The sequence below is a fragment of the Lactimicrobium massiliense genome (genome assembly GCF_900343155.1).
GTDB lineage: Bacteria > Bacillota_I > Bacilli_A > Erysipelotrichales > Erysipelotrichaceae > Bulleidia > Bulleidia massiliensis.
This window is the reverse complement of sequence record NZ_OUNG01000004.1, coordinates 229,651-287,321: the sequence shown is the minus strand read 5'-3', so window position 1 is coordinate 287,321 and position 57,671 is coordinate 229,651. Positions and strand designations below refer to the sequence as shown.

Below are 57,671 nucleotides of genomic sequence, written 5' to 3'. Positions count from 1 at the left end.
CTCAGTCCGATACTTAGCCTTATTTATCTCGATAAATTTGACAAAGAACTGGAGAGCAGAGGACTGCATTTTGTGCGGTACGCAGATGACTGCGACATCTTCGTGAAGAGCGAAATGGCGGCAGACAGAGTGATGAAGTCGGTAGCCTCATGGCTGGAACGAAAGCTGTTTCTGAAGGTCAGTCCAACCAAGACAAAGGTGGTCAGGCCAACACACAGCGAGTTCCTAGGCTTTACGTACTGGAAGGCAAAAGACGGATGGCACTGCAAACCGAGTGATGACAGAAAGAAACGGCTGATGGCGAAAACCAAGGCTGTCCTGCAACGCAAGGAAGCAGTATCCAGACCTCTGGCCGTCACATTCACAAAACTGAATCAGATCGTCAGAGGATGGATCAATTATTTCATCATCGGAGATATGAAGGCTTTCCTCGATGAATATGGACAGTGGATGCGGCACAAAGTCAGAGTCATCATCATCAAGCAATGGAAGAAACCGAAGCGTATAGACACAAATCTCCAAAGGCTTAACGCTATGTTCCCTTGTAATTTCACCGATGAAGATACATACAAGGTAGCCAACTCACGCCTAGGATGGTATCGGAGGAGTGGAATGGATGTGGTAAATTACGCTCTCAGCCCGAAAGTACTGGCCCTGCCAAGTAGGAAAACAGGTCGACCAGGACTGGTCAACCCGTTGGAATACCACCTCAATAATCGTAAGTAAATACAAACGTAGCGCCGTATACGGAAAACCGTACGTACGGTGCAACGGGAGGGTCGAGCCGCTAACGCGGCTCACTCTACCCTATTTTCCTTATTTCAGATCCTCACCGTTGCTGGCAATGACCTTCTTATACCAAAAGAAGGAATCTTTTCTGCTTCTGGAGAAATCACCAGTACCGTCATCATTGCGGTTAACATAGATGAAGCCATAGCGCTTGTACATCTCACCTGTACCAGCGGAGACAAGATCAATCGGGCCCCAAGTTGTATAACCGATCAGATTGACGCCGTCTTCTTCCACAGCCTTCTTCATTTCGGCAATATGATCACGCAGATAGTTGATGCGGTAATCATCATGGATACTGCCATCAGCTTCAACCTTATCAATCATACCAAGGCCATTTTCCACAACCATCAATGGTGTATGCGGATATCTGCCAGCCAGATCATCGAGGGTATAGCGCAGACCTTCCGGATCAATCTGCCAGCCCCAGGGCGAAGCCTTCAGGTACGGATTCTTCACGCCGCCCATCAGGTTGCCATCGGTTCCCTGCTTGTCCTTTTCAGCTGTCACACAGTTGGTCGCGTAATATGAGAATGTATACATATCAACCGTGCCTTCCTTCAGGATCTTCTTGTCTTCCTCATTGTCCATGAAGGATGTATCAATGCCCTTGGACTTTAAGAACGGCCTGGCAAAGCAAGGATATTCACCTCTGACCTGAACATCACCGCACATGTTGTTAAGGAGATCCGAAGCCTGCTTTGTCTTGAGAACATCATCCGGATGCGGACGCAGCGGATACAGTGTCATGTGGGCAATCATGTTGCCGATCATGAAGTCCGGATTGATCTTGTGGCCTTCCATAACAACCTTTGCACTTGCGACAAACTCATTGTGCAAAGCTTCCATGCGCATCTGCAGATTGTCATGCAGAGCATCGACAGGACGCTGGCTTTCATCCTTGAGATCTTCATCCAGCACCAGACCAAGGCCGTTATAAGAACCACCGCCCGGCATCAGGGCACAGTTGATCTCATTGAAGGTCAGCCAGTACTTCACCTTGTCCTTGTATCTTCTGAAACAGGTAGTGGCATACTTCACAAACAGATCAATGGTACGCCTGTCATAGAAGCCATGGTATTTGGTTGTGATCGCCCATGGAATCTCATAATGGCACAATGTGACAAGCGGCTCGATGTTGTGCTTGCGGCATTCATCAAACACATCATCATAGAACTGCAGGCCCTTTTCATTTGGTTCTGCATCATCGCCATTTGGATAGATCCGGCTCCAGTTGATGGACAGACGGAAACACTTGAACCCCATCTCACCAAACAGAGCAATATCCTCTTTATAATGATGATAGAAATCAATGGCTTCATGAGACGGATAGTAAGCACCCTTTTCAATCACCGGTGAAAACTTGCGGGGTGTGGAAACATTGCCGCCTTTGAGCATATCGGCATCACTGAGACCTTTGCCATCTGTCAGATAGGCACCTTCGAGCTGGTTGGCCGCAACAGCACCGCCCCAGAGAAAATTCTTTGGAAAAGACATCTGTTCTAAACCTCTCTTTCTGTTTCTATTATAATCGCTTACATAGCATCAGAAAGTGCATCTTATGCAGGCAAACAGGGCTGGCAGACAGGGACAGATGTGCTTCTTGTAGTACAATATGACTTGTGAAAAGATCAGAACGGCACTTTTATGCAAAACTGTATACTGTTATTGTGCTGTGCGGCCTGATTGTGGCCGGACTGCTTGTTTTAACGCTGTCCGGCGGTGCCCAGCGCATCCGCAGCGCAGCTGAGAAAAAGGGGACTGCTGCCACTGCCTCGCTTTCTTCACCAGAGGCCTCTGCTTCTGCTGTATCCACAGCGGTGCCTGCCGTTGTTCCAACATCAACCCCGACACCAACGCCAGTTCCAACAGCCGCCCCGGACACCACTTCCAATGATTCCCTGTTAAAGATTGTCAACCGCACATCCCGTCTGGATCAAAGCTATGTGCCGGATGACCTGGTACAGGTGGATGTGGCAAGTTCACGCACGATCTATCTGCGTCATGAAGCAGCCCAGGCACTGGAAGCGATGTTTGCTGCAGCCAGACAGGACGGCGTCAATCTGGTGCTGATCTCAGGCTATCGCAGCTATGAAGATGAAACAGAACTATACAACTACTATGTCGGTCTGTATGGCAAAGACCACGCGGACATTATTGATGATATGCCCGGGGCCAGTGAACACCAGCTTGGCCTTGCCGTGGACCTTGGCACAAGTGATGGCACGTGCCGTCTGGATGAATGTTTTGATACAACCGGTGAAAGTGCCTGGCTTGCGGCAAATGCGGCCAGGTATGGCTGGATCCTGCGCTATCCGCAGAACAAGCAGGATGTGACCGGGGTCATCTATTCCCCGTGGAATTATCGGTATGTTGGCAAAGACGAGGCAGAGAAGATTACTGCTTCGGGATTAACGATGGAAGAGTATTTTGGAGAGTGAATCATGAGTGAGAAAACACAGATTATGGATGAAGTGACGATGCGGCGTTCTCTGGCCCGCATGACGCATGAGATCATTGAGCGCAATGAGGGCGTACAGGATGTTGTATTAATGGGCGTTGTGACAAGAGGCGTCTGCCTGGCAACGATCCTGCAGGAAAATATTCAGAAGTTTGAAGGCGTAACAGTCCCTGTGGGCCATCTGGACATTACCCTGCACCGTGACGATCTGAGCAATGAAGAGAAACTAAAGCGCAGCCAGGAATCTGTATTCCCATGTGACATCACTGGCAAAACTGTCATCATCGTGGATGATGTGCTCTATACTGGCCGCACAGCCAGAGCGGCCATGGAAGCTGTCATCACAAAGGGACGTCCAAAGTACATCCAGCTTGCTGTGCTGGTGGACAGAGGCCACCGTGAACTGCCGATCCGGGCGGACTTTGTCGGCAAGAATGTACCAACGGCAAAGAGTGAAAACGTACAGGTCAGATTGATGGACAATGATGGTGAAAATGCCGTCTACATTGAAAGATGACACCGGACTTCCATATCACGCAGAAGATCTCAGCTTCTGATTACCGCCGCTATTGCAATGTATGCGGCATCGGCGCAAAGAAACGCCAGCAGAAACAGGAAGCCATCATGCTTGCGATCGGCCTTGTCATTGCCGCTGCCGGATACTTCCTGCACATCATCTACATTCTGATCGCAGGCCTGTGCTTTTCCTTTCTTTCTGCTTTCATGCTTGGCTTCATGTGGCCGATTACCTGCCGCAATCACTACCTGGAAAACCCGATGATCTCCAGGGACGAGCAGTCGTTATCCTTTGACCGCAAGGGCTTTATCGTGAAATGGCACAGCAATAAAGGCAGGCTGCTGTACAGTGACCTGCAGGAAATCCTGGAGGATGGAAATGCCTTCTATCTGATGGCAAAGCCGGGCAGCGGGCAGATTGTGATCAAGAAATACTGCAGTGCAGAGCTCATTGCCTTCCTGCATGCCAAAGCAAAGAGCGTTGACAAAGTGCCTACGACATGATAAAAAAGTTACGCAGTCTTTAATCTGATACAGAGAGATCAGGAAGACAGAACATACTTTTCAAGTAAGATGAGAAATGTACGGTCTTCCTGCGGGAAGACTTTTTTTGTGGCAGGAGGAAAAGATGGAAGAAAAAAACGGTGTCATCCTCAATAACCATGCCATCACCGAAGAAATCTGGCAGATGCAGATACAGGTGCAGATGGATCTGGTTCCGGGGCAGTTTGTGGATGCAGAGATTCCGGGTCTGTTTCTGCGGAGGCCATTCAGTGTTTCCAATGTGCAGGCCAATGTCATCACGCTCATCTACCGTGTCGTTGGCAAAGGCACCAGAGCGATGACGCAGCTGCCATCCTATGCAGACATCAACCTGCTGGGACCATGCGGCAACGGCTTTGATCTGACCATTGCAGGAGATCATCCCATGTTAATCGGCGGCGGTCTTGGCATGGTCCCAATGCCGTATCTTGCCAGGCAGCTGCTTTGTCAGAAAAAGCAGGTTACCGTACTGGCCGGCTTTCAGAGTAAAAAGGATGCGATCCTGTTGGACGAAATGCAGAAGATGGGCTGTGATGTCAGCGTCTATACACAGGATGGCAGCCTTGGACACAGGGGGCTTGTCACAGACGGCATGAAGGCAAATGCGACGTGTATCTATACCTGTGGACCGATGGGAATGTTGCAGGGGGTGGCAGAAAAAGCAGAGGTTCCTGTGCAGGTATCACTGGAAGCCCGCATGGGATGCGGCTTTGGAGCCTGCATGGGCTGTGCCATCATGACAAAAAATGGACCAAGGCGCATCTGCCATGACGGACCGGTATTCAATAAAGAGGAATTGTTATGGCAGGCATGAAGACATCTCTCTGTGGAATTCCATTAGACAATCCCATCATCCCTGCCTCCGGCACGTTTGGCTATGGATGGGAATATGCCCGCTTCTATGACATCAATCAGCTTGGTACCTTTTCCTGCAAGGGAATCACACGGGAGCCCAGATATGGCAATCCGCTGCCGAGAATTGCGGAAGGCAATGAAGGCATGTTAAACAGTGTCGGCCTGCACAATCCAGGCGTGGATGCCGTGATCCAGGAAGAGATCCCAAAGTTGAAAGAGGTATATCACAAGAAATTCATGGCCAACATTGCCGGGTTCTCCATTGATGAATACAAAGAAGTGGCAGAGAAGCTGAATGGCATTAGGGAGATCGGCTGGCTGGAAGTAAATATCTCCTGTCCCAATGTGCATGGCGGCGGGATGGCCTTTGGCACGGATCCGGATGCGGCCTATGCTGTTACAAAAGCGATCAAGGCTGTCAGTGATAAGCCGGTCATCGTCAAGCTGTCACCGAATGTGACCGATATCACACTGATTGCAAAGGCATGTGAATCTGCTGGTGCCGATGGACTTGCCCTGATCAATACCCTGATGGCGATGCGCATTGATTTACGAACAAGAAAACCAGTGCTTGCCAATGTTGCAGGAGGGCTGTCAGGACCAGCCGTCTTCCCGATTGCATTGCGCATGGTCTATCAGGTGTATGAGGCAGTGCGCATTCCGATCATTGGGATCGGCGGTGTCTCCACGCCGGAAGACGTCATTGAAATGATGCTTGCCGGCGCCTGTGCCACAGAAGTCGGCAGTGCCAGTCTGAAAGATCCCATGGCCTGCGCAAAGATCATCCATGATCTGCCTGCAGCCATGAAACGATACAACATTGAAAATCTCGATGCGATCATAGGAGGAGGACATATATGTCAAAAGATGTAATCATTGCCTGCGATTTTGCTTCAAAGAAAGATACCCTGACCTTTCTTGACCGCTTTGGTGAGGTGCGGCCGTTTGTCAAAATCGGCATGGAGCTGTTTTACAGTGAAGGACCGGATATTGTCAGAGAACTGAAACAGAGGGGACATCAGATTTTTCTTGATCTCAAGCTGCATGACATTCCTAACACGGTAGAGAAGACATGCCGCGTATTGGCAAATCTGGATGTGGACATGGTCAATGTCCATGCGGCAGGCACCATTGCCATGATGCAGGCTGCCAGACGGGGACTGTCCATCAAACAGGGAAAGCAGCCGTTGCTGATCGCGGTCACGCAGCTGACCAGCACGGATCAGACAGCTTTGGAGAATGAACTGGATATCCACCGGGATATGCAGGATGTCGTCATGCACTATGCACAGAATGCAAAGGCAGCAGGGCTTGATGGAGTGGTGTGCTCGCCATGGGAAGCGGATCAGGTACACCAGGCATGCGGTGCTGACTTTGTGACGGTGACACCTGGCATTCGTTTTGCCAGCAGCCAGAAGGATGACCAGAAGCGCATCATGACACCGGTCCAGGCAGCCAGAGTGGGCTGTGACTACATCGTGGTCGGCAGACCGATCACCCAGGCACAGGATCCAGTGGCAGCCTACCAGGAATGTGTCAGAGAATTTACAAAGGAGACAAGATGAGAAGCGAAATCATTGCAAAGGACTTGCTGAAGATCAAAGCGGTCTTCTTTCAGCCGGATGATCCCTTTACCTGGGCCAGCGGCATGAAATCACCTGTTTACTGTGATAATCGTCTGACACTGTCCGATGTACAGGTCAGAAATGATGTGGAAAACGGTCTTGCCGAAATGATCAAAGAGAAATATCCCGATGCAGAGATTCTGATGGGTACCTCGACAGCGGGCATTGCCCATGCGGCCATTACTGCCCAGATCCTCAATCTGCCCATGGGCTATGTCCGCACGGGCTCCAAGGACCATGGCCGTAAGAACCAGATCGAAGGGAAGATTCTGCCTGGACAGAAGGCCGTGGTCATCGAAGATCTGATCTCTACAGCAGGCAGCTGCGTGGATGTGGTCAATGTTCTGCGGGATGCCGGGGCAGAAGTACTTGGCATTGCGTCCATTGTGACCTATGGCATGGCCAAAGCCGCAAAGAGACTGGCAGACAACGATGTTGCAAATATATCACTGACCGACTTTGATACGATTGCGGCCTGTGCAGCAGAGGAAGGCTATATCAAAGAACGTGATATCAAGAGACTGCTGGCATTCCGCGATCATCCTGAGGATGAAAGCTGGATCAATCAGTAATACATATTCTCATAAGCAAAAGCTATAACTGAGCATTGATTTCTTGAAATTGCTTTCTGAAACATTCCTTGTAAAATGATTGGCATAGAAAGGGAGATGCAGAATATGAACACAGCTAAGACAACGATGATGATGTGCATGTGCAGATGGTTAACGGGTGATCACAGCTGTGTTGACAGGGGATCATAGGTTTTTATGTGACCCAATCTGCATTTGCAAGGCACCCGTGAGGTATTCGCGGGTGCCTTTTTATGAGGGTAAGAAGATGAGTGAAAGAAAAGAAAGAATCAATGCATTTGTACAGGCACAGCTGCCTGTGTATCAGAAGATTTCGCTTGCGATTCATGACAAGCCGGAGGTATCCAATTATGAATTCTTTGCCAGTCAGACATTATCAGAGCAGTTATCCAAAGAAGGGTTTGACATCGAGCTGCCCGCAGCCGGGCACCGCACAGGCTTTGCGGCAAGGTACAAATCGTCCAGGCCAGGCCCGGTGGCGGTCTTCCTGGCAGAATATGACGCTCTTGCAGGTCTTGGCCACGGCTGCGGACACAATCTGTTCGGCGCCACCTCGTCTCTGGCCGCTGCAGCTTTAAAGCAGGTCATTGATGAAACCGGCGGTGAGGTCAGAGTCTATGGCACCCCTGGTGAAGAGGGCGGTGAGAATGGCAGTGCCAAGGGTTCCTTTGTCAGAGAAGGCTATTTCAAAGATGTGGACTTTGCCCTGTGCGTGCATCCCGGCGGCGATGACAAGCACTATCTGTCATCCCGGAATTATGCCTGTGCACCGGTGGATATCACCTTTGATGGCAGAGCTGCCCATGCGGCTGGTGATCCCCAGGATGGCATCAATGCCCTGGATGCGCAGATTCTTGTCTATAACGGTATCTCCGTCCTCCGTCAGCAATTGACAAACCGCATCCGGATCCACGGCATCATCACCGAGGGCGGCACGGCGCCCAATGTCATTCCGGAGCATACCAATTCCAAGTGGTATATCCGGGCAGCAGATATTGATACGCTGCATGAGCTGTATGCCAAGGTGGAAAACATTGTCAAGGGCGCAGCTCTGGCAACGGGATGCACCGGCAGAATCAAGCTGTATCAGAACCTGGTGGAAAACATGGTCGTCACACCATCCCTGGATGCCATCTATGAAAAGAATCTGAACCTGTTCGGACAGCAGATCACACACAAGCCAGACACGGTGCAGCCGGGCAGCTCGGATGTGGGCAATGTATCTCAGGTTGTCCCTGCGATTCAGCCGCATATTGGCATTTCCAGCACAAAGATTGCCGGCCATTCACCCGACTTTGTCAGGGCTGCCTGCAGTCAGAAGGGACTGGATGCCATCGGCCTGGGTGCAGCGGTGCTGGCAGATACAGCACTTGATCTGCTGGAGGATGAAGCCCTGCTGCAGAAGGTGAAGGAAGACCATGCATGGCATGTTGCACATCAGAAGGAACTGCCGCTGTAAGAAGGGAGAAAGAATGATTGAAATATCGCATTTAAATAAAACCTATGACCTGAACAGCAGTCAGGTTCATGCCGTCAATGATGTCTCTTTCAGCATTGGCAAAGGAGAAGTCTTTGGGGTGATCGGCTATTCCGGCGCTGGCAAAAGTACGCTGGTGCGCTGCATCAACTTTCTGGAAAAGCCGCAGTCAGGCACGATTTCCATCGATGGCTTCGGTACGGTGCATGCCGACAAGGAAGGACTTCTGCTGGAAAAAGACGGCCGGCAGACACAGCTCAGAGAAAAGGATCTGCGTCATCTGCGCCATTCCATTGGCATGATCTTCCAGCACTTCAATCTGCTGGACCGCAGCACAGTATTTGACAATGTGGCTTATTCACTGCGCTACCGCCATCTGTCAGGAAAACAGATAGCAGACAGAGTGGATCACCTGCTTGCCCTTGTCAATCTTTCAGACAAGCGTGATGCCTATCCCTCTCAGCTGTCTGGCGGTCAGAAACAGCGGGTTGCCATTGCCAGAGCCCTTGCGGCAGAGCCTCAGATACTCCTGTGCGATGAAGCAACCAGTGCTCTGGACCCTGATGCGACGGAATCCATCCTTGCCCTGCTGAAGAAGCTGAACAAAGAGCTTGGCCTCACCCTGGTCGTCATTACCCATGAAATGGCAGTGATCAAGGAGATTGCGGACAAAGTTGCCGTCATGGAAAACGGAAAGATCGTTGAAGAAGGTGCAGTCTATGACATCTTTGCCTCGCCGAAGCAGCCGATCACAAAGAAGTTTGTGGAAAGCTCGAGCGGTCTGAACAAAATCTCAGAGCTGTTAAAGCATCAGGCAGGCATGGCACTTTCATCCTCTGACAGCCGTCTGGTTAAACTTGTCTTCACCAGAGAATCTGTAGGAGATGCCCTGATTTCCATTGTCTCACGTGAGTTCGATGTCAATGTCTCCATTGTCCTGGCCAATGTCGATCTGGTGGAAGACAGTGCTCTGGGTGCCATCATTGCCAGTGTCAGAGGCACCAGAGAAAATATCGAAAAAGCCCTTGCCTATCTTGAAAACAGGGGTGTCAGAGTGGAAGGAGTGAAAGCATGAGTCTGTTTCAAAGCCTGTTTCCAAATGTCGTCAAATACTGGAACATGTTCCTGGAAAGCCTGCAGGCAACCTTTCAGATGTTCTTCATTGCCGGCATCTGGATTCTGGTCATCGGCGGTGCTCTTGGCATCCTGCTGGTCGTCACAAGATCCGACGGCATCCGCCCCAATAAAGGCATTCATGTCATTCTGGAGATTGTTACCAACATCTTCCGGTCCATTCCCTTCATTATCCTGCTGATCTTCCTGATCCCGCTGACAAGATTCATTACCGGTACTTCCATTGGCGTAACCGGTGCCATTGTCCCACTGGTCTTCGGTGCCGTTCCCTTCTTTGCCAGACAGGTAGAAAGTGCATTGAGCGACGTGGATCCCGGTAAGATCGAAGCAGCCCGTGCCATGGGCAGCGGCGCCATTGGCATCATCTACCGCGTCTATCTTCATGAAGCCTTGCCTGATCTGTTCCGCGCCGTCACAATCACATCCATCTCCCTGGTTGGCCTGACCACCTCAGCTGGTGCTGTCGGCGCCGGAGGCATCGGCAGCTTTGCCATCAATCAGGGACAGAACATGTACTATCAGGATGTTGTCAATCTCTGCGTATTATTTCTGCTCGTCTTTGTATCACTGCTGCAGCTGGTGGGAAATTCACTGGCACATGCGTCTGTAAATAAAAAACTTTTTAAATAAGGAGATAGAAAAATGAATAACACAGCTAAGAAGATTCTCGTATCCGTTCTCACCGCCGGCACTCTGGTTACAACAGGCTGCGGCGCCAAATCATCCACAGCCGAAGCCATCAAGATCGGTGTGCCAAGCGATGCCACCAACCAGGCAAGAGCCATCAACCTGCTGGCCTCAGCAGGCCTGATTGAAGTGGATCCCAATGCTGGCTATACACCGGAACTGGCTGACATTACAAAGTATATCTATAACATTGAAATCGTCCCGGCAGCAGCCAATACCCTGGTATCCACACTGGATGACTATGCGGCTGCGACGATCAACGGTACCTATGCCGTTCCGGCAGGACTGTCTCCTGAGAAGGATGGTCTGATTACGGAGGTACAGGAAAAGGGATCTGACAATCCGTTCATCAATGTCATTGTGGCCAGAACGGCTGACAAGGACAATCCGGACTACCAGACCATTGTCAAAGCCTATCAATCTCAGCTCGTTGCAGAATACATCCTTGAAAAGAACAAAGGTTCTTCCGTTCCGGCATTTGACTATGATGAAAACTATACAGTTGATGCGGACTTTGTGGACAGCATCGAAGGATACAACTCAGACTCCACAGGCAAGAAAGTCATCAAAGTCGGCATCTGCGGAACCGGAGATGTATGGAAAGCCGTCCAGAAAGTACTCGATGATGAAGATGCAGGCATCTACATTGAAGTTGTGACATTCGATGCCTACAACCTCCCCAATGAAGCACTCAACTCCGGTGAAATTGACCTCAATGCCTTCCAGCACAAAGCATACCTCCAGTCTGAAATTGACTCCCAGGGCTATGATCTGACTGCCATCGGCGATACATCCTCCGCACCACTGACCCTTTACTCCAAAAAAGTCAGCAGCCTGGATGAACTCAAGGAACTGGCAGGAAAGAAAGAATAAAACAGTTTTTGAAAAATGTGCGGCAGATTGTCTGGTGAACATGCATGACAATCTGTCTTTTTTTATCAGCAGGACAGAAAAAGCCCGGCATGACTGTCAGCAGACAGACAAATGCCGGGCTTAATTGCCCTGTTTTACAGCAGATGAATATTGTGCTCCTGGCACTGGCTGACCATCTGATCCGGCCATATGGAAGCCTGAACTTCACCGATGTGTGCTTTGTTCAGCAATAACATGCACAGTCTGGACTGGCCGATGCCGCCGCCGATGGTGTAGGGAACTGCATGGTGGAGGATGGCCTGATGGTATGGCAGCTGCAGCCTGCCTTCACAATGGGCAGCTTTGCACTGTTTCACAAGAGATTCTTCATCTACGCGGATGCCCATGGATGATATCTCCAGGGCCTGATCAAGAGAAGGCAGATAGAACAGCAGATCGCCATTGAGGCTCCAGTCATCATAGTCTGGTGCTCTGCCATCATGTGGCTTGCCGGATCTCTTCAATGGTGATCCAATGCCAATGATGAAGACACACTTTTTGTCTTTGACAATCCTGTTTTCTCTTTCTTTCGGGGAAAGCTCCGGATAGAGATCTTCCAGTTCCTGAGCTGTAATGAAGGATACATCGTCTGCCAGATGGCAGACTGCCTCCGGATATTTGTACCAGACTTCATGTTCCATATGCTTAATGACTTTGAAGATGGTACGGACAGTGCTTTCCAGCATTGGAATATTTCTGTCTTCTTTATTGATTACTTTCTCCCAGTCCCACTGGTCTACATACATGGAATGCAGGTTATCGAGCAGTTCATCCCGGCGGATGGCATTCATGTTGGTATACAGGCCTTCACCTGGTTCAAAATGATATTTCTGCAGAGCCCAGCGCTTCCATTTGGCAAGCGACTGGACTACTTCCAGCTTTTCGCCGGGCAGATCCTGGGCATCAAAGGAAACTGGACGCTCAATGCCATTGAGATTGTCATTGAGACCGCTCGCCTTTGTCACAAACAGCGGGGCACTGACCCGGGACAAATTCATTTCTTTTCCGAATTCCCGCTGGAATGTATCACGGATATACTTGATTGCTTCCTGCGTATGACGCACATCCAGCGTCGGCTGATAATTTTCTGGTATCGTAACTTTCATGATCTGATCTCCTGTGCATGATTGTATCCCGAAAGAAAGGCACAGAAAAGAACAATCTATTCTTAAGAAAAGATTAAGATTCATATTTTGGTGTGCTGTCCGTAATAAAACATGCTAGATTGATAAGTATGAAGCACAGGAGGAAGAGAAAACTGCGTCGCTGGGCAGCGGTGTCCATTGCCATTGCGGCTGCTGTCATCATTGCATTATGCATCATCACTCATTTTACATTGCGTCTGACATTGCGTGGTGATCCGCATGTCTTTCAGCAGGTAAATGAAACATATATTGATCCGGGGGCGGATGCTGTTTTGACCAACCGCATCCTGCCATTTCTGCATCAAAAAGCAGAAGTGAAGACTTCCGGTACGGTAAATGTGGATGAAAAGGGACTGTATACCATTCAGTATGAAGCTGGCAAAGGAAGATATCATAAGCGTGCTGAAAGGATTGTTGAGGTAAGAGATTACCACACACCAGAGATTACATTAACAAGCAATCCGGATGCTTATACGCCATACAATCATGCCTATCAGGAAGAAGGCTATTCGGCCAGTGATGCAGTGGATGGAGATCTGACCGGATCTGTTTCTGTGACCACTGACGGCCAGTACATGAAGTATACTGTCAGAAACAGTGCAGGGAATTATGCATCGGCAGTGCGCAGGATCGTCTATGATGACCGTCAGGCACCGGTATTGTCATTTGGGGATGGCGGTGATGACAGTGATGTGACAGTGTTTGCTGGATCCACGTATGATCCTGGTGTTACTGCCTTGGATGACAGTGAGGATGATGTTACAAATAAGATCGAAACGGATGGCAGTGTGGATACCAGTACACCGGGTGATTATACGGTGACATATACGGTATCTGACAGCTATGGCCACAGTACAGCCATAACAAGAACGGTGCATGTCATTCCGGTGCCTCAGAACCATTCTGGCAGGGAAGATGCAAAAACGATCTATCTGACCTTTGATGATGGACCCTCTGACAATACAAGAAGACTGCTGGATATTCTGGATCAGTACAATGTCAAGGCAACATTCTTTACAACCGGACGTGGGGATGATTCTCTGATCGGAGAGGAATACCGCCGCGGCCATGCAGTGGCAGTGCATACAGAGACGCATAATTACAGTCAGATTTATGCCAGTACGGATGCCTACTGGGCAGATTTCAACAGACAGAATGCCCGTGTATTTCAGCAGACGGGCAGCTATGCATCCCTGATGCGCTTTCCGGGCGGCTCTTCCAATACCGTTTCTGCAAACTACTGTTCCGGCATTATGAGTACGCTGACCCAGCAGGCATCTGCCAAGGGACTGCATTACTTTGACTGGAATGTGTCCAGTGGGGATGCCGGCAATATTGACAGTTCTGATCAGGTGTTTGATAACATTACAAATGGCATTTCTTCTGTCAGTGCCAGGGGCTATCCTGCTGTCGTTCTCCAGCATGATACCAAGTCATTCTCCGTGGATGCTGTATCACGGGTCATTGAATGGGGACTGGCGAATGGCTATCATTTTGAGAAACTTGGCAGCAACAGTTTCACTGCCCATCACCATATCAATAACTGATGTTGAAGAAACAGCACAGCAGTGATATATATGGGGCATGGAACGTACAAACTCATCTCTGCATTTAATGACCGAAGGTGATCTTCGCAAAGAGATCATCTTTTTTGCGATCCCTTTGTTTGTCGGCAATCTGTTTCAGCAGATGTACAACACCGCAGATTCCCTGATTGTCGGCAACTTCCTTGGCGCAAAGGCACTGGCAGCCGTATCCGGTGTCAGTTCGCTTGTCTTCCTGTTCACCGGCTTTTTCATGGGCTTTTCCACCGGCGCCGGTGTCATTATCTCTCGCAGCATTGGGGCTGGAGATAGCCGGAAGACAAAGCTTGCCATTCACACAACAGTTGCTCTTGGCCTGGTTCTGAGCGTTGCCATGACCATCATTGGCGTCATGATGACACCTGTCATCCTGCACTGGATGAAGACACCAGCAGATGTTTTCCCATTATCCAGTCTTTATCTGCGCATCTACTTTGCCGGCTTTGGCGGTCTGATCATGTACAACACCATGACCGGCATCCTGCAGGCGGCCGGTGATTCCAAGCATCCGTTATATTATCTGATCTGTTCTTCCATGATCAATGTAGTGCTGGATATCGTATTTATCGCGGTATTCCACATGGGTGTGGATGGGGCGGCCATCGCTACCGTGATGTCAGAAGTACTGACTGCGATCCTGGTTTTCATCAGGCTGTTAAAAGCACCGGAGCCTGTCTGCCTGCATATCACGCATATTGCTTTTGATAAGGAAAGTTTGAAGCAGATTACAGATTACGGCCTGCCTACAGCTCTGCAGGGATCGGTCATTGATATTTCCAACATCCTGATTCAGTCCTATATCAACAGTTTCGGTGCCATGGCCATTGCCGGCATCGGTGCCAGCACCAAGGCGGAGGGTTTCATCTTCCTGCCGGTTACCGCCTTTTCCATGGCGATGACAACCTATATCTCCCAGAATATGGGCGCGCAGAAATATGAGAGAGTCAGAAAGGGCATGCACTTTGGCTTTGCTGTATCACTGACCATGATTGAGATCATGGGCGTCCTGTTCTTCCTCTTTGCCCCGCAGATTGTTGGCTTATTCAACCGTGATCCCGATGTCATTGTGTATGGGGCAGGCAGAGCCAGAGTCACCGGTTTCTTCTACTTTCTGGTTGGCTATTCTCATATTGCCTCAGCTGTATTAAGAGGACTGGGCAAGCCAATGGTACCGATGGCTGTCATGCTGTTCTGCTGGTGTGCAGTCCGTGTCACCATCCTGTTTACCATCGGCCTGGTGTGGCACAATATCCTGCTTGCCTACTGGGTATATCCTCTGACCTGGACACTGAGTTCCATTGCCTTCTTCTTCTACCTGCGCCATCAGGAAAAGATTGCCCTATCATAAAGAAAACGTCCATCGGACGTTTTTTCAATCGTTGTCTTCTTTTTTTACCATGATCAGCGCAATCAGTCCGATGCCGGCCAGCACTCCCGGCAGCATGCCCTGTACAAAGGAAGAAAGATTGCCGCCGGCAAGAAGACCTGCCAGACTGAGCGCAGCCAGCACAAAGTCAGTACAGATGAGAATATACAGCAGATTCTTCATGCGGTTTTTCCGCTTTTTTCTGCCAGGATAATGCCTTTGCCAGAGTTGGTGACAGTAAAGGAAAGAACTTTGTATCCTTTGGCATCCAGTTCATTTGCCTTTTCTGTTGCGGCAGCAGCCATGGCAGCGGTATGGGGATGATAGTCTACACAGAATGTTTCGTATTTCATACATGCCTCGTGAGAAAAGGATAGCAGCTATTGCGTATGTTCTTCTATCCATGCAAGATGATACAGACGTTAAATTCTGGTAAATCTGCGTTGTCTGCTGAATGTATATATCTTGCAATTCCTGATACAGTATCTATAATGGCTGACAACTCTGAAGGAGGAGATTGGGTATGGCTTATTATACAAGTAATGCTGAGCATCCGATTGAGATTGTAAATATTGCCGGTCTTGAAGAGCGTGTGAAGGCACGCATGGACCGTGGGGCTTTTGGATATATCCGGGAGGGTGCTGAAGATGAATGGACACTGCGTGAGAATACGCGTGCATTCAATGATATCAGGATCGTGCCGCGTGTCCTGCAGGGAATTGACCATGCGGATCTGTCAACTTCCATTTTTGGAATTCAGCTGAAAACACCGATTATTGAGGCACCTTCTGCAGCACATGGCCTGGCACATGTCAAAGGTGAAGTGGATACGGCAATTGGTGCAGCCAAAGCAGGTACTCTGTTTTCGATGAGTACATATGGCAGTACTTCTGTGGAAGAGGCGGCAGCTGCCGCTCCGGGAGCACCACAGTTTTTCCAGCTCTATATGAGCAAAGATGATCAGTTCAATGAATTCCTGATCAGAAAAGCAGTGAAGGCTGGCGTAAAGGCGATCATCATGACGGTTGACTCTACACTGGGAGGATACCGGGAGGAAGATGTTGTTTCCCACTTTCAGTTTCCGCTGCCAATGCCTAACCTTGCCGCCTACAGTTCCAGTGATGGCGTTGGCAAGGGCATCTCTGAGATTTACGCTGCCGCCAAACAGGACTTTGTTCCAGAAGATGTAGCAAAGGTAAAAGAAATGTCGGGACTGCCTGTGCTGGTAAAGGGCATCCAGTCTCCCCAGGATGCTTTGACGGCGATACAGGCAGGTGCAGATGGCATCTGGGTATCGAATCATGGCGGACGTCAGCTCGATGGCGGTCCGGCTTCCATTGCGGTACTGCCTTCGATTGCAGAAGCTGTCAGCCACCGTGTTCCGATCATCTTTGACAGCGGTGTCCGCCGCGGTCAGCATGTTTTCAAAGCTCTGGCAAGCGGTGCTGATCTGGTGGCAGTTGGACGCCCGGTAATCTACGGCCTGAATCTTGGCGGTGCCGAGGGAGTGAAATCAGTCTTTGACCATCTCAACATGGAACTGTCCATCACCATGCAGCTGGCAGGCACAAAGACCATCGAAGATGTGAAAAAGGCAAAACTGCTGCGATAAAGAAAAGAACGAAGAATATATCCTGAAGAGATCTTTGCAGATGGTACAGAACGCAGACGGTTCTGAAACCTTCTGCAAAGATCTTTTTCTGCCTGAAAGCAAAGATACAGGTACAGATCGGTAATGCCGCAAAGGAACATATTGGAGATTCTGCCATTTGCATCACACCAGATGCAGACGGCTTGTTTCTATCCCCTTACGGTGAAATGATAATCCAACGTGCCGCGAAAAGTGCGGTACAGAAAGGGTAGTTTGAATGTGACGTCGAAATGACGCTTTCAAGCGGCAGCGTCACAGAAAGGAACCTATGCCAGTCAGAACACATTTACAGGAGGCCCGCAAGGCAAGGGGCCTCACCCAGCGGGAGGCCGCGGGTGCTCTTTTCATCAGCAAGGACTCCCTCTCCCGCTATGAACGGGGCGAGCAGGAACCTGGACTGGAGGGTGCCATGCGACTCAGCAGGTACCATGAAGTGGCGATTGACAAGCTGTTTGAGATCGATGACAAACATAATGCTTGACCGGTTTCCTGCCAGAAACTTTTGATCTGCGCTGTCTATCCGCATTTACTGCCCGGCAGGCAGGTTGACTTTTTATCTTCTTAGACTCCCTAATCTCAACCAATCAGTCGTTCTGCCGCGAAGACAGCCAAGACTCCGCAGACAAGACTCAGAATGACATACAGCATGGCGATCCCGGTGCTCCCCTTCTCCAGAAGCCCTTCCGTCTCCAGGGCAAAGGAAGAAAATGTGGTAAAGCCTCCGCAGATGCCGACCTTTAAGAACAGCACTGCCTTGGGACTCATTGCATTCCTTGCAGCAAGAGCGGCCACCAGGCCAATGATAAAAGAACCGATGACATTGATCATGAATGTCTTTATCGGAAATCCATTTTCCGGATGAACGGGCAGCAAGGTGATCAGATACCTGCAGATTGCCCCGACTGCTCCGCCAAACCCAACAATAATAATGTTCATATTCGTCCGTTTCCTATTCGCACAACCGTCAGGCATAAAACATATCCATTACTCCGAGATCCGATAATGGGCGACCAGATCATCTCGTTTCTCCAGTATGTCCTCTTCATAGGATGCCTGATGCGGAGAATTATGATGAATCACATAAGGGACCCCATCCTTATTTCTTCGACCTGAAACAACTCCTATGTGATTTTTAAAAATAACGATGTCACCACCCTGCCACTCTTCGATGTCAGAGAGATCGGTGGTCAGACTGACCGCATTGTTCTTAAACCAAACCTTCAGGTTCTGCACCCTTCGGAAATCAATATTCTTATCGGGAGTCTCTACATTGTAATCTCCCGGATGTGCTTTGATATCCTCATCCACCAGTTCCATGAGATCATATCCGGCGCCTCTCATCGAAAATGCCACTACATCTGTACAGACTCCATAACCGTCATCGGGATAGCCGGTGCTGTAATATTTGCTCTTGTACTGTGGCTGCGTGCTGACATACGCCAATGCTCCCTGCAGAATGTCCGTCTGGTCATCAATTCCGTCTCTGTCTTTATCCACTGAACTATGAAACTGCGGGATCTGCGTTTGGTACAGATCAGGCAGTCTCTTTGCAGATGTCCGCTGATGATGCGGCAGGAAGAACACGCTTATCAAGAGAAGAGCGGCCAATAGCGCGATGAGGCAAATTGTTCTTTTTCTGTTGATCTTCTTCATAAATACTGATTGTCAGCTACGCCCGGCTTTCTTTCCGGGAATTCCCGTGCGGATGAAAACAAATTCCATATCGGACGAGCGATCGGCATCAAAATGATAGCCGCTACAGTTGAACGCTTTGATCTGCTCCGGCTCACCGAAAATGCAGGTGATGAAGCGATCGTCCGGCTGCAGATATTTTTCCAAACATCTGGAATACTCTTTCGATGCCAGATTGATGATGGTTTCTATCCCCTTATGGGAAAATGATAATCCAACCCCATGCCTCTGAAATGGCTTGAATACTTGCTTTTTTGATGGGTTTGCGGGGCAAAAGTGAAAATCTGGCTTTTTTGGAGTGTCGTATTTCCAGAATTGCTGAAAACCTCAGTGTTTATGCCGTGCGGAGGAAAACTGTCTGGCATAGTGTCAAAAAATACAAGTCTTGGGCTCCTTTCGTTGGACAAAGGTATTATATCAGAAATGAATTGTTGCAGAGATGAAATGGTGTTTGCAAATGAAGGGTGACTGGTGTTTTGGCTTGCTGTATTCTGCATTGGATTCTTTCTCTTTCTGAACGCGGCAATTGGTCAGTGTATGTGTGGATCCTGCATGAAAAAAGGAATCCCATTTTTAGGATTCCTGTTAGTTCAGCTGATATCCTGGAACTGTGAGTTGTAGAGCTTGGCATAGAAGCCGTTTTTAGCTAACAGTTCTTCATGGGTGCCTGTTTCGACGATGTCGCCATGGTCCATGCAAAGGATCATGTCGGCATTCCGGATGGTGGAAAGACGGTGGGCTATCACAAAGGATGTTCTGCCTTTCATGAGGTTTTCCATGCCTTTCTGGATCAGAATTTCGGTTCTTGTATCTACCGATGAGGTTGCTTCATCCAGAATGAGGATGCGGGGATTGCTGAGGAAGGCTCTTGCTATTGTCAGCAATTGTTTCTGTCCCTGGGAGATGTTGGTGCTGGATTCATCGATGACGGTCTGATAGCCGTCTTCCAGTGTGCGTATGAAGTGATCCACGTAGGCTTCATCGGCTGCCTTGATGACTTCGTCATCACTGGCATCCATTTTGCCATAGCGGATGTTTTCCATGATGGTACCGGAATGCAGCCAGGCATCCTGGAGAACCATGCCGAAGCAGGAACGCAGATCCTGTCTTGTCATTCTTGTTGTATCGATGCCGTCGATCCTGATATCACCGCTGTTGAGGTCATAGAAGCGCATCAGCAGTTTGACAATGGTTGTCTTGCCGGCACCGGTTGGACCAACAATCGCGATCTGACTGCCTGCTTTGATGTGCGCATTGAAGTCATGGATGATGATCTTGTCCGGATCATAGCCAAAGCTTACATGGTCAAAGTCCACATCACCACGGATCTGCAGGCTGCCCTGATCATCACGGATGGAAACAGGATTTGCCGTATCCGGTTCTTCTTCCTTTTCATCCAGGAATTCAAATACACGCTCAGCCGCTGCTGCGGTGGACTGCAGAATATTCATCATCTGGGCAGTCTGGGTGATCGGCTGGTTGAAGCTGCGCACATACTGGATGAATGCCTGGATATCACCAATTGCCATGCCGTTGTGAATCGCCAGCCAGCCGCCCAGTACGCAGACGCCGACATAGCCCAGGTTGCCAATGAACGATGTGACTGGCTGCAGAATGCCTGAAACAAACTGTGCTTTCCAGGAACTCTGGTACAGACCTGTATTCAGCCTGTCAAATTTTTCAATCGATTCTTCTTCGCCATTGAAGGCCTTCATCACCAGATGGCCGCCGTACATTTCTTCAATATGGCCGTTGACCTCACCAAGCATATTCTGCTGTGCCGTGAAGTATTTCTGGGACTTTCTGACGGTGAGGGCGGCGGCAATGCCGGACAGCGGCACAACGGCCAGGGCCATGATTGTCATGGGCACGGAGATCGTAAACATCATGATCAGGATGCCGATGACAGTCACAAGAGAAGAAAGAATCTGCTGGAGAGACTGGGTCAGTGACTGGGAAACCGTGTCAACATCATTTGTCATGCGTGACAGTACTTCGCCATGGGTCTGATGGTCAAAGTACTTCAGAGGCAGACGGTTGATCTTCCGGGAGATTTCCTGGCGCAGGTTATATGTGACTTTCTGGGAGATGCCGGCCATGATCCAGCCCTGCAGATAGGAGAACAGCAGGGAAACGAGATAGATGATGGTCAGATTGCGCAGAATGATGAAGATGGCAGAGAAGTCGATACTGCCCTTGCCGGCATACTTTGCCATGATGCCTTCAGCCAGCTTTGTTGTCGCATTGCCGAGGATTTTCGGCCCGATGATGGTGAAGACAGTTGAGATGACACTGAACAGAATGCAAAGAAGCATCATCATCCAGAATGGCCTGAGATATTTCAGCAGCCTGCCCATGGTGCCCTTGAAGTTTTTGGCTTTTTCACCCGGCCCCATCGGTCCATGGTGACCGTGCATCATTGGCCTGTTTTTTCTTTCACTCATCTGGCAAGTTCCTCCTGGTTCAGCTGACTGCGGGCAATTTCCTGATATACACGGCAGTCTTTCATAAGCTCTTCGTGGGTGCCGATGCCGGCTACTCTGCCTTCATCAAGCACGACAATCCGGTCCGCATGACGGATTGTGCTGATCCGCTGGGCAACAATAAATACGGTAGCTTGTGTCTTCTGAACCATTTCATGCAGCGCACTGCGCAGCTTTGCGTCTGTTGCATAGTCCAGCGCACTGAACGTATCATCAAAGATCAGAATCTGTGCTTTTGACCGGGTCAGAGCACGGGCAATAGACAGACGCTGCTTCTGACCGCCAGAAACATTCGTACCACCCTGGGCAATAGGCGTATTCACTCCCTCCGGCATACGGCTGACAAATTCCTGTGCCTGTGATACCGCCAGAGCATTTTTGACCGCCTCATCGCTGGCATTGGGATCAGCGTACTTCAGGTTGGAGAGAACCGTACCGGAGAACAGAACGCCCTGCTGCGGCACATAGCCGATCTTTTCACGCAGATCATGCTGGGTCACCTCGCGGATATCCGTATCGCCATAGTAGATGGCACCCTTGGTGACATCAAAGAAGCGTGGTATCAGATTGATCAGCGTACTCTTGCCGGAGCCTGTTGAACCAATGAAAGCAACGGTCTCGCCAGGGTTGGCAGTGAAGCTGATATCCTCCAGCACATCTTTTTCAGCACCGGGATAGCGGAAGGAAACATGATCGAAGGTAATCGGCTCTGCTTCTTCCGGCATCTGCTTTGGATTGTCTGGATCCAGAATGGTTGGCTTTGTTTCCAGAACTTCAAAGATACGTTTTGCGGAGACGGAGGAACGAGGAATCATGATGAAGATGGCCGCAACGATCATGAAGGAGATCAGTACGTGCATGGCATACTGCAGGAAGGCCATCATGGCACCGATCTGCATGGTGCCGGCATCGATCTGCCTGGCACCATACCAGATGATCAGTACGGACACAAAGCTCATCAGAAAGGTCATGGCCGGCATCATCACTGCCATCAGGCGGTTGACAAAGATATTGACACTGGTGATGTCTTTGTTTACGGCATCAAAGCGTTTTTCTTCCGTCTTCTGGTTGTTGAAGGCACGGATGACAAGCATTCCCTCCAGCTGCTCCCTGGTGACAAGATTGAGTCTGTCAACGAGCTGCTGGATCTTTTTGAAGCGGGGCATCGCCAGGATGAAGGATACAAGCATCAGGACGACGATGGCAGCGATAATCCACAGCAGGATAGAGAACATACCGGGATAGCGCAGTACCTTCAGCAGGGATGTCAGCCCCATCAGCGGTGCAAACAGCACAATCCGCAGCATCATCGTGATGACCTGCTGCACCTGCTGAATATCATTAGTTGTTCTGGTAATCAAAGAGGCAGTGGAAAAGTGGGAGAATTCTTCACTGGAAAAGGATTCCACCCTGGCAAAGACATCTCTGCGCATATCACGGCAGGCACCGGTTGCGGTGCGGGAAGCCAGATATGCCGCAATCAATGCGGCCAGTGATCCCAGTGCTGCAATCACCAGCATCTTTCCGCCCTCACTCAGGATATAGGAAGACTGCAGATGCGCCATATCCATGCCAAGGGCTGCGTACTCACTTTTGACTGCCATGATCTCAGCACTGGTCAGGTTCTCCTCGGTAAAGCCGGAGATTTTTTCATCTGCTGTGGACAGAATCTGCTCTTTGATGGCGGGACTGGCATCCATGGCAGCGTACAGCTGATCCGCGGATGTCATATTTAACTGCTTCAGGACATCCTCAGAGTCCAGCAGGGATACAAGCAGGAATGCTTTCTTTGCCTGATCAGAAGGAGAGGCACCATCCTTCAGAACGGCAATGTCTTCTTCCTTTGCGGCTGGATATTCCTTTTCGTAGCCACTGTCCCCCTTTGAAACAATGGCCCAGGCATCCGCAGCGTCATCCGCAAAGTATGACATATGCTGCAGGGTGGATGCCCGCATGGCTTTCGGTACGCTTTCTTTGACGCCGCCGTATTGAATGCCATAGGTAACGATATCGGACATATAGTCCGGCAGGGCAAGCTCAGCCTGCACCTGACCGAAGATCAGCCCGATAATGGCAAGCACACTGAGCCAGTATGGCTTCAGATAGCGGAATGCTTTTAACATAATCTTTACTCCTTTGCCTCGCTATATTACTCTGGTAATATATCTGTGTCAATGCAGACATATAAGTATATTTACAGAGTTTAAAATATATGTTATAAATACGCAGGCATGAGTGAGAATGACAAGAAAAGGGAAATCCGCCAGAAGGCGCTGTCTCTGTTCCGGCAGAAGGGGTATGACAATGTGACGGTCAATGAGATTGCCAAAGCAGCAGGGATTTCCAAGAATACGTTCTATTATTATTATGACTCCAAGGAGGATCTGATCCGGGATGTATTCCGTCCTTCTGGATACAGTGGGGAGAAGCTTGCTGTGGAGCTGATGAAGATTGCGGATCCGTGGGAGCAGATTCTGAAGTTCTGCAGTATGAGTGCACAGCATTTTGAAGGACTTGGCAAAGAGGTTGTGCGCAAGGCGATGATTATGAACCTTGCCAGCAGCTTTGTGGAAGGAGACAGAAGCAGGCCGCATCCGAACGAATGGACGCGTGAGATGATCTCTGCGATCTATCAGCGTGCTATTGAACAGAACAGAATCCGTACGGATCTCAGTGTAAAAGAGATCATGAAGCTGCAGATGACTCTGCTGATTGGATGCCTGCAGTGCTGGGCGACGATGTCCTCTGACATTGAACTTGAGCAGACATATCTCAGGATGGTGCAGGAGGTTCTGCGGCCGGATGGTCATTAAACTGTTATCCGGGTGGAACTTCTGCTAAGCTTTGTCTGTAAACAAAGGAGTGCACATATGCAGAAAGTGATGTATTTCCATCTGGATACCTGCCCGTACTGCCGGCAGGCGGATGAAGTGATTCAGGAGCTCATTCAGGAACATCCTGAATATGCCAAGGTACAGTTTGAAAAAGTGGATGAGAATGAACATCCGGAGATTGCCGATCAGTATGACTATATGGCAAATCCAAGCATGTTCATCGGTCATGAGAAGCTGTATGAGGCGCATATTGGTGAAAAGAAAGCCGAGACGCGTGAAAAGGTAGAGAAGGTGCTTAAAAGAGCACTTCAAGACTGAGCAGATCACTGCAGCAAGATCATAAAAGGGGGCTGTAACAGTTGAATAAGCTGTTGCAGCTCATTTTTTTGCGCTTGCACATATTTTCGCTGTATATCTATCAGTGCAAACCAAAAGCCGATTTATTCATGTGAAAAATATGCAAAATATCCATATATTATCATTGATATATTATATGCGTGCATGTATAATATGAGTATGAAAAATGCTGATCTCGTTTTTGCAGGACACGATCAGCGCTCTTATTATAACGCTGTTCAACTGGCCCTGCCACTTAGCACAATGATTCGTGTACCTCATTCTGATATGCTGTTCTCTTTTCTGGATGCGGTGAAGGAAGTTAATTTCAGTCGCTTTGTTAAACCGATCCGTTCAAATAACACGCATAGTCACTCCCGAGGAATGCTCGTCAAAGTTCTTCTGTTTGCTTACATGAACCGTATTTTTTCCCTGACTGATATTGTCCAGCACTGCCGTACGGATATCAGATTTATCTATCTGTCCAATTGGGAAGCACCAAGCAAAATGGCGTTCTCACGTGTTATGAATCAGCTGACGGTATCTATTGATGATCTTATGAAAGAGTTGAATCTGAAGCTGATTGATCAGACAGGTATTGATCCAAACACGCAGTTTGTGGATGGAACAAAGATTGAGGCAAATGCTCATAAAAATTCTTTTGTGTACAAGCGGAGAATTCTGAATGCACGCAACAATCTGTACAGAGACCTTTCCAAGGCGATCAGCTCTTTGAATCTGTCTTACAAATACCAATATGAGATAAAAGACCGTTATAACGCATTAGAAATCTGGAATATTGTTCAGAAGCTGATGGATGTGATGGTTGCCGATAACATTGAACTCCAGTATGGAAAGGGTCATCGCAAATCCGATATTCAAAAGCGGTATGATGTGCTTCTGGACTATGCGATTCGTCTTACCACATATGAGTACTGGCTGTCTGTCATGGGCAGCAGGAACAGTTGCTCAAAGACTGACCATGATGCGACATTTATGGCTACCAAGTGGGATTACTACAATCGCTCCGGTATAACAAGACCATGCTATAACTGCCAGATTGCTGTATCTGGTGGATTGATCATTAACAGTGATATTTATCAGACACCGGGTGATACCGTCACCTGGATCCCGTTCATGGAGAGATTCCATACGCTGTATGGATTCTACCCGAAGAAACCAGTCGCTGATGCCGGATATGGAGGATATGACAACTACCTGTATAACATCAGCCACGGTATCGATCTCGTCCAGAAATTTAACATGTATGGAAAAGAGCACGATAAAGTTTTTCAAAAGAGAAATCCGTACAATCTTGTTAATTGGAAAAAGAACGAACATGGGTACCGGATCTGCCCGAATGGGAGAACATTTGACCAATATGAAGGGGACATCTATGCCTCTACCCGGGCAGGCAATCTATCCATAACGCAGAAATATACAGAGCCAAAACATTGCGAAGGATGTCCGCTGAAAGAAAAATGCCTCATGAAAACAAACAAGAAAGGCTACAAGGAAGTAGGACTTAATGTCGTTGGAGAAGAGCTGAAAGCAGAAGCCAGAAAACAACTGGATACAGAACATGGTATAAAGCTGAAGGTAATGCGCAGCGAACAGGCAGAAGGAGCTTTTGCGGCAATCAAAGAAGATATGGGATTTGACCGTTTCCACAGAAGAGGATTGAAAACCGTGAAAATGGAATTTCTTATGGTATGTCTGGGATATAATCTGCGTAAATACCATAGCTGGAGACTCCGACGAATGGCTGCAGTTCCTCACAATATGATGAGCTGATCAGAAAATAGAGCAAAAAATGATCTGAAATATAAGAAAAGGCAAAGAACTGTTTTAATAATGCTTTGATATAAACCATTCATGCATAGAAATGACTCTGTTGAATAAGTCTTGGTAAAGATAATACAAAAGAAAACAAAAAGGCCCATAACAGAGCTAATTCATTAGCAACTGTTACAGGCCCTTTAATCTTCATAAAGAGGATGCTGGAGATCCTTCTGGTGGTCAATGATCATAATTGCACCGGGATGGCTCTTTTTGGCGTAGTACATGGCATAGTCGGCATTTGAGGTATAGTCCCAGATTTTGTTGTCCGCCCTGATTATATGATGGACGATTCCCTGGGAAATCGTCATTGGAATGCCTGCCTTTGTGGATGCGGCAGAAACACTGTCGCGCAGTGCAATTGCTTTTTCCTTTACCTGGTCAAAGGTCATGCCAAGATAGAGAACAATGAACTCATCGCCGCCATACCTTGAAACAAAGATCTTTGTGCCGTCATGAATATTCTGCAGGCATCCTGCCATGATCCGGATGGCCGCATCACCGGCATCATGTCCCTTTGTATCATTGATCGTCTTGAAGTGGTCGATATCAATCATCTCGACTGCAAAAGGAATATTCTTTGTGCGTGCTGTCTCAAACCATTCATCAGCTACTTTGCTGAGATATCGCCGGTTGGCAATGCCGCTGAGCGGATCCGTATCTGCAAGGTGAGTCAGAATCTGATTCTGACGAATGGTATCACGCAGAGTATTTCTTGTTTCAATATAGTGAATCATGGATTCACGGGATGCCTTATCTGCAATTCTTGCATATTTCCACAACAGCTGCAGATCATGCAGGAAGCGGTCTCTCTGGCCGCTTGCCTCTTCAAAGGCAACAATCTCCTGCAGGGCAGGAATAATATCCCCGGGCATGCTTTCTTCATTCAGTGACCGGATGAAGTAGGTGCTGATCTGGTGGAATTCTTCCTTGAAGCCGTGAGAAGAAAGATAGCGCAGATAGAAGAGAAACTCGGTGCCGCCTTCATCCAGGATATCCTTCCGCTTCATAAACGGCAGCAGCCGTACTGCATACTCGTGTGCACTGACAGGGTCTTTGATGCTGTACAGCTTCAGAATCTTCAGCACCGGATTATCCGCTGCCTCGGGATGATTCCGCACAAGATCATCAAGCAGATTCATGTGCTTTCTGGCATCTTCATCCTGGTGCGTAAACATCGCAAGCAGGGCTGCCTCGCCTATGGCAATGCAGGCAAACTCCAAATAGCGCTCACTCTGCTTCAGGCTGTCCAGCAGGCTTTCCGCTTTGAGAATGTATGCATAGGCATTGCCGAAAGCATCGGCCCGCAGACAGACATCTGTCAGGTTGATGTTCAGCAGTTCGATATCGGCTGTCTGACTGTACTGTTCCGCAATCGTAAGTGCCTGCAGAAAGGATTCCATGGCACTGGCAGTATCACCAAGCTGCATCGATATCAGCCCGATCATATTCAGCGTACTGATGAGCTGCGGCCATGCCCGGGTATGCGACAGATGGCTCAGAGCTTTGCGCAGATCATGATTGGCCTTCATTGTATGGCCGTTGCGGTACAGCACGAAGCAGCGGGCATAGATGCCGATTCCCTGCAGGTAATGATCATGGGAAGCTTTGCCGGCTTCAATGATGACATCAGAAGCCGCACTGACCTTGTCATCCTCCTGATGGCGGACATCCAGACAGATCTCTGTCAGCGCCTGAATTTTCTGCGAATACTTGCTGGTCATGCCTCTATTGTAGTCAAAACATTCCGTATTTCCTGAAGAAATATGCATTTCTGCAGTGCCGGCATCCGCTTTTATGAAAAAATGTGGTGCCGCCTTTCACGGTGTTTCCCATTCCCTTTACAATCACGGTGTTTTTTACTAATATTACCTTGGTTTTTATCTGGCATTGACTGGCAGTTTGGGAAGGAAGGTTGGGACTATGGCGGTTTCTTTGCTTGACTGGTTTGATGTACCGCGCCCTTTCCACGCTGATGGAGCAGTTCTGCCATCATTTCACAACACGCATTACGCCCATGGAGTATCCATGGGCTGATTTTGTTATGGACAAAGGAGAACAGATGAAAAAAGTTGGGATTGTCATGGGCAGTGACAGCGATCTTGCTGTCATGAAGAAGGCTGCCGCCGTACTGGACCAGTTTGAGGTACCGTATGAAGTGCATGTCTACAGTGCACACCGCACGCCTGTGGAGGCAGCGTCTTTTGCAGAAAAGGCTGAAGAGAATGGCTTTGGCGTCATCATTGCCGGTGCCGGCATGGCCGCTGCACTGGCTGGTGTGCTGGCAGCTCATACAACCCTGCCGGTCATTGGTGTACCGCTGAAAAGTGCAGCCCTGGAGGGTACGGATGCACTGCTTGCGACTGTCATGATGCCAAGCGGCATTCCGGTTGCGACCGTTGCCATCGATGGATCCAAGAATGCTGCCTGGCTGGCACTTGAAATCCTTGCCGTCGGCGATCAGGATCTTGCAAAGAAATTAGCTGATGAGCGTGTCAGGATGCACGATGGCGTCATTGCCAAGGATGCCGGCATCCAGAAGGAGTTTGCAAAGTAATGGATAAGAGTTATTCAAAGAGCTACAAGGATGCCGGTGTGGATGTGACAGCCGGCTATCGTTCGGTTGAACTGATGAAGAAGGATGTGGCATCCACTGCCCGTGAGGAAGTGCTGGATACAATCGGCGGCTTTGGCGGTCTGTTTGCGCCGAAGGTTGCCGGCATGAAGAAGCCGGTGCTGGTATCCGGCACCGATGGGGTCGGCACCAAACTCAAGATTGCCTTCCTGATGGACAAGCATGACACCGTCGGTATTGACTGCGTTGCCATGTGCGTCAACGATGTCATCTGTGCCGGTGCAGAACCTTTGTTCTTCCTGGACTACATTGCCTGCGGAAAAAATGAGCCTGAAAAGATTGCGACCATTGTCAAAGGCGTTGCAAACGGCTGTAAGGAATCCGGCTGTGCTTTGATCGGCGGGGAAACGGCTGAGCATCCAGGCCTGATGCCGGAAGACGAATATGACCTGGCTGGCTTTACTGTCGGCATGGTCGAAGAAGAAAAGATCCTGGATAAAAACAGTGTCATGGCTGGTGATGTATGCATTGGCCTGGCATCTTCCGGTGTGCATTCCAATGGTTTCTCTCTGGTCAGAAAGGTATTCGGCATTGACAATGCGGCGGTGCTGGATCAGTACAGGGAAGCACTTGGGGCACCGCTTGGTGAAGTGCTGTTAACACCGACAAAACTCTATGTCAGACCGGTGCTCTCTTTATTAAATAAGGTACGCGTGAAGTCCATCGCCCATATTACCGGCGGCGGCTTCTATGAGAATATGCCAAGAGCCTTTGGTGAAAACTTGTCTGCCTGCATTACAAAGGGCAGCTGGCCCATCCTGCCAATCTTTGATCTCATCCAGAAGAAAGGCGGCATTTCTGAACATGACATGTTCAATACATTCAATATGGGTATTGGCATGATGATCATCGTGGCTAAGGAAGATGCTGAGGCTGCATTGGCTTCCCTGAAAGAAAGCAATGTGCCTGCCTATGTCATTGGTGAAATGGTGCCAGGCAGCCATACGGTGACATTCAGATGACAAAGATTGCAGTTCTTGTGTCCGGCGGCGGTACGAATCTGCAGGCTCTGCTGAATGCGGAGAAAGACGGCAAGATCCCGTATGGCCAGATTGTGCTGGTTGTCTCATCCCGCCTGGATGCCTATGCTTTGCGCAGGGCTGAGAAGTACAACAAGAAGACAGCCGTGATCCGCAGAAAAGACTATGCCAGTGCAGAGGAGTATGATCAGGCCATGCTTTCTCTGCTGAAAGACAATGGCATTGAAGAAGTCATCCTGGCAGGCTTCCTGTCGATCCTTGGCCAGCGTGTGATTGCGGCCTATCCAAAGCGCATTATCAATATTCATCCATCCCTGATTCCTTCTTTCTGCGGCAAAGGCTACTATGGCCTGCATGTGCATGAGGCAGCTTTGAAGCGGGGTGTGAAGGTGACAGGTGCGACCGTGCACTATGTCAATGAGATTCCTGATGGCGGTGAGATCATTGCCCAGAAAGCGGTGGAAATTCTGCCGGGTGATACACCGGAAGTGCTGCAGAAGCGGGTGATGGAACAGGCAGAATGGATTCTGCTGCCAAAGGCGGCGGCTGATCTTGCCGAGAGAATTGAAAAGGAGAAAAAGTCATGAAACCAGTTGATCTGTATGCCTGGCTGCAGGCAAAGACATATCCGGGCCGGGGCATTGCCATTGGCCGTACACCATGTGGAAAGAAGATGCGCATTGCCTATTGGATCATGGGACGTTCAGACAACAGCCGCAACCGGATCTTTGTGACAACCGATGACGGCATCCGCACTCAGGCTTTTGATCCTTCCCGGTGCTCTGATCCATCTTTGATCATTTATCATCCGGTCAGAGTCTTCCAGGACAATACGATTGTGACCAATGGCGATCAGACCGATACCATTCTGGATTTCCTGAAGGATGGCAAGAGTTTTGAAGAAGCACTGGATACACGTACCTTTGAACCGGATGGTCCTAACTGGACACCGCGCATTTCAGCACTGGTCAAGGGTGATGCCTTAACGATGTCGATTTTGAAGAGTGATGATGGTGATGAAAGCAGCACATTGCGCTTCACGTTCTCTTACAGCCATGTTGCCCCGGGCAGCGGCCGTGTGATCACAACGTATCAGGATGATGGCAATCCGCTGCCTTCCTTTGCCGGTGAGCCGGTATCCTGGGCAATGGTCCATGAGAACTTTTCTCTGTTTGGCCAGCATATCTGGCAGAGTCTGAATCAGGATAACAAAGTGTCTCTGTTTACCAGACAGATCAATCTGGAAACAGGGGAAGTAGAAACACAGATTTTCAATAAAAACGAAGGAGAATGAGATGGCAAATCAGTTGGAACTGAAGTATGGCATGAATCCGAATCAGAAACCGGCCCGCATCTATATGCAGGATGGTTCTGATCTTCCTGTGAAAGTGTTGAATGGCCGTCCGGGCTATATCAACTTTCTGGATGCTTTGAACAGCTGGCAGCTTGTCAAAGAGTTAAAGACAGCCACGGGCCTGCCCAGTGCGGCATCTTTCAAGCATGTATCACCGGCCGGCGCTGCCGTGGCATCTCCTCTGTCTGACATCGACAAGCAGATCTACTTCACGGATGATGTCGATCTCAGCCCGCTGGCCTGTGCCTATGCACGGGCTAGAGGCGCTGACAGAATGAGCTCCTATGGTGACTTTGCGGCACTGTCTGATATCTGCGACAAGGCAACGGCCCTTCTGTTGAAGAAAGAAGTCAGCGATGGCGTCATTGCCCCGGGCTATACCCAGGAAGCACTGGAAATCCTGTGTGCAAAGAAGAAGGGCAAGTACAATGTCATTCAGATCGATCCTTCTTATGTACCGAATCCGATTGAGCACAAGCAGGTGTTTGGCGTGACCTTTGAGCAGGGCCGCAACAACTCCGTGATCTCCCAAGATCTGTTCAGCAACATCGTCACAAAGAACAAGGATCTGCCGGAAGAAGCAAAGCGTGATCTGATGATCTCACTGATTGCCCTGAAGTATACGCAGTCCAATTCGGTTGCCTATGCCAAAGATGGCCAGTGCATTGGCATCGGGGCAGGACAGCAGAGCCGTGTGCACTGCACAAGGCTGGCTGGCTCCAAGGCTGACAACTGGTGGCTTCGTCAGAATGAAAAGGTTCTTTCGCTGCCATTTGTGGAAAAGATCAGAAGAGCAGACCGTGACAACTGCATTGATAACTATATCGGAGAACATCCGGAAGATGTCCTGGCGGATGGTGTCTGGGAACAGTTCTTCACCAGAAAGCCGGAGCTTTTCACAAAGGAAGAAAAGCTTGCCTGGCTGAAAGAGCTGAACAATGTTTCACTTGGCTCTGATGCGTTCTTCCCGTTTGGCGACAATATTGAGCGCGCCCATCTGTCTGGCGTGAAATATGTGGCTGAGCCGGGCGGATCGATTCGGGATGACAATGTCATTGAGACAGCTGACAAGTATGACATGGTCATGGCCTTTACGGGTCTGCGCCTGTTCCATCATTGAGGAGATGTGATCATGAAGGTATTGGTAGTTGGCAGCGGCGGCCGTGAACATGCCGTGATCCGTGCGCTTTCCAAAAATAAAAGCATTGATGAAATTGTGTGTGCACCTGGCAACGGCGGCATTGCCTCCCTTGCCACATGCGTGAATATTGGTGCCACCGATGTGGATGGCATGGTGGACTATGCCAAGAACAATGGCGTTGATTTCTGCGTGGTGACGCCGGATGATCCGCTGGCTCTTGGCATGGTGGATGCCATGGAAGCAGCCGGCATTCCAAGCTTTGGCCCGAACAAGAAAGCAGCCCAGATTGAGGCAAGCAAGGTGTTTGCCAAGGGATTGATGAAGAAGTATGGCATTCCGACAGCTGCTTATGAAGTATTCACCGATCCAGCTGATGTGCTGGCCTATCTGCAGAAGAGAAATACATGGCCGGCGGTGATCAAGGCGGATGGACTTGCCCTGGGCAAAGGTGTATTGATTGCGCAGAACGAGGAAGAGGCAAAAGCTGCTGTCAGGGAACTGATGGTCGACAAGAAGTTTGGTGCCAGCGGCAATGAAGTGGTTGTGGAAGAGTTCATGGAAGGGTCGGAAGTATCCGTGCTTTCCTTCACCGATGGCCATGTGATTGTGCCGATGGTATCGTCCATGGACCACAAGCGTGTTGATGATGGCGACAAGGGCCTCAATACCGGCGGCATGGGCACCATTGCCCCGTCTCCTGTCTATACACCAGAGATTGCAAAGGAATGCATGGAGAAGATCTTTGTGCCGACCATGCATGCCATGAACGAGGAAGGCCGCACCTTCAAGGGTGTGCTGTACTTTGGCCTGATGTTAACCAAGGATGGACCGAAGGTTGTGGAATACAACTGCCGTTTCGGTGATCCGGAGACCCAGGTTGTCCTGCCGCTGTTAAAGAGTGATCTATTTACAATCATGCAGGCTGTGCATGATGAAAAGCTGGCGGATCTGGATATTGAGTGGTCTGATGAAGCTGCGGCCTGCATCATGGAAGCCAGCGGCGGCTATCCGGAAAGCTACAAGAAGGGCTATGAAATCCATGGCCTGGATGAGAAAGGCCAGCATCCGGGTGTGTATGTGTATCATTCTGGCACAAAGAAGGAAAATGGAAAGTTCTATACCAATGGCGGCCGTGTGCTTGGCATCATGGCCACTGGCAGTGATCTGAAGGAAGCACTGGCGAAGGCATATGCGGCCGTAGATGAGATCGGCTTTGAGAATATGCATTATCGCCATGATATTGGCAGGAAGGTATTGTAATGACGGTATATCGTGGTTTTTCAGAGAAGAAAAGAGCATATGCAACTGAGGCAGAGGGTGTCCGCACAGATCTTGAGACAGCTCTGCGCAGACCGGTTGAAGCGGTGCGCATTGTCAACCGCTATGACATCGAGAATATTGATCCAAAGGATTTTGAACTGGCAGCCCGCACCATTCTGTCTGAGCCCCAGGTAGATCATTACTACAATGAGGAAGCACCGGCCCCGGACAAGGATGACTATGTGCTGGCAGTGGAATATCTGCCTGGTCAGTTTGACCAGAGAGCAGATTCCTGCGCCCAGTGCATTCAGCTGGCCACTGGCAAGGAAAGACCGCTGGTGCGCACAGCCAGAATCTATTACATCAAGGGTGAGTTCACGGACAAGGAAAAGGAACTGATTCAGTCTACCCTGATCAATCCGGTCGAAGCCAGAAAGGCTTCCCTTCTGAAACCGGCAACGATCCAGGATTCCTATCAGAAACCGCCGCTGCCACCCGTGCTGGATGGCTTCTGCAGCCTGGATGAAGCAGGCCTTGCAAAGTTTATCAAGGACCATGGCTTGGCCATGGATCTGGCAGATATCGTCTTTCTGCAGAAGTACTTCAAAGAGGAAGAAAAGCGTGATCCAAGACTCACCGAGATCATGGTGATTGATACGTACTGGTCGGATCACTGCCGTCATACAACCTTTAATACGCGTCTGAACAAGATTGAGATTGAACCGGCGTATGTCAAAGATGCGGCAAAGGAGTATGAAGCGCTGCGGGAGACGGTCTATGCCGGCCGGCAGGCTAAGCCTGTTACCCTGATGGATCTTGGGACAATTGGTGCTAAGTATCTCAGGAAGATCGGCAGGCTGGATGATCTGGACCAGAGTGAAGAGATCAATGCCTGCTCGGTGAAGATGAAGGTGGATGTGGATGGTGAGCAGCAGGACTGGCTGCTGATGTTCAAGAATGAGACGCATAACCATCCGACGGAGATTGAGCCGTTCGGCGGTGCAGCGACATGTCTTGGCGGTGCGATCCGTGATCCGCTGTCCGGGCGTTCCTATGTGTATCAGGCGATGCGCATCACGGGTGCAGCCGATCCGACGGCGCCGATTGAGGATACGATGCCGGGCCGTCTGCCGCAGAGAAAGATCGTGACAACGGCAGCCAATGGATACAGCTCCTATGGCAACCAGATTGGTCTTGCCACAGGTCTTGTCCAGGAACTGTATCATCCCAACTATGTTGCCAAGAGAATGGAAGTTGGTGCGGTCATTGCGGCTGCCCCGGCTGCCAATGTCATCCGCAAGCGGCCTGAGCCAGGTGATGTCGTGATCCTGCTGGGCGGCCGTACCGGCAGAGATGGATGCGGCGGTGCCACGGGTTCTTCCAAGGTACACAATGATGATTCTCTGGAGACTTGCGGTGCTGAGGTACAGAAGGGCAATGCCCCGGAAGAGCGCAAACTGCAGAGGCTGTTCCGCAATCCCGAAGCAACACGCCTGATCAAGCGGTGCAATGACTTTGGGGCCGGCGGTGTATCGGTTGCCATTGGTGAGCTGGCCGATGGTCTGATCATCGATCTGAACAAGGTGCCGGTCAAGTATAAGGGCCTCAATGGCACTGAGCTTGCGATCTCGGAATCCCAGGAGCGTATGGCTGTGGTTGTGGCAGAAAAGGATGCACCATTGTTCCAGCAGCTGGCGGACAAGGAAAACCTGGAGTCCACGGTTGTGGCAGTGGTAACCGAAGAGCCGCGCATGGTGCTGAACCTGGATGGCGTTTCGATTGTTTCCCTGTCCAGAGCATTCCTGGATACCAATGGTGCCCCGAAGCATACCGATGTCATTGTTGAGGCAGACAAGCCGGAAGAAGACAAAACCTGTGTGCCGACAAAGGAAAAGCTTCTTTCCTTTGCCAGTGATCTGAATGTATGTTCACAGATCGGTCTGTCTGAGCGTTTTGACGCGACGATTGGTGCGGGTACTGTTCTGATGCCGTTTGGCGGCAGAAGACAGCTGACGCCGATTCAGACGATGGCTGCCAAGATTCCGCTGTTAAAGGGTGAGACAAATACGGCATCTTTGATGAGCTGGGGCTTTGATCCGTATCAGATGTCAGCTTCTCCGTTCAAGGGTGCCCAGAAGTCTGTGATCAATGCATTGAGTAAGATTGTGGCAGCCGGCGGCAGCCGCCATCATGCCTGGATGAGTTTCCAGGAGTACTTTGGCCGCTGCACGGCACCGAAGAAGTGGGGCCGTCCGTATGCAGCGCTGCTTGGTGCTCTGGAAGCACAGAAGGAGCTGCAGGTGGCTGCCATCGGCGGCAAGGATTCTTCTTCCGGTACGTTTGATGATATTGATGTGCCGCCGACGCTGATTGCCTTTGCGGTATCTCTTGCCAAGGCGGATCAGGTTGTATCGGATGAGTGGAAAGAGGCAGGACATTATCTGTACGTACTGAAGCCGGACTATGATGAAAACGGCCTGCCGGTATGGCAGAGTGTGCGTGATACGATGGATGCCATGGAGCAGATGATTCATGATGGCAATGTGCTGTCCTGTACGGCACTTGGTCCGCATGGCATTGCGGATGCACTGCTGAAGTGCCCGCTTGGCAATCACCTGGGTTTCAAGGCAGCAGAGGGATTTGATGATACGAAGCTGTTTGTGGATGCCAGCGGCTCCTTCCTGTTTGAGACTGAGGAAGAGATCGAAGGTGCCCAGCTTGTCGGCATGACCACCGATACCTATCGTCTTGTCATGCAGGATGTGGAAATTGGTCTGGATGAGCTGCAGGCTGCCTGGGAAAGCAAGCTGCAGGATGTCTTCCCGTATCTCAACAAGACAGCAGTCAAAACCTATGAGCCGGTCAATTATCATGCCAATAACTTCCTGCATGCGTCCTACAAGTGTGAAAAGCCGCATGTACTGATTCCGGTATTCCCAGGCAATAACTGTGAGTGGGATACGGCCAGAGCATTTGAAAAGTTCGGTGCTGAGACAGAAATCTTTGTCATCCGCAACCGCAGTGCCAGGCAGATCAGAGAGTCTGTGACGGGTTTTGCCCAGGCGATGGATCACAGTCAGATTGTGGCCATTCCAGGCGGCTTCTCCGGCGGCGATGAACCGGAGGGAAGTGCCAAGTTCATTACAGCATTCTTCCGCAATCAGGAAGTCAGGGCTGCGGTGGAACGGCTGCTCAATGAGCGTGAAGGCCTGATGCTTGGCATCTGCAATGGCTTCCAGGCATTGATCAAGCTTGGTCTTGTGCCGTATGGAAAGATCACGGAACCGGATGAGCATGCCCCGACATTAACATTCAATACGATCGGCAGACACCAGAGCATGTTAGTGGATACCAGAATTGCGTCCAACAAGTCACCTTGGTTCCGCTACTTTACACCAGGTGAGGTCAAGACAGTGGCGATCTCTCATGGCGAGGGCAGATTTGTCATTGATCCGGAACAGTACCTGCAGCTGAAGGAAAACGGACAGGTTGCAGCACAGTACTGTGATCTGAATGGCAATCCAACCAACGATATCCGCTTCAATCCGAACAATTCCTTCCAGGCTGTAGAAGCCATCACTTCTCCGGATGGCCGAATCCTGGGTAAGATGGGACATGCCGAAAGATCCGGTAAGAACCTGTATACCAACGTTCCGGACATCAACACCGAAGAACTGCTGTTCAAGGGCGCGGTAGACTATTTCAGATAATTGACTTTTTCCAGTCAAAGTATTGAGGGCTTCATGGCTATACTCAAAAGTGAGCTGTGAAAGCCCTTTACTTTATATATATATAATTTAACAAAGCGTAATGCTATTTACTGTATTGATGGGGGTATCATGAAATGACTAAGTTAAATGGGAAGAAGCATAAAATTATCTGGATTATCATTGCGGTTGTACTAATTCTTGGTTTTATAGGAGCTATCGGGGGATCTGGAGATAGCTCAACAGCATCAGGTTCAGCTGAAGCAACAACAAGTGCTGCAGCAACTCTGGAAACTGAAAAAGCGCAGCCAACCGTGGCACCTACACCAACAGAAGATACTTCTGTACCTCAGGAGTATAAGAATGCGTTGGCTAAAGCCGCTTCATATGCAAATTTGATGAATCTGTCAAAACAGGGCGTTTATGATCAACTGACCTCAGAATACGGTGAGGGGTTTTCTGCAGATGCGGCTCAATATGCGGTTGATAATGTGAAAGCAGATTGGAATGCCAACGCTCTTGCAAAAGCGCAGAATTATGCGGATTCAATGAACATGTCAAAACAAGGAGTCTTTGATCAGCTTACTTCAGATTACGGTGAAAAATTCACTCCCGATGAAGCTCAGTATGCGGTTGATAATGTGAAAGCAGATTGGAATGCGAATGCTCTTGCAAAGGCAAAGAGTTATTACACAGAGATGAACATGAGTACTGATGCAGTCTATGATCAATTGACTTCGGAATACGGTGAAAAGTTTACTCCCGACGAAGCACAATATGCTATTGATCATCTTAATGACTGATAGCAAGTTCAGATAAAAAGATTGAGTTGTGGTCTTTCCGGATCACAGCTTTTTTGCATTATCTGCAGGCAATATACTATGATGAAAATACAAGGAGAAAAAAGATGGAATTTGATGAAACAGTATACAGAGCCATTCTGGATGCACTGCCCTATGAGGTAGTCTATTGTGACCGTACCCACACCATCCGCTGGCTGAACAGGAAGGCCAGAGAACGTTATGGAAGCAGAGTGGCCGTTGGTACATCGATCTTCAACTGTCATAATGCAAACTCTCAGAACAAGATCAAGGCCTTCCTGGACAGAGCAGATCATGGTGAAACCAATGAGATGTTCGAAGGTTACAATGGCAAGACCGGTGAACGGGAATGGTTTGTGCCAGTGGTCAGAGAAGGAAAAGTGATCGGCTACTTTGAACGCCATGAGGTTCCATGGACAAAAGACAGGGCAGATGAACCAGTAGGACAGTACTGGCTGCGCAGAGTCAATCAATAAAAAAAGCACTGTTGAATCAGATCAGACTGGTTCGACAGTGTTTTTTATTGCTTGGTTGTCAGCTTCATTGTTTTGCAGTTTCCTGATTTCTTCAATCAGCAGATCGCAGAACATCAGAAATTCCATCGTTTCCGGCATGGCCGAGGTGTTGTCACTGATGATGCCTGCTTCAGGAAGAACAACGGTTTGATCAGCAAATTTGCGCAAGGGGTGCTTCGCATTCATTGTGACAAGGATGATGAATGGCTTATTCCCTGACTGGCAGACCCGGGGGAAATATTTGCGATATGCGTCTCCGGCAATTGCTGAGAAAATCAGAATGCATTCATCTCCCTTGAATGAAACAGGCAGATCATAGGGATCCGTACAGGTTCCGACAGGACCTAAGCCAACTCGGCAATAGTACTTCATAAAGATTGCAGGAATACCGGCAATCGAAGCACCAGTAAAATAGGTAATTCTGGCATCCGATATTTTCTTTGCCAGTGTCGCCAGCACATCACTGCGCACTGCTTTTTCGGTATCCTGCAGATATTGGCTGAAGTACTCGCTGTGCTTTTCCGGGTGGGCGTTTGTTCTGACTTCGGTTAAATCCTGGCGATACTGATACTGGAATTCCAGAAAGCCGGAAAAACCAAGCTTCTTGGCAAATCTTGTCAGAGCAGGCTGCGAGATCTTGAATCTCTCTACAATTTCATTCAGTGAACAGCTGGCAAACTGTTCGGGAAACTTTTTGATGAATTCATAGATTTTCCGGTCAGTGGCAGTATAAGCTGCTACAAGCGTATCCATGCGGTCAATAATATTCATATGCATTCCTTATCGTTATTATCATATCACTAAATCATCATTCATACTCAGATTATCGGATAGAATGAATCGCCATTCAAAAAATAGTAATTTAATATTGACTAAACATTCATTAAGGCTAGAATGTTCTTGGAAGGTAAGCGCTTACCGCACTGCTGGGCGGGATATTCTGATCAAATATTCAAACCGGCATGTTTCATGGAACAGTGTTCAATGCTGTTCAGATTGGATGAATCATCATTCAGGAGAGGATAGGAATGAGTACGAAGAAGAGTTTTACGGATAAGCTTGTGGATGTTTCGGCAAAATTTGCCAACATCCGGTTTCTGCAGACGATTCAGCATGCGTTTATGCGGATGCTGCCGGTGACCATCATTGGCGGTTTTGCATCATTGTTCAAGGGAATCAGCATCGGTGGCTATCAGGCATGGCTGCAGTCAACCCCGCTGTATGGCATTCTTGGGGCAATCTATACATTTACGATTGGTATGATGGCAGTCTATGTCGTTACGCTTACAGCATATGAATATGCCGGCTCTTATGGATTGAAAAAGAGCGGCGGCCTGGGCGTAGCAGTGATTGCTTTGGCTTGCTTTCTGATTGTGACGCCGTATACAGAGGCAGCAGATGCCTACAGCAGTGCAATGCTGCCGATGTCATGGCTTGGCTCTGCCGGTATGTTTACCGCTCTGCTCATTGCCTTTGGAACTGGTGCCATCTTCAAGTTCTGTGAAGCAAAGAATCTTTCTGTGAAGCTGCCGGACTCCGTGCCGCCCAATATTGCAGTTCAGTTTACACTTCTCATTCCGGGTATCATTTCTATTATTCTTGCCGGTATTGTCAGAATGATCTTTGCCGCAACACCTGTAGGCTCCATGCAGCAGGCTGTCTATGCCGTTGTTTCCCTTCCTCTGCAGGCACTTGGCGCCAATATCTTTGGCCTGTGGATCATCATGATCGTCATGTATCTGATGTGGTTTCTGGGCATTCATGGCGGCATGACCATCGGACCGGTGATTACACTTCTGTTTACCCAGCTGCAGATGGAAAATCTGGCTGCCTTCCAGGCTGGCCAGCCTCTGCCTCACATGGTGACCGGCACGATTCTGAGCTATAGCAGCGGTTCTCTGCCACTTGTCATTGCTGCACTGATCGTATGCAAATCTACTGCCAACCGTTCGATTACTAAACTTGGTCTGCTGCCATCTCTGTTTGGCGTAGATGAACCCATCTACTTCGGCTTCCCGATGATTCTCAATCCGATATTCTTCATTCCATGGGTAATTCTGACACCATCCATCGCTGTCTGGGGTACCTGGCTGCTGGAAAAAACAGGCCTCATGGGCTATGCGACAGGTGCCACCGCCGGCGGATTCGTTCCTTTCTTTGTCAATAATCTTGTTTCTTATGGCATACGTGGATTATTCTGGGGATGCGTCCTGTTTGCACTGGATGTTGTGATCTATATTCCGTTTGTCAAAGCATATGACAGGCAGATCCAGAAGCAGGAGGCTGAAACGCTGCAGGAAAAGGCAGAAGAGAATGCACAGTAAAGGAGTGAACAGGAAATGAAACTGATTGCACAGTCGGATGATTATGGCATTACACCAGGATGTGCCATGGGGGCTCTGGATGGCATACGTCATGGCATTATCCGTAATACCGGTTTGTTTGCCAATATGCCCTGGGCAAAGGAGTGCGTGGATGAGATTTCTCCTTTCTTAGATCAGATTGCCTTTGGCATTGATCTCAATGCGTCTACTGGTCCTTCTCTGTTGGGACATGAGGCTTTGCCGGCACTGACGAAGGAAGATGGTATGTTCTATGGTTCCCGTGAAAATCGGGCAATGGATACGGATGAAAATGGCCATGACCATCTGGCCGCTGTCTCTGACCAGCTGGAAGCGGAGTTTGAAGCCCAGATTCAGATGTACATAAAGCTGGTTGGCCATACACCGGATTACATTCATAATCATGCCTATGGCACTGCCACAACCATGGCGGTGTCTCAGAAACTTGCTGCGAAGTATCGCTGCATCTGGACAGACAGTGTCATGAAGAAAGAGAATGTGGCGCCTGCCGGTATGGGCTGGTACAAGTTTGGGGCATCTCCTGAAAAGCAACTGGAAGAGGATATGACAGGCTATCTTGTCAGTGATGCTGGCGGCATGCTTTCTTCAGGAAAGGAATATGGATATCTTGTATGCCATTGCGGGTATGCGGATGCCAGAATCTTTGCCTTGTCCAGTTTTAATCTCTGCCGGACAAAAGACCTTGAAGCAGTCACGTCGGATGCAGTTGCGCAATGGGTAAAGGATCATGGAATTGAACTGATTACATTCCGTGATCTGCCCCGTGACTGGGAAGAAAAGTAAGGATATGGAAAAGGAAGCCGTGTATCAGGATATTTCCTGAACACCGCTTCCTTTTTGTCTGCGCCTTTTGCTTTTGCATTACAGCTGATCCAGATCATCCTCAATGGCACTGCTCTTGGCATAGGCTGAGCTGCGTGCTTCAAAGAAGTCTGTCTTGACCTGGTTGGCATCGGCGTACTGTGCGACCCATTTCATGGATTCCGGTTCTTCTTCCAGTCCTGGATACAAAGGTTTCAGATTGATGGATCTGAGTCTGAGATTGCCCAGATATTTGATGTAATCTTCCACCATCTGTTCATTCAGGCCGGGAATTTCATTGCCAATGACATATTTGCCCCATTCAATTTCCTGGCGGACACCTTCGTCGATCATGTCATAGATCATCTGGGTGTTTTCTTCATTGAAAAGCTGTGGTTCTTCATTCTGCAGAATGTGGATGATTTCCATGAACAGCCAGAGATGGGTGTTCTCATCCCGGTTGATGTAACGGATCTCCTGGACAGAGCCTGGCATTTTTCCATTTCTGCCAAGGTTATAGAAGAACATGAAACCGGAATAGAAGTAGATGCCCTCCAGGATGAAGTTGGCGATGCATACCCGCAGGAAGGAGCGCTTGTCCTGGTTTGCGACAAATTCATTGTACAGACTGCCAATGAAGGTGTTTCTCTTTAACAGGTGCTCATCTTCCTTCCACTGATAGAGAATGTTGTCTCTTTCCATCGGTGAACAGATCGTATCCAGCATATAGCTGTATGACTGGCTGTGGATGCATTCCTGAAAGGTCTGGATGGACAGGCACAGGTTGATCTCATTGGCGGTGACATACTGGCTGATGTTTGGCAGATTGGCTGACTGCAGAGAGTCCAGATAGACAAGGAAACTGAGAATTTTGTCATAGGCAGTGCGCTCTGCCGGCAATAGATTCGGGTAGTCGGACTTATCTGGATTCAGGCTGATTTCCTCTGGAATCCAGAAGTTGTTCATGGCATTGCGGTACCAGTCAGATACCCATGGATACTTCAGGTTGTTGAAATCGTTGATGTTGGTGGTGTTGAAGTTCAGCAGTCTTCTGTCTCGTACTTCAGTATCGCCATCTGGATTGAAAAGCGGCTTTCTTTGAATTTTCTCACTCATGCGTTTTCTCCTGTTATGCTGAGCAGCTCTCGCACTCTGATGGATCCAGCGAGCGGGAACGTACATAGTAAATGGTCTTGACCCCAAGCTGATCTGCCAGAATGTACAGTCTTAACAACTGGCTCATCTTGTATTCATTGGTAATCCAGAGATTGAAACTCTGGGCCTGATCAATGTGGCGCTGTCTGACGGCAGCAGCTTTGACAGACCATGTCTGATCAATCTCATGGGCATTCTTGTAATACCACCATGTTTTCGGTGAAAGATCCGGTGCCACTCTTGGCAGAATTGCACCTTTCTTTTCCTCCAGATAGAACCGGTTCATGATCGGATCCAGACCAGCGGAGGATCCCACCAGAATGGAAGTTGAAGATGTGGGCGCTGTGGCCATGACATAGGCATTGCGCATGCCATATTTCTTCACTTCTTCCTTCAGTTTCTGCCATCTTTCACTCGTGTAATTCCTTCTTGCAAAGTATTCACCGCTCTGCCATTCAGATCCTTCAAACAGGGAATAGCTGCCGCGCTCTTTGGCAAGTTCATTGGAAGCTTTGATCGCTGCGTAGCCAATATCCTCAAACACTTTGTCTGCGAATTTGAGATGATCCTCAGATTCCCATTTGATCTGATGCTTTGCAAGCATGTGGTGATAGCCGGAGATGCCAAGTCCAACGGAACGATACTTCTGATTGGTCAGTTTCGCTGCCGGAACAGGATAGAAGTTAAGATCGATGACATTGTCCATCGCCCGGATGGCATCTGCCGTTACACGCTCCAGTTCTTCCTGATCATCCACATTGATATTGCCCAGGCATAATGATGACAGGTTGCATACCACATAATTGCCTGGCTTTGTCGCGGTCACAATCACATTCTCACCATTCTCTGTGGTGATGGTCTGTGAGACAATCTCAGATTCACTCATGTTCTGGGCAATCTCTGTGCACAGGTTGGAACAGTAGATCATGCCGGCATGCTTGTTGGGATTGGCTCTGTTGACAGCATCACGGAAGAAGGCAAACGGTGTGCCTGTTTCCACTGCCGAGCGCAGGATCAGACGCACAATCTCTTTCAAAGAAACCGTACGTTTGCGGATGCGGGCATCATGGACACAATCCAGATACTTCTTTTCCCATTCCTCTCCCCAGCTGTCTTCCAGGGCATATCCTTTTACCATGAAAATTTCATGGGGATCCATCAGATACCAGTTCTGGTTCAGGTTTTCATTGGCCATCTTCCAGAACAGATCGGGATAGCACACAGCCGGGAAGATATCATGTGCTTTCATTCTGTCATCGCCATTGTTTGTTCTCAATTGTAAAAACTCAGGCAGGTCCATGTGCCAGGCATCCAGGTATACGGCGGCAGCGCCCTGGCGTACACCCAGCTGATCAACGGCTACGGCCGTATCATTGATGACACGGATCCAGCGGATGACGCCGCCAGCCGCACCTTCAAAGCCGCGGATGGAACCGCCTCTGGCCCGTACCTTTCCCAGGTACATGCCCATGCCGCCGCCAAACTTGGATACTTCCGCAAAGTTGGAAATGGAAGCATAGATGCCATCAAGCGAATCCGGCACTGTATCCACGAAGCAGCTGGACAGCTGGTGGTATGGCTTGCGGGCATTGGCAAGGGTAGGGGTTGCCATGGTGACCTTATGCAGACTCATCATGTCATAGAAGCGTCTGACAATGGCAAGCCGGTCTTTTTTCTCATTCATGCCTAAATGCATGGCCACACCCATGTACATCTCCTGCGGGGATTCCATCCTGACATGATGGCGGGTGTGAATCACATAGCGCGATAACAGCAGATCGAGGCCAGCCCAGGCAAACAGCTTGTCACGGTCATCATCCATATAACCGGCAAGTGTATCAATGTCTTCTCTGGTATAGGCATCCAGAATGTAGGCACCATAGTAGCCTTCCTTTGTCAGCCAGACAATCTTGTCATAGAAGCTGTGAATGCCAAGCTTGTCTTCTTCTGCTCTGAGATCCTGATGGAACTGGTAAGCCAGCAGCCGACCGGCAATCTTCTCCCAGCGCGGTTCTTCCTTGCTGGTGAGCTCCTCTGCACTGCGGGTCAGCACTCCCATCCGTTCAGAAGAAGATAATTCTTCCTTATCCATGGACTGAAACTTCAATACCAAACGTTTCAGATCATAGTCCCCGAAGTCCTTCTGAATATCAAACAGCACATCATTCAGCTTCTCATCTTTCAGCAGAGAAGACAACTGTAAACGCACATCACGTGCCTCCGTCCGTTTCTGACGATACAGAATATAAGCTTTTGCGACATCATAAAAGCCTTCCTTCATCAGACTCTTTTCCACCGCATTCTGAATCTCTTCCACCGAGGCAGAATCACGGTCATCCAATTCCGCCTCCACAGAAGAAAGAATCGTATTGCCAAGTACATCTGTATATTCCTGATGCATCTGCACAAATGCCTTGGACACTGCATTCTTGATCTTATCCGGCTGATACGCCGTTACTGTTCCATTACGCTTGATTACCTGTTTCATCACCATTTCTCCGATTGCTCCAACAGTATCGAATCTTTGACTTCCCGGCAACAGATTTGACCGTACTGAAAGAGTACGCAACAGAAAGTGAATGATTTGCAAGTCTTCTGTAAAGTACGCATACTAATAGCTGTAAAGGAGCTTTATATGAGTCATATTCTCATTGGTATATTGATACCGTTTCTTGGCACTTCATTAGGTGCTGCGGTTGTGTTTCTGATGAAGAAGCAGATGAGTGAGAAGACGGGAAAGATCATGGAAGGCTTTGCGGCCGGGGTGATGGTTTCTGCTACGTTCTTCTCTTTGCTGGAACCTGCTCTGCGCCAGTCTGAAAGCCTTGGCAGGCTGTCTTTTCTGCCTGCTTCCATTGGTTTTCTTGCCGGAATCGGTTTTTTACTTCTGCTGGATCATGTCATTCCGCATATGCATATGGATGAAAGTACGGAAGGACCGGATGTTGCCCTGCAGTCCAGCACCAAGCTCATCCTTGCTGTCACGATTCACAATATTCCGGAAGGCATGGCGGTTGGCGTTGTGTATGCAGGATACCTTGCCGGCAGTGTTTCTCTGGCATCTGCTCTGGCCCTGGCGATTGGCATTGCCATCCAGAACTTTCCGGAAGGTACGGTTGTTTCTGCACCATTGATGGCAACGGGCATGAAGCGTTCAAGAACATTTCGGTACGGGGTACTTTCAGGTGCCGTGGAGCCGATTGCTGCCCTGTTTACGATCTGGGCAGCAGATCTCGTGGTGCCGATTCTGCCATACTTACTGGCTTTTGCGGCTGGTGCCATGCTGTATGTTGTCGTGGAGGAACTGGTGCCGGAGATGTCGGAAGGAAAGCATTCCAACGTTGGTACGATTTCCTTTGCACTGGGCTTTGTGATCATGATGATCCTGGACGTTGCACTTGGTTAAGATTTGTTTTCCCTGTCGACATGATGTGATGGATTCAGGTATGATGTGGGCAGGAGAAGAGATCATGGAAAAAATCAAGAATGCATATACAACCAAGGTGGCCTGCGGTGCGTGCGGGAAAACAGGTGACTTTACGGTTCATCAGCTGATGGATACGTTACAGGATCCTTTGGCTGCCAGTCATATTCTGGATGGGTCGGCGTTTTACTACAGATGTCCGCATTGCGGTGAGCAGACAGCACTTTCTTATACATGTCTGTTTCACGATGGTTCTAAGAAACTGCTGTATGCACTGGCTGACAAGGATGAAGATGCTGCAAGATTCCAGCAGCTGTTTTCCGGGCAGAAGGAAGATGGTTTCCCGGATGCGGTGCAGGCATGGATCAGTCAGTGTACGTGCCGCATTGTCAGATCAGTTCCGGATCTGCAGGAAAAGATTGTTCTTGCCAGTCTTGGCCTGGATGACAGGGTGATGGAAATGTGCAAGTATACGGCGGTCAGTATTCTGCTGTCTACCAAGCGTTTTGACAACATTGTGCACGCCTGGTTCAATACTGATGGCGACAGGTGGGAACTGGTTGTGGATGATGGGAAAGAGGACCTTGCTTTTGCACAGATGCCAAAGCAGATGTATGAAGATATGGCAAAACAGATGCCGCAATTGAAGAACGACAAAAGTTTTGTGGTGGATGAGGCCTGGGCATCCCGCCAGGCTGGCAGAATGAATTAAAATTTTGAAGATATGGCTGTGTGCTGGTGCATACAGCCTTTTTCGTATGCAAAAACAGCAGCCGCATCTGCAGCCGCTGTTATCTTCTGGTCTTCTTTTCTGCTTCTTCTTTATTGCTGGCAACCCATTCCAGTTCGTATTCACCTGTGCATTCCAGAATGCCGCCGTCAGTAAGGTCGATGCACTCTTCATTTTCATAGTAGTCTTTGACTCTGCCGATGGAATCACGGATATGCAGGCCGTCATCCTTGACTGCCTTTACCTTGTAAATACCTGGTTTCAGAGATCTTGGGATTTCATAGACACCCGGGGTGATGGTGAGCTCATTGTCATTGCGGATGTAGATCAGGTGCTGCTGCTTGTTGTTGGCAGCCGCATTGACTTTGCGGAAGAAACGCTCCCGCATGAAGAACAGATCTGCATGGGCAACCTTATATGTATAGGTATACTTTCTGGTCACCACCTGAATCTGGTCTGTCTCACCGGTATTGCGCTTGACAAAGCCCAGCCGGTGGCAGTTGATAAACTTCTCAGACAGGAAGTACAATGCGACTTCACTTTCATACAGCATGCCCTTGACTCTCTGCAGATCGCTGCGTGAGGTGTCTTCCGGTGCATCGGCCAGGTTGACAATATCCTTGCGCTGAATATCCGCAATGGAGGCTACGGCGTTGGCAGCAGGAATCTCACTCTTTTTTACAGTCATCTCGGCTTCGACGGCATTGATGCAGTGTTCTCCCTCATGCATCATCACCCGCGGCAGGGGATAGAACCTGGCAATGGCCGTGCCGGGATCATGTGTTTCCAGATAGGCATCCATGATCATATCGCGCAGATTGGGGTGAGCTGTTACCAGCTGCTGGAACAGGTCAAACTGCACGGGAAGGCCGTACGACTGAATGATCGCGCGGCAGTTTTTGCAGATATGATGGCCGTCTGAAAGACGGATTGTTCTGCCGAAGAGCCCGCCGCTTTCTTTCAGGCAGAAATCGCAAACGTTTTTAGCCATGGAAACACCTCCGGTCTACATTATAACGATTGCTGTCAAGCTTGAAAAGCAGACAGCATTGTTTACTTCATGATACAGCAGAATCGAAGCGTGCTATACTAAAAACAAGAAGCTGTGGGGGAAACATGACATATAAGGTTGCGTTTCTGACATTTGACTGGAATTACATGATGATGACCGGTCTTCTGAAGGGAATCAGGACTCGTCTTGGCAGGGAGAAGGACGTCCGTTTTTACGTGTTCAATGCGCTTGCACGCTATCTGGATGAGCAGATAGAGGAAGGTGCTCTGGAGATTTTCAATCTGTGCCATCTGCAGGATTATGACGGCATTCTGCTGCAGGGAAACAGTTCCTGGCCGGTTGCCCAGAGACAGCGTATTGTGGATGCGGCCTATGCGCTTGGCATTCCGGCTGTCTCGGTGAACTATCCGCTTGATCATGCTGTGTATGTGGGTACGGATAACTATGGAGCCATGTTTGAGATGGTGAAGCATGTGATTCAGGTTCATCATGCCCGCAGGCTGTATTATGCCAGTGGCCTGCAGAGCTCGTACGAGTCTCAGCAGAGGGAACTGGGATTTCTGGATGCCTGCCGCCAGTATGGCATAGAGGATGCCATGGTTGTCAGCCATGGCTGGCAGGAACCGGATGGGGCAAAGGCGGCGGCGTTCTGTCTGGCCAATGGTCTGCCGGATGCCCTGATCTGTGCCAATGATTCCGCTGCCCGCGGAGCCGCTGACTGGTTTGCGGCACATGGCATCAGGATCCCGCAGGATATTCTTCTGACGGGGATTGACGGCCAGAATGCCAGTGATGAAAAATTTCCGCAGATTACAACGATGTTCCGGGATTATGAGAAAATCGGAGAACAGGCGGCTGGTGTCATCATATCGTTGATGAAGGAAAAGAAGAAGATTTCTTCTGTCTATGTGCCTGCCCGTCTGGTCCTGCATGATTCCTGCGGGTGCAATAGTGAACAGGAGGATCCGTCATATCTTGTCAATGCGTATGGTGTACTGATGCGGGAGGCTCACCGCTTTCTGCGGATACAGTCGCATGATCTGCCGGCACTGTCGGCAGCTGCCAACCTGGTGGAGCTGCTAAAGGAACTGGAGAAGGAAGTCAGTCATGCCGGTCTGAATCATCTTGCATTATTGCTGGATCAGAGCTATCTGGAGAATTATGAGAATCCGGACAACTGCCGTCATTACAGCCATACACTGAGTCTGGCGGCATGGGCACCGGCCAAGGATCAGACCATTGCGCCGGATCCTGTTACCCATATCTATACACAGGTGGAATCGACTCAGATTCTGCCTGAAGAAATGCTGCAGCTGAGCAACTTCTATCTGGTGCTGCCACTCCGCAGCAACCGTCTTGCCATTGGCATAGTCGTGCTGCCGGAGATACCAGAGATGATGGAGTATGGCTTCCTGGCCATGTATCTGTCAATGATTGAAAATGCACTGGAGAATGTGCGGCGCAAAGTGGTGATGACAAAGCACAATCAGCTGCTGGATGATCTGTATCTTCATGATTCTCTGACGGGATTTTTCAACCGGTTTGGACTGGAGAAGTATGGCAGTATGCACTATAAGGAAGTGCTGGCAAAGTATGGAAGAGCGTATGTTGCCTTTATTGATATTGATCATATGAAGCAGATCAATGATACGTATGGCCACAAGGCAGGAGATGAAGCAATCAGTACGGCAAGCCAGATCATCCGTCTGGCAGTGGACAGAGATGCTTTTGTGATGCGCTATGGCGGTGATGAGTTCGTGGCAGTCTGTCAGGCACCGGTCAAAGAGGCTATTGAGAAGGTGTGTGCTTCTGTACTGAAGAAAGAAAAGACCAGACTGAAGGGACTGAGCGTTGGGGAGGTATGCATAGAGGATGCAGTGCCTCTGGATCAGGCCATTGCCCGGGCAGATGACTATATGTATCAGACCAAGCACAGTCATGACGGTATGGTTGTCAATGTAGCCAGATAATCACTGGAGCAGCGATTATCTGGCTTTGTGCTGTTTCCGCTTTATTGTACTGCCCCTGTGAAAAGCCAAAACAGCGATGCTTCATGCAAACCAATTCTCGCAATAGTGCTGCTGCACTGCGTTTTGCAATTTAGAATCGTTTGCTGTTTCATCAAAAAGTGCTTGACGGGGGGCAGGGAAACAAATAGAATTGATTCGCTTAGTGAAAACGAGCTTTACGTGTGCGTAAAGCTTATATTTAGGCTAAGAGGCGGCACACTTGGTTGTGTGTGCATGAAACAAGATGGAAGGAGATTATAGATGCCTACAATAAACCAGTTGATACGCAAAGGGCGTACCGATAAAGTTTACAAGTCAAAGTCCCCGGCTCTGAACAGAGGTTTCAATACTCTGCACAGCCGTCCGACAAAGCTGAGTTCCCCGCAGAAGAGAGGTGTCTGCACCCGTGTTGGTACAATGACACCGAAGAAGCCTAACTCTGCGCTTCGTAAGTATGCCCGTGTACGTCTTTCCAATGGTATGGAAGTGACTGCTTATATTCCGGGTGTTGGTCACAATCTGCAGGAGCATTCCGTGGTTATGATCAGAGGCGGCCGTGTCAAGGACCTGCCTGGTGTTCGTTATCACATTATCAGAGGCACTCTGGACTGCGCTGGTGTTTCTGATCGGAATCAGAGCCGTTCTCTGTATGGTGCTAAGAAGCCGAAGAAGTAATAGATAGGAGAAGATAGAATATGCCAAGAAAAGGTTATGTAGCAAAGCGCGACGTACTGCCGGATCCGATCTATAACTCCAAGCTGGTCACAAAGCTGATCAACAGAATCATGCTGGATGGCAAGCGTGGTACGGCTCAGACAATTCTGTACGATGCATTTGCAGATATTGAGAAGAAAACGGGCGAGAACCCGATGGAAGTATTTGAGAAGGCTCTGGGCAATGTGATGCCGCAGCTGGAACTTAAGGTCCGCCGTGTTGGTGGTGCCAACTATCAGGTTCCGGTTGAAGTCAGTGCGGAGAGAAAGCTGACTCTTGGTCTTCGCTGGATTGTCAACTATGCGCGTCTGAGAAATGAGAAGACGATGGAGCAGAGACTGGCAAATGAGATCATGGATGCGGCCAATGGTACTGGTGCTTCTGTGAAGAAGAAGGAAGAGACACACAAGATGGCTGAAGCAAACAAGGCGTTTGCTCACTATCGCTGGTAATTGAGGGAAGGAGCTAAAAATGCCCAGAGAGTTTCCATTAAACAAGATTCGTAACATTGGCATCATGGCCCACATCGATGCCGGTAAGACAACAACTACTGAGCGTATCCTTTATTACACAGGTAAGATTCACAAGATCGGCGAGACACATGATGGTGCTTCGCAGATGGACTGGATGGCCCAGGAGCAGGAAAGAGGCATCACGATTACTTCGGCTGCGACAACCTGCCACTGGAAGGACTGCCAGATCAATATCATCGATACACCAGGCCACGTCGACTTCACTGCTGAGGTTGAGCGTTCTCTGCGTGTTCTGGATGGTGCGGTAACAGTTCTTGACTCCAAGGCTGGTGTTGAGCCGCAGACTGAGACTGTCTGGAGACAGGCAACTGAGTACAAGGTTCCGCGTATCGTATTCTCCAACAAGATGGATGCGACTGGTGCTGACTTTGACATGAGTGTCAGGTCCATCGGCGATCGTCTGGGTGCCAAGGCTGCTGCAATCCAGATGCCGGTTGGCAAGGAGAGCACATTCCGCGGCATTATCGACCTTGTTACAATGAAGGAAGAGATGTACGAGAATGACCTTGGCACAAACATCAAGGTTGAGGATATTGAGCCTCAGTTCCTTGACAAGGCCAAGGAGATGCGTCAGACCATGCTGGAGGCAATTGCCGACTATGATGATGATCTGATGATGAAGGTTCTGGAAGGTGAAGAGCCGACCGTTGAAGAAATCAAGGGTGCGATCCGCAAGGGTGTTCTGACTTCTGAGTTCTTCCCGGTTCTGTGCGGTTCTGCCTACAAGAACAAGGGCGTACAGATGCTGCTGGATGCCGTTGTTGACTACCTGCCTTCTCCGGTGGATGTTCCGGCTATTGTCGGCCATCTGGAAGATGGTACTGAGGAAGACAGAAAGCCTTCTGATGATGAGCCGTTCAGTGCTCTGGCATTCAAGATTGCGACTGACCCGTTCGTCGGCCGTCTGACATACTTCAGAGTATATTCCGGTACTGCTACTGCTGGTTCCTATGTGCTGAATGCATCCAAGGACAAGCGTGAGAGACTGGGCCGTATCGTGCGTATGCATGCCAACCACAGAAAGGATATTACTGAGGTTTATGCCGGTGATATCGCTGGTGCTGTTGGTCTGAAGTACACAGGTACAGGTGATACGCTGTGTGATGAGAATCATCCGATTATTCTTGAGTCCATGGTCTTCCCGGATCCGGTCATTCAGATGTCCGTTGAGCCGAAGACAAAGGCTGACTCCCAGAAGATGGATGATGCTCTGGCTAAGCTGGCTGAAGAGGATCCTACTTTCAAGACATACACGGATGAAGAGACAGGGCAGACCATCATCGCTGGTGTTGGTGAGCTGCAGCTGGATATCATCATGGACCGTATGAGAAGAGAGTTCAAGGTCGAGGCTACTGCTGGTGCACCGCAGGTTGCTTACCGTGAAACCATTACCAAGGAAGCTGAGGTTGAAGGCCGCTTCATCCGTCAGTCCGGTGGTCATGGTCAGTATGGTGACGTCTGGATTCGTTTCTCCCCGAACCCTGGCAAGGGCTTCGAGTTCGAAGATGCTACAGTAGGTGGTTCCGTTCCGAAGGAATTCATCAAGCCTACTGAGCAGGGTCTGGAAGAAGCACTGCCGAATGGTCTGGTTGCAGGCTATCCGGTTGTAGATATCAAGGCTGTGCTGTTCGATGGTTCCTATCACGATGTCGACTCTTCTGAGCAGGCATATAAGATCGCTGCTTCTCTGGCACTGAAGGAAGCTGCCAAGAAGTGCGGCCCGACCATTCTCGAGCCGATCATGTCTGTTGATATCACTGCCCCGAGTGAGTACCTTGGTACCATCATGGGCGATGTCACAAAGAGACGTGGTCAGATTCGTGAGCAGGAAGAGACAGGCAATGCAATCAAGGTTAAGGCATACATTCCGCTGGCATCCATGTTCGGCTATGTAACGGATCTGCGTTCGTTCACACAGGGCCGCGGCATCTATACGATGCAGATGGATCACTATGAGGAAGTGCCGAAGAACATTGCTAAGGAAATTATCGAGAAAAACAGCACTGCTTCTAAGTAATGATTGATTTTAAAAACTGTATAAATTAGAATACATACAGGCTGACTAAAAAACCAGGAGGATAAAAGTATTATGGCTAAGGAACATTTCGACCGTACGCTGGAACATGTCAACATCGGTACTATCGGCCACGTTGACCATGGTAAGACAACACTGACAGCTGCGATCACTAAGTATCTGTCCGAGCATCCGGAAGATGGCAAGGCCGTATTTGAGGCTTATGACAAGATCGACGGTGCACCGGAAGAGAAGGCTCGTGGTATTACGATTAATACTGCACACGTTGAATATCAGACAAAGAAGAGACACTATGCACATGTAGACTGCCCAGGTCATGCTGACTATGTCAAGAACATGATCACTGGTGCAGCGCAGATGGATGGCGCTATCCTCGTTGTTGCTGCTACTGATGGACCGATGCCTCAGACTCGTGAGCACATTCTGCTCGCCCGTCAGGTTGGTGTTCCGAAGATTGTCGTATTCCTGAACAAGTGCGACATGGTTGATGATGATGAGCTCATCGACCTGGTTGAGATGGAAGTTCGTGAACTTCTGAATGAGTATGGCTTCGATGGCGATAACTGCCCGGTTATCCGTGGTTCTGCTTATCAGGCTCTGCAGGGTGATCCGAAGTGGACACCGGCTATCAAGGAACTCCTTGATGCTGTTGACACATACATTCCGGCTCCTGTTCATGAGTTCGACAAGCCGTTCCTGATGGCTGTCGAGGATGTCTTCACGATCACTGGCCGTGGAACTGTTGCTACTGGCCGTGTTGAGCGTGGCAAGCTGAACATGAACGATGAAGTTGAGATCGTTGGTCTGAAGCCGACCATCAAGACTGTCGTTACTGGTATTGAAATGTTCAGAAAGACTCTGGATTATGCTCAGGCTGGTGACAACATTGGTGCTCTGCTCCGTGGTGTCAACCGTGACCAGGTTGAGCGTGGACAGGTTCTGGCTAAGCCGGGTTCTGTTACTCCTCATACAGAGTTCAAGGCTCAGGTTTACGTTCTGACAAAGGAAGAGGGCGGCCGTCATACACCGTTCGTTTCCAACTACCGTCCGCAGTTCTATTTCAGAACAACTGACGTTACCGGTGTCATCACTCTGCCGGAAGGCACAGAAATGTGCATGCCGGGCGACAACGTCGAGATGACAGTCAACCTGCTGGCTCCGATCGCTATCGAAAAGGGAACACGTTTCTCCATTCGTGAAGGCGGCCGTACAGTTGGTTCCGGAAACATCACTGAAATCATTAAGTAAGTGATACAGAAAGATGCCGAAAGGCATCTTTTTTGTTATGCGTAGGAGCGCTGTTGAGCACCGAAGAGGTGCGAAACAGAAAACCTCCCGCTATGCGGGAGGAAGGCCGGTGCTTCTTATAGAAAGAAGCACCCCATCTATCTAGAATGGTGATTGTCCAAGTCACGATTCTAGAAAGATGAGGTGCCAAATACGGCTAACAAATATGATTCATTAGCTCACACGAAATATTACTGCGTATATCATGTCGTGTTCACTCCGAAGTATAGAAGAAAAGTAATTTATAATCAACTGCGCCCAGATATCCGGGATATCATAAAACTGCTGTGCAAATACAAAGGAGTGGAGATTCTGGAAGGGCATCTGATGCCCGACCACGTACATCTTCTTTTGAGTATCCCTCCAAAGTACTCTGTATCACAGATCATGGGATACATCAAAGGAAAGTCCTCGCTTGAAATATTTGATAAGCATGCGAACCTGAAATACAAATATGGGAACAGACATTTTTGGGCGGAAGGATACTATGTGAGCACAGTAGGGACCAATGAATCCACAATACGCAAATATATCCGTGAACAGGAAAGCGCAGATATCGCAAAAGATAAGTTAAGCGTAAAGGAATATGAAGATCCATTCGGAGAGGATAAAGAAAACAGAAAGCCGAATCCGAATCGGAAGACAACAGCGAAGTCATGAGTAAAAGAGCCCGTTTAACGGGCATGCGAGAGAGTTAAACTGCAATCGTGGCTTGAACATTGAAGATGCGAAAGCCAGCGCCTTAAGACGCTGGCTAGTAATAAAGCCTTATAGGCTTAGGACAAACCGCCCGTTTTACGGGCGGTCATGATTGTGTTTTTCCAATCAGGCGGCTTGCTGGCTGGGTTATAATCCTGTTTTGGTGTATATTCTTACTGTACAATTTGTCAGGTTCTTTGGAGGTCTGCCATGAAGAATAAGAGACTTGGTGAAATGCTCGTGGATGCCGGTGTGCTGACCAGCGAGCAGGTGAATAAAGCATTGGAGCTGCAGAAGGGTACTGGGAAGCGTCTTGGTACGGTATTGATTGACAATGGGTTTATTACGGAGTCACAGCTGATTGAGACGCTGCGTATGCAGCTGGGCATTGAGTTTGTGGATCTCAACAAAGTGAAGATTGATCCGTCTATGGCACAGGTTGTGCCCCGTAATATTGCCAGGGCGTATCGTGTTGTCCCGGTCAGGATTGAGAACAGTCAGCTGTATCTGGCAATGGAGGATCCGCTGAATTTCCGTGCGCTTGAAGTGGTGCGTGAGGCGACCAGACGCAAGGTTGTGCCGATGATTGCCTACAGCAATGCCATCAGCCGTGCCTTGAGTGTTTTGTATGAGAATGAAGGTGCAGCCCTTGCCATCAAGGAGATGAGTGAGGAAAGAGGACTGACGATTGGGGCTGCTGCGGATGAAAAAGAGGTGCAGGATGAGGCTTCGTCGGCACCGACTGTCAAGCTTGTCAACAGTATTCTGGAGCGCGGCTTTGATGAGAAGGCAAGTGATATTCATGTGGAGCCGCATGAGGAGAATATGACAGTGCGGATTCGTGTGGATGGCCATCTGCAGGAGATTCTGACGATTCCTTCACAGCTGCAGTCTGCAGTTGTTTCCCGTTTCAAGGTCATGGCCGGCATGAATATTACGGAGCGCAGAATTCCGCAGGATGGACGTGCCCAGTTCCGCCGCAGCAATGGCCAGACCATTGATCTGCGTCTGAATACAATGCCCACGATCTTTGGCGAGACGGTTGTCATCCGTATTCTGTGGCGCGATGCGGCAACGCTGACAAGAAAAGGCATTGGCATCACAGATCGTGACAATGCCAAGTTTGACCGCATCCTGCATAATTCCTCCGGCATGATTCTGATTGTTGGTCCTACCGGATCTGGCAAGACAAGTACGATGTATACGATGATTCAGGAATTGAATAAACCGGATATCAATATGATTTCTCTGGAAGATCCGGTGGAATACCAGATTGAGGGTGTTACCCAGGTCGCAATCAATGAGAAAGTGGGACTGACTTTTGCAAGTGCCCTGCGTGCATGCTTGAGACAGGACCCGGATGTCATCTGTGTTGGCGAGATCCGTGATGGAGAGACAGCTGAGATTGCGCTGCGGGCAGCTATGACTGGCCACCTTGTGCTTTCTACGATTCATACCGAGGATACGATCAGTGCGATTGACCGTCTGCGTGATCTTGGCATTGAGCCATATCTGATTGCGTCCAGTGTCAGAGGCATCATCTCGCAGCGTCTGGTCAGACGCATCTGTCCAAACTGCCGTACGCAGATACAGCCGGATCCATATCTCTGTGATCTGGCCGGCATCAAAAATCCGTCCCAGTTCAGATTCTATAAGGGCAAAGGTTGCCACATGTGCTTTGGCTCCGGTTATAAAGGCAGAACAGGTGTGTTTGAGATTCTGCCTGTGAATGCAAAGATCCGTGATGCAATTGCCAGAGGGGAAAACAGTACGGAGCTGCGTGAGGTGATTGCCAGTCAGGGTGATTTTGTACCGATGATTGCCAATGCCCGTGATCTGGTTGAAAATGGCGTGACAACGCTGGATGAAGTTGTGCATCAGGTGGTGACGGTAGAATGAAGTCGCTGGAACAGATTGTTGCTTTGGCAAAAGAGAAGGGTGCTTCTGATATTCATATTGCGGCGGGAGTTCCTGTCAA

The 57,671-nt window shown here is 49.3% G+C and carries 54 protein-coding genes (2 of these 54 only partly in view); 40 read left to right on the top strand and 14 right to left on the bottom strand.

Going from position 1 to position 57,671, the window contains the following annotated elements:
- Positions 1–726: the 3' portion of a group II intron reverse transcriptase/maturase gene (gene ltrA / locus DHU66_RS09300; RefSeq protein WP_108775674.1), read on the top strand. It extends 582 nt beyond the left edge of the window; only the last 726 of its 1,308 coding nucleotides appear in the window; the start codon falls outside the window, past its left edge; the stop codon is at positions 724–726.
- A 90-nt stretch (positions 727–816) separates the two neighbouring features.
- Here ltrA and DHU66_RS09295 read toward each other — a convergent pair whose 3' ends face one another.
- A complete protein-coding gene (locus DHU66_RS09295) occupies positions 817–2,286 on the bottom strand; it encodes a family 1 glycosylhydrolase (RefSeq protein WP_108775673.1) in 1,470 nt (489 codons plus the stop codon).
- Positions 2,287–2,411: 125 nt separating this feature from the next.
- Between DHU66_RS09295 and DHU66_RS09290 the strand changes: the two genes are divergently transcribed.
- The 11 genes from DHU66_RS09290 (at position 2,412) to DHU66_RS12370 (ending at position 11,550) form a co-directional block, all read left to right on the top strand.
- Positions 2,412–3,230, top strand: a complete 819-nt coding sequence (locus DHU66_RS09290) for a M15 family metallopeptidase (protein ID WP_108775672.1) — start codon at positions 2,412–2,414, stop codon at positions 3,228–3,230.
- 3 nt (positions 3,231–3,233) lie between these two features.
- On the top strand, positions 3,234–3,767 hold the full coding sequence (gene pyrR, locus DHU66_RS09285) for a bifunctional pyr operon transcriptional regulator/uracil phosphoribosyltransferase PyrR (RefSeq protein WP_108775671.1): 534 nt from the start codon (positions 3,234–3,236) through the stop codon (positions 3,765–3,767).
- Positions 3,764–4,270, top strand: a complete 507-nt coding sequence (locus DHU66_RS09280; protein ID WP_108775670.1) for a YcxB family protein — start codon at positions 3,764–3,766, stop codon at positions 4,268–4,270. The genes pyrR and DHU66_RS09280 overlap by 4 nt, the downstream gene beginning before the upstream one ends.
- 124 nt (positions 4,271–4,394) lie before the next feature.
- Complete coding sequence (locus DHU66_RS09275; RefSeq protein ID WP_167836352.1) at positions 4,395–5,123, top strand: dihydroorotate dehydrogenase electron transfer subunit; 729 nt, start codon at positions 4,395–4,397, stop codon at positions 5,121–5,123.
- Positions 5,111–6,037, top strand: a complete 927-nt coding sequence (locus tag DHU66_RS09270) for a dihydroorotate dehydrogenase (RefSeq protein WP_108775668.1) — start codon at positions 5,111–5,113, stop codon at positions 6,035–6,037. The genes DHU66_RS09275 and DHU66_RS09270 overlap by 13 nt, the downstream gene beginning before the upstream one ends.
- On the top strand, positions 6,022–6,729 hold the full coding sequence (pyrF, locus tag DHU66_RS09265) for an orotidine-5'-phosphate decarboxylase (RefSeq protein WP_108775667.1): 708 nt from the start codon (positions 6,022–6,024) through the stop codon (positions 6,727–6,729). The genes DHU66_RS09270 and pyrF overlap by 16 nt, the downstream gene beginning before the upstream one ends.
- Positions 6,726–7,361: an orotate phosphoribosyltransferase gene (pyrE, locus tag DHU66_RS09260; RefSeq protein WP_108775666.1), complete on the top strand. Its 636-nt coding sequence runs from the start codon at positions 6,726–6,728 to the stop codon at positions 7,359–7,361. Before pyrF ends, pyrE begins: the two co-directional genes overlap by 4 nt.
- 265 nt (positions 7,362–7,626) lie before the next feature.
- Positions 7,627–8,838: a M20 family metallopeptidase gene (locus tag DHU66_RS09255; RefSeq protein WP_108775665.1), complete on the top strand. Its 1,212-nt coding sequence runs from the start codon at positions 7,627–7,629 to the stop codon at positions 8,836–8,838.
- Between the two features lie 13 nt (positions 8,839–8,851).
- Positions 8,852–9,931, top strand: coding sequence for a methionine ABC transporter ATP-binding protein (locus DHU66_RS09250; RefSeq protein WP_108775689.1), 1,080 nt, complete (start codon positions 8,852–8,854; stop codon positions 9,929–9,931).
- Positions 9,928–10,620 carry a methionine ABC transporter permease gene (locus tag DHU66_RS09245; RefSeq protein ID WP_108775664.1) on the top strand — a complete coding sequence of 231 codons (693 nt, stop codon included), beginning with the start codon at positions 9,928–9,930 and terminating at the stop codon, positions 10,618–10,620. The genes DHU66_RS09250 and DHU66_RS09245 overlap by 4 nt, the downstream gene beginning before the upstream one ends.
- A gap of 12 nt (positions 10,621–10,632) precedes the next feature.
- On the top strand, positions 10,633–11,550 hold the full coding sequence (locus DHU66_RS12370) for a MetQ/NlpA family ABC transporter substrate-binding protein (RefSeq protein ID WP_209451796.1): 918 nt from the start codon (positions 10,633–10,635) through the stop codon (positions 11,548–11,550).
- Between the two features lie 134 nt (positions 11,551–11,684).
- On the opposite strand, the gene asnA is transcribed toward DHU66_RS12370, so the two are convergent.
- Positions 11,685–12,695 (bottom strand): aspartate--ammonia ligase, encoded by a 1,011-nt coding sequence (gene asnA, locus DHU66_RS09235; protein ID WP_108775663.1) that lies wholly within the window; start codon positions 12,693–12,695, stop codon positions 11,685–11,687.
- A 128-nt stretch (positions 12,696–12,823) separates the two neighbouring features.
- Here asnA and DHU66_RS09230 point away from each other — a divergent pair, with 128 nt between their 5' ends.
- Together DHU66_RS09230 and DHU66_RS09225 are read left to right on the top strand one after the other, a co-directional pair.
- Positions 12,824–14,281: a polysaccharide deacetylase family protein gene (locus DHU66_RS09230; RefSeq protein ID WP_108775662.1), complete on the top strand. Its 1,458-nt coding sequence runs from the start codon at positions 12,824–12,826 to the stop codon at positions 14,279–14,281.
- Positions 14,282–14,318: 37 nt separating this feature from the next.
- Positions 14,319–15,665, top strand: a complete 1,347-nt coding sequence (locus tag DHU66_RS09225) for an MATE family efflux transporter (RefSeq protein WP_108775661.1) — start codon at positions 14,319–14,321, stop codon at positions 15,663–15,665.
- 24 nt (positions 15,666–15,689) lie between these two features.
- Here the strand turns inward: DHU66_RS09225 and DHU66_RS12265 are convergent, their stop codons facing one another.
- Entirely contained in the window at positions 15,690–15,866 is a 177-nt protein-coding gene (locus tag DHU66_RS12265; protein ID WP_167836351.1) for a hypothetical protein, read from the bottom strand.
- The gene (locus DHU66_RS12260; protein WP_167836350.1) at positions 15,863–16,036 is read right to left on the bottom strand and encodes a hypothetical protein; all 174 of its coding nucleotides are present in this window, start codon (positions 16,034–16,036) and stop codon (positions 15,863–15,865) included. The genes DHU66_RS12265 and DHU66_RS12260 overlap by 4 nt, the downstream gene beginning before the upstream one ends.
- Positions 16,037–16,206: 170 nt before the next feature.
- On the opposite strand from DHU66_RS12260, the gene DHU66_RS09220 reads away from it, so the two are divergent.
- Both DHU66_RS09220 and DHU66_RS12695 read left to right on the top strand, forming a co-directional pair.
- Positions 16,207–17,295: a lactate oxidase gene (locus DHU66_RS09220; RefSeq protein WP_108775660.1), complete on the top strand. Its 1,089-nt coding sequence runs from the start codon at positions 16,207–16,209 to the stop codon at positions 17,293–17,295.
- 307 nt (positions 17,296–17,602) lie between these two features.
- A complete protein-coding gene (locus tag DHU66_RS12695) occupies positions 17,603–17,815 on the top strand; it encodes a helix-turn-helix transcriptional regulator (RefSeq protein WP_108775659.1) in 213 nt (70 codons plus the stop codon).
- A 95-nt stretch (positions 17,816–17,910) separates the two neighbouring features.
- Here the strand turns inward: DHU66_RS12695 and crcB are convergent, their stop codons facing one another.
- The 5 genes from crcB to DHU66_RS09195 all read right to left on the bottom strand — a co-directional run bounded on the left by crcB (position 17,911) and on the right by DHU66_RS09195 (position 23,632).
- Positions 17,911–18,270 (bottom strand): fluoride efflux transporter CrcB, encoded by a 360-nt coding sequence (gene crcB, locus DHU66_RS09210; RefSeq protein ID WP_108775658.1) that lies wholly within the window; start codon positions 18,268–18,270, stop codon positions 17,911–17,913.
- 48 nt (positions 18,271–18,318) lie between these two features.
- Positions 18,319–18,831 (bottom strand): DUF1287 domain-containing protein, encoded by a 513-nt coding sequence (locus DHU66_RS09205; RefSeq protein WP_245309491.1) that lies wholly within the window; start codon positions 18,829–18,831, stop codon positions 18,319–18,321.
- 168 nt (positions 18,832–18,999) lie between these two features.
- Positions 19,000–19,173, bottom strand: coding sequence for a hypothetical protein (locus DHU66_RS12255; protein ID WP_167836349.1), 174 nt, complete (start codon positions 19,171–19,173; stop codon positions 19,000–19,002).
- 443 nt (positions 19,174–19,616) lie between these two features.
- Positions 19,617–21,470 carry an ABC transporter ATP-binding protein gene (locus tag DHU66_RS09200; RefSeq protein ID WP_108775656.1) on the bottom strand — a complete coding sequence of 618 codons (1,854 nt, stop codon included), beginning with the start codon at positions 21,468–21,470 and terminating at the stop codon, positions 19,617–19,619.
- Positions 21,467–23,632: an ABC transporter ATP-binding protein gene (locus tag DHU66_RS09195; RefSeq protein WP_108775655.1), complete on the bottom strand. Its 2,166-nt coding sequence runs from the start codon at positions 23,630–23,632 to the stop codon at positions 21,467–21,469. Before DHU66_RS09195 ends, DHU66_RS09200 begins: the two co-directional genes overlap by 4 nt.
- A gap of 108 nt (positions 23,633–23,740) precedes the next feature.
- Here DHU66_RS09195 and DHU66_RS09190 point away from each other — a divergent pair, with 108 nt between their 5' ends.
- The 3 genes from DHU66_RS09190 to DHU66_RS09180 all read left to right on the top strand — a co-directional run bounded on the left by DHU66_RS09190 (position 23,741) and on the right by DHU66_RS09180 (position 26,473).
- Entirely contained in the window at positions 23,741–24,322 is a 582-nt protein-coding gene (locus DHU66_RS09190; protein ID WP_108775654.1) for a TetR/AcrR family transcriptional regulator, read from the top strand.
- 57 nt (positions 24,323–24,379) lie between these two features.
- Positions 24,380–24,661, top strand: a complete 282-nt coding sequence (locus tag DHU66_RS09185; protein WP_108775653.1) for a thioredoxin family protein — start codon at positions 24,380–24,382, stop codon at positions 24,659–24,661.
- A 192-nt stretch (positions 24,662–24,853) separates the two neighbouring features.
- Entirely contained in the window at positions 24,854–26,473 is a 1,620-nt protein-coding gene (locus tag DHU66_RS09180; RefSeq protein WP_167836348.1) for a transposase, read from the top strand.
- Between the two features lie 185 nt (positions 26,474–26,658).
- Here the strand turns inward: DHU66_RS09180 and DHU66_RS09175 are convergent, their stop codons facing one another.
- A complete protein-coding gene (locus tag DHU66_RS09175) occupies positions 26,659–28,290 on the bottom strand; it encodes a GGDEF domain-containing protein (RefSeq protein WP_108775651.1) in 1,632 nt (543 codons plus the stop codon).
- Between the two features lie 290 nt (positions 28,291–28,580).
- Between DHU66_RS09175 and purE the strand changes: the two genes are divergently transcribed.
- From purE to DHU66_RS09130, 9 genes are all read left to right on the top strand, one after another.
- Entirely contained in the window at positions 28,581–29,075 is a 495-nt protein-coding gene (gene purE / locus DHU66_RS09170; protein WP_108775687.1) for a 5-(carboxyamino)imidazole ribonucleotide mutase, read from the top strand.
- Positions 29,075–30,115, top strand: coding sequence for a phosphoribosylformylglycinamidine cyclo-ligase (gene purM, locus DHU66_RS09165; protein WP_108775650.1), 1,041 nt, complete (start codon positions 29,075–29,077; stop codon positions 30,113–30,115). Before purE ends, purM begins: the two co-directional genes overlap by 1 nt.
- Complete coding sequence (purN, locus tag DHU66_RS09160; RefSeq protein ID WP_108775649.1) at positions 30,112–30,720, top strand: phosphoribosylglycinamide formyltransferase; 609 nt, start codon at positions 30,112–30,114, stop codon at positions 30,718–30,720. Before purM ends, purN begins: the two co-directional genes overlap by 4 nt.
- Positions 30,717–31,427 (top strand): IMP cyclohydrolase, encoded by a 711-nt coding sequence (locus DHU66_RS09155; RefSeq protein ID WP_108775648.1) that lies wholly within the window; start codon positions 30,717–30,719, stop codon positions 31,425–31,427. Before purN ends, DHU66_RS09155 begins: the two co-directional genes overlap by 4 nt.
- Before the next feature lies 1 nt (position 31,428).
- On the top strand, positions 31,429–32,607 hold the full coding sequence (locus DHU66_RS09150; RefSeq protein ID WP_108775647.1) for a phosphoribosylaminoimidazolecarboxamide formyltransferase: 1,179 nt from the start codon (positions 31,429–31,431) through the stop codon (positions 32,605–32,607).
- A 12-nt stretch (positions 32,608–32,619) separates the two neighbouring features.
- Positions 32,620–33,888: a phosphoribosylamine--glycine ligase gene (gene purD / locus DHU66_RS09145; RefSeq protein WP_108775646.1), complete on the top strand. Its 1,269-nt coding sequence runs from the start codon at positions 32,620–32,622 to the stop codon at positions 33,886–33,888.
- Complete coding sequence (locus DHU66_RS09140; protein ID WP_108775645.1) at positions 33,888–37,598, top strand: phosphoribosylformylglycinamidine synthase; 3,711 nt, start codon at positions 33,888–33,890, stop codon at positions 37,596–37,598. Before purD ends, DHU66_RS09140 begins: the two co-directional genes overlap by 1 nt.
- 134 nt (positions 37,599–37,732) lie before the next feature.
- Positions 37,733–38,398, top strand: a complete 666-nt coding sequence (locus DHU66_RS09135) for an Ltp family lipoprotein (protein ID WP_108775644.1) — start codon at positions 37,733–37,735, stop codon at positions 38,396–38,398.
- Positions 38,399–38,502: 104 nt separating this feature from the next.
- The gene (locus tag DHU66_RS09130) at positions 38,503–38,892 is read left to right on the top strand and encodes a PAS domain-containing protein (RefSeq protein WP_108775643.1); all 390 of its coding nucleotides are present in this window, start codon (positions 38,503–38,505) and stop codon (positions 38,890–38,892) included.
- Positions 38,893–38,913: 21 nt separating this feature from the next.
- Here the strand turns inward: DHU66_RS09130 and DHU66_RS09125 are convergent, their stop codons facing one another.
- Positions 38,914–39,702, bottom strand: a complete 789-nt coding sequence (locus tag DHU66_RS09125; RefSeq protein WP_167836347.1) for a MurR/RpiR family transcriptional regulator — start codon at positions 39,700–39,702, stop codon at positions 38,914–38,916.
- A 257-nt stretch (positions 39,703–39,959) separates the two neighbouring features.
- On the opposite strand from DHU66_RS09125, the gene DHU66_RS09120 reads away from it, so the two are divergent.
- A complete protein-coding gene (locus DHU66_RS09120; RefSeq protein ID WP_108775641.1) occupies positions 39,960–41,255 on the top strand; it encodes a PTS sugar transporter subunit IIC in 1,296 nt (431 codons plus the stop codon).
- 15 nt (positions 41,256–41,270) lie between these two features.
- Positions 41,271–42,077: a ChbG/HpnK family deacetylase gene (locus DHU66_RS09115; RefSeq protein ID WP_108775640.1), complete on the top strand. Its 807-nt coding sequence runs from the start codon at positions 41,271–41,273 to the stop codon at positions 42,075–42,077.
- A gap of 78 nt (positions 42,078–42,155) precedes the next feature.
- On the opposite strand, the gene DHU66_RS09110 is transcribed toward DHU66_RS09115, so the two are convergent.
- Complete coding sequence (locus DHU66_RS09110; protein WP_108775639.1) at positions 42,156–43,211, bottom strand: ribonucleotide-diphosphate reductase subunit beta; 1,056 nt, start codon at positions 43,209–43,211, stop codon at positions 42,156–42,158.
- A gap of 13 nt (positions 43,212–43,224) precedes the next feature.
- On the bottom strand, positions 43,225–45,738 hold the full coding sequence (locus tag DHU66_RS09105) for a ribonucleoside-diphosphate reductase subunit alpha (RefSeq protein ID WP_108775638.1): 2,514 nt from the start codon (positions 45,736–45,738) through the stop codon (positions 43,225–43,227).
- Between the two features lie 147 nt (positions 45,739–45,885).
- Between DHU66_RS09105 and DHU66_RS09100 the strand changes: the two genes are divergently transcribed.
- Positions 45,886–46,656, top strand: coding sequence for a ZIP family metal transporter (locus tag DHU66_RS09100; protein ID WP_108775637.1), 771 nt, complete (start codon positions 45,886–45,888; stop codon positions 46,654–46,656).
- 64 nt (positions 46,657–46,720) lie between these two features.
- On the top strand, positions 46,721–47,386 hold the full coding sequence (locus tag DHU66_RS09095; protein ID WP_167836346.1) for a CpXC domain-containing protein: 666 nt from the start codon (positions 46,721–46,723) through the stop codon (positions 47,384–47,386).
- Between the two features lie 79 nt (positions 47,387–47,465).
- On the opposite strand, the gene DHU66_RS09090 is transcribed toward DHU66_RS09095, so the two are convergent.
- Positions 47,466–48,395, bottom strand: a complete 930-nt coding sequence (locus tag DHU66_RS09090; RefSeq protein ID WP_108775635.1) for a hypothetical protein — start codon at positions 48,393–48,395, stop codon at positions 47,466–47,468.
- A gap of 125 nt (positions 48,396–48,520) precedes the next feature.
- Here DHU66_RS09090 and DHU66_RS09085 point away from each other — a divergent pair, with 125 nt between their 5' ends.
- From DHU66_RS09085 to DHU66_RS09050, 8 genes are all read left to right on the top strand, one after another.
- Positions 48,521–50,386: a diguanylate cyclase gene (locus DHU66_RS09085; RefSeq protein ID WP_108775634.1), complete on the top strand. Its 1,866-nt coding sequence runs from the start codon at positions 48,521–48,523 to the stop codon at positions 50,384–50,386.
- Between the two features lie 300 nt (positions 50,387–50,686).
- A complete protein-coding gene (rpsL, locus tag DHU66_RS09080; RefSeq protein WP_108775633.1) occupies positions 50,687–51,100 on the top strand; it encodes a 30S ribosomal protein S12 in 414 nt (137 codons plus the stop codon).
- Positions 51,101–51,120: 20 nt separating this feature from the next.
- On the top strand, positions 51,121–51,591 hold the full coding sequence (gene rpsG / locus DHU66_RS09075) for a 30S ribosomal protein S7 (RefSeq protein WP_108775632.1): 471 nt from the start codon (positions 51,121–51,123) through the stop codon (positions 51,589–51,591).
- A 19-nt stretch (positions 51,592–51,610) separates the two neighbouring features.
- Entirely contained in the window at positions 51,611–53,689 is a 2,079-nt protein-coding gene (gene fusA / locus DHU66_RS09070; protein WP_108775631.1) for an elongation factor G, read from the top strand.
- A gap of 72 nt (positions 53,690–53,761) precedes the next feature.
- A complete protein-coding gene (gene tuf, locus DHU66_RS09065; protein ID WP_108775630.1) occupies positions 53,762–54,955 on the top strand; it encodes an elongation factor Tu in 1,194 nt (397 codons plus the stop codon).
- A 183-nt stretch (positions 54,956–55,138) separates the two neighbouring features.
- Positions 55,139–55,654 carry an IS200/IS605 family transposase gene (gene tnpA / locus DHU66_RS09060; RefSeq protein WP_108775629.1) on the top strand — a complete coding sequence of 172 codons (516 nt, stop codon included), beginning with the start codon at positions 55,139–55,141 and terminating at the stop codon, positions 55,652–55,654.
- Positions 55,655–55,903: 249 nt separating this feature from the next.
- Positions 55,904–57,592, top strand: coding sequence for a GspE/PulE family protein (locus DHU66_RS09055; protein WP_108775628.1), 1,689 nt, complete (start codon positions 55,904–55,906; stop codon positions 57,590–57,592).
- Positions 57,589–57,671: the beginning of a type IV pilus twitching motility protein PilT gene (locus DHU66_RS09050; RefSeq protein ID WP_108775627.1), read on the top strand. It continues 1,012 nt past the right edge of the window; only the first 83 of its 1,095 coding nucleotides appear in the window; the start codon lies at positions 57,589–57,591; its stop codon lies beyond the right edge, outside the window. The genes DHU66_RS09055 and DHU66_RS09050 overlap by 4 nt, the downstream gene beginning before the upstream one ends.

Bases quoted from the DNA above. Each gene is read 5' to 3' on its own strand.
- DHU66_RS09295 (WP_108775673.1), bottom strand. From the start codon at position 2,286: ATGTCTTTTCCAAAGAATTTTCTCTGGGGCGGTGCTGTTGCGGCCAAC.
- pyrR (WP_108775671.1), top strand. From the start codon at position 3,234: ATGAGTGAGAAAACACAGATTATGGATGAAGTGACGATGCGGCGTTCT.
- DHU66_RS09280 (WP_108775670.1), top strand. From the start codon at position 3,764: ATGACACCGGACTTCCATATCACGCAGAAGATCTCAGCTTCTGATTAC.
- DHU66_RS09275 (WP_167836352.1), top strand. From the start codon at position 4,395: ATGGAAGAAAAAAACGGTGTCATCCTCAATAACCATGCCATCACCGAA.
- DHU66_RS09270 (WP_108775668.1), top strand. From the start codon at position 5,111: ATGGCAGGCATGAAGACATCTCTCTGTGGAATTCCATTAGACAATCCC.
- pyrF (WP_108775667.1), top strand. From the start codon at position 6,022: ATGTCAAAAGATGTAATCATTGCCTGCGATTTTGCTTCAAAGAAAGAT.
- pyrE (WP_108775666.1), top strand. From the start codon at position 6,726: ATGAGAAGCGAAATCATTGCAAAGGACTTGCTGAAGATCAAAGCGGTC.
- DHU66_RS09255 (WP_108775665.1), top strand. From the start codon at position 7,627: ATGAGTGAAAGAAAAGAAAGAATCAATGCATTTGTACAGGCACAGCTG.
- DHU66_RS09250 (WP_108775689.1), top strand. From the start codon at position 8,852: ATGATTGAAATATCGCATTTAAATAAAACCTATGACCTGAACAGCAGT.
- DHU66_RS09245 (WP_108775664.1), top strand. From the start codon at position 9,928: ATGAGTCTGTTTCAAAGCCTGTTTCCAAATGTCGTCAAATACTGGAAC.
- DHU66_RS12370 (WP_209451796.1), top strand. From the start codon at position 10,633: ATGAATAACACAGCTAAGAAGATTCTCGTATCCGTTCTCACCGCCGGC.
- asnA (WP_108775663.1), bottom strand. From the start codon at position 12,695: ATGAAAGTTACGATACCAGAAAATTATCAGCCGACGCTGGATGTGCGT.
- DHU66_RS09230 (WP_108775662.1), top strand. From the start codon at position 12,824: ATGAAGCACAGGAGGAAGAGAAAACTGCGTCGCTGGGCAGCGGTGTCC.
- DHU66_RS09225 (WP_108775661.1), top strand. From the start codon at position 14,319: ATGGAACGTACAAACTCATCTCTGCATTTAATGACCGAAGGTGATCTT.
- DHU66_RS12265 (WP_167836351.1), bottom strand. From the start codon at position 15,866: ATGAAGAATCTGCTGTATATTCTCATCTGTACTGACTTTGTGCTGGCT.
- DHU66_RS12260 (WP_167836350.1), bottom strand. From the start codon at position 16,036: ATGAAATACGAAACATTCTGTGTAGACTATCATCCCCATACCGCTGCC.
- DHU66_RS09220 (WP_108775660.1), top strand. From the start codon at position 16,207: ATGGCTTATTATACAAGTAATGCTGAGCATCCGATTGAGATTGTAAAT.
- DHU66_RS12695 (WP_108775659.1), top strand. From the start codon at position 17,603: ATGCCAGTCAGAACACATTTACAGGAGGCCCGCAAGGCAAGGGGCCTC.
- crcB (WP_108775658.1), bottom strand. From the start codon at position 18,270: ATGAACATTATTATTGTTGGGTTTGGCGGAGCAGTCGGGGCAATCTGC.
- DHU66_RS09200 (WP_108775656.1), bottom strand. From the start codon at position 21,470: ATGAGTGAAAGAAAAAACAGGCCAATGATGCACGGTCACCATGGACCG.
- DHU66_RS09195 (WP_108775655.1), bottom strand. From the start codon at position 23,632: ATGTTAAAAGCATTCCGCTATCTGAAGCCATACTGGCTCAGTGTGCTT.
- DHU66_RS09190 (WP_108775654.1), top strand. From the start codon at position 23,741: ATGAGTGAGAATGACAAGAAAAGGGAAATCCGCCAGAAGGCGCTGTCT.
- DHU66_RS09185 (WP_108775653.1), top strand. From the start codon at position 24,380: ATGCAGAAAGTGATGTATTTCCATCTGGATACCTGCCCGTACTGCCGG.
- DHU66_RS09180 (WP_167836348.1), top strand. From the start codon at position 24,854: ATGAGTATGAAAAATGCTGATCTCGTTTTTGCAGGACACGATCAGCGC.
- DHU66_RS09175 (WP_108775651.1), bottom strand. From the start codon at position 28,290: ATGCATATTTCTTCAGGAAATACGGAATGTTTTGACTACAATAGAGGC.
- purE (WP_108775687.1), top strand. From the start codon at position 28,581: ATGAAAAAAGTTGGGATTGTCATGGGCAGTGACAGCGATCTTGCTGTC.
- purM (WP_108775650.1), top strand. From the start codon at position 29,075: ATGGATAAGAGTTATTCAAAGAGCTACAAGGATGCCGGTGTGGATGTG.
- purN (WP_108775649.1), top strand. From the start codon at position 30,112: ATGACAAAGATTGCAGTTCTTGTGTCCGGCGGCGGTACGAATCTGCAG.
- DHU66_RS09155 (WP_108775648.1), top strand. From the start codon at position 30,717: ATGAAACCAGTTGATCTGTATGCCTGGCTGCAGGCAAAGACATATCCG.
- DHU66_RS09150 (WP_108775647.1), top strand. From the start codon at position 31,429: ATGGCAAATCAGTTGGAACTGAAGTATGGCATGAATCCGAATCAGAAA.
- purD (WP_108775646.1), top strand. From the start codon at position 32,620: ATGAAGGTATTGGTAGTTGGCAGCGGCGGCCGTGAACATGCCGTGATC.
- DHU66_RS09140 (WP_108775645.1), top strand. From the start codon at position 33,888: ATGACGGTATATCGTGGTTTTTCAGAGAAGAAAAGAGCATATGCAACT.
- DHU66_RS09135 (WP_108775644.1), top strand. From the start codon at position 37,733: ATGACTAAGTTAAATGGGAAGAAGCATAAAATTATCTGGATTATCATT.
- DHU66_RS09130 (WP_108775643.1), top strand. From the start codon at position 38,503: ATGGAATTTGATGAAACAGTATACAGAGCCATTCTGGATGCACTGCCC.
- DHU66_RS09125 (WP_167836347.1), bottom strand. From the start codon at position 39,702: ATGAATATTATTGACCGCATGGATACGCTTGTAGCAGCTTATACTGCC.
- DHU66_RS09120 (WP_108775641.1), top strand. From the start codon at position 39,960: ATGAGTACGAAGAAGAGTTTTACGGATAAGCTTGTGGATGTTTCGGCA.
- DHU66_RS09115 (WP_108775640.1), top strand. From the start codon at position 41,271: ATGAAACTGATTGCACAGTCGGATGATTATGGCATTACACCAGGATGT.
- DHU66_RS09110 (WP_108775639.1), bottom strand. From the start codon at position 43,211: ATGAGTGAGAAAATTCAAAGAAAGCCGCTTTTCAATCCAGATGGCGAT.
- DHU66_RS09105 (WP_108775638.1), bottom strand. From the start codon at position 45,738: ATGAAACAGGTAATCAAGCGTAATGGAACAGTAACGGCGTATCAGCCG.
- DHU66_RS09100 (WP_108775637.1), top strand. From the start codon at position 45,886: ATGAGTCATATTCTCATTGGTATATTGATACCGTTTCTTGGCACTTCA.
- DHU66_RS09095 (WP_167836346.1), top strand. From the start codon at position 46,721: ATGGAAAAAATCAAGAATGCATATACAACCAAGGTGGCCTGCGGTGCG.
- DHU66_RS09090 (WP_108775635.1), bottom strand. From the start codon at position 48,395: ATGGCTAAAAACGTTTGCGATTTCTGCCTGAAAGAAAGCGGCGGGCTC.
- DHU66_RS09085 (WP_108775634.1), top strand. From the start codon at position 48,521: ATGACATATAAGGTTGCGTTTCTGACATTTGACTGGAATTACATGATG.
- rpsL (WP_108775633.1), top strand. From the start codon at position 50,687: ATGCCTACAATAAACCAGTTGATACGCAAAGGGCGTACCGATAAAGTT.
- rpsG (WP_108775632.1), top strand. From the start codon at position 51,121: ATGCCAAGAAAAGGTTATGTAGCAAAGCGCGACGTACTGCCGGATCCG.
- fusA (WP_108775631.1), top strand. From the start codon at position 51,611: ATGCCCAGAGAGTTTCCATTAAACAAGATTCGTAACATTGGCATCATG.
- tuf (WP_108775630.1), top strand. From the start codon at position 53,762: ATGGCTAAGGAACATTTCGACCGTACGCTGGAACATGTCAACATCGGT.
- DHU66_RS09055 (WP_108775628.1), top strand. From the start codon at position 55,904: ATGAAGAATAAGAGACTTGGTGAAATGCTCGTGGATGCCGGTGTGCTG.